This window comes from Amycolatopsis melonis, assembly GCF_040064235.1.
Taxonomy (GTDB): Bacteria; Actinomycetota; Actinomycetes; order Mycobacteriales; family Pseudonocardiaceae; genus Amycolatopsis; species Amycolatopsis melonis.
This window is the reverse complement of sequence record NZ_JBDZYD010000004.1, coordinates 571,444-627,654: the sequence shown is the minus strand read 5'-3', so window position 1 is coordinate 627,654 and position 56,211 is coordinate 571,444. Positions and strand designations below refer to the sequence as shown.

General features: G+C 71.6%; 51 protein-coding genes (2 of these 51 cut by a window edge). 18 read left to right on the top strand and 33 right to left on the bottom strand.

Annotation, left to right across the window (positions count from 1 at the left end; all coding sequences use genetic code 11):
* From ABJI51_RS13795 to ABJI51_RS13760, 8 genes are all read left to right on the top strand, one after another.
* Positions 1-28, top strand: the 3' end of a protein-coding gene (locus ABJI51_RS13795) for a hypothetical protein (RefSeq protein WP_348950774.1). The gene continues 404 nt to the left of window position 1, outside the view; only the last 28 of its 432 coding nucleotides appear in the window; its start codon lies off the left edge, out of view; the stop codon is at positions 26-28.
* A gap of 44 nt (positions 29-72) precedes the next feature.
* Entirely contained in the window at positions 73-411 is a 339-nt protein-coding gene (locus ABJI51_RS13790) for a competence type IV pilus major pilin ComGC (protein WP_348950772.1), read from the top strand.
* 75 nt (positions 412-486) lie between these two features.
* A complete protein-coding gene (locus ABJI51_RS13785; RefSeq protein WP_348950770.1) occupies positions 487-1,575 on the top strand; it encodes a type IV pilus twitching motility protein PilT in 1,089 nt (362 codons plus the stop codon).
* Positions 1,572-3,101, top strand: a complete 1,530-nt coding sequence (locus tag ABJI51_RS13780; RefSeq protein WP_348950768.1) for a GspE/PulE family protein — start codon at positions 1,572-1,574, stop codon at positions 3,099-3,101. The genes ABJI51_RS13785 and ABJI51_RS13780 overlap by 4 nt, the downstream gene beginning before the upstream one ends.
* Entirely contained in the window at positions 3,098-4,303 is a 1,206-nt protein-coding gene (locus tag ABJI51_RS13775) for a type II secretion system F family protein (RefSeq protein WP_348950766.1), read from the top strand. The genes ABJI51_RS13780 and ABJI51_RS13775 overlap by 4 nt, the downstream gene beginning before the upstream one ends.
* Positions 4,303-4,740, top strand: a complete 438-nt coding sequence (locus ABJI51_RS13770) for a prepilin-type N-terminal cleavage/methylation domain-containing protein (protein ID WP_348950765.1) — start codon at positions 4,303-4,305, stop codon at positions 4,738-4,740. The genes ABJI51_RS13775 and ABJI51_RS13770 overlap by 1 nt, the downstream gene beginning before the upstream one ends.
* Positions 4,734-5,366, top strand: a complete 633-nt coding sequence (locus ABJI51_RS13765; protein WP_348950763.1) for a prepilin-type N-terminal cleavage/methylation domain-containing protein — start codon at positions 4,734-4,736, stop codon at positions 5,364-5,366. Before ABJI51_RS13770 ends, ABJI51_RS13765 begins: the two co-directional genes overlap by 7 nt.
* Entirely contained in the window at positions 5,363-7,363 is a 2,001-nt protein-coding gene (locus ABJI51_RS13760) for a hypothetical protein (RefSeq protein WP_348950761.1), read from the top strand. The genes ABJI51_RS13765 and ABJI51_RS13760 overlap by 4 nt, the downstream gene beginning before the upstream one ends.
* Positions 7,364-7,367: 4 nt before the next feature.
* Here the strand turns inward: ABJI51_RS13760 and ABJI51_RS13755 are convergent, their stop codons facing one another.
* Positions 7,368-8,147 (bottom strand): prepilin peptidase, encoded by a 780-nt coding sequence (locus tag ABJI51_RS13755; RefSeq protein ID WP_348950759.1) that lies wholly within the window; start codon positions 8,145-8,147, stop codon positions 7,368-7,370.
* A 562-nt stretch (positions 8,148-8,709) separates the two neighbouring features.
* Between ABJI51_RS13755 and ABJI51_RS13750 the strand changes: the two genes are divergently transcribed.
* Together ABJI51_RS13750 and ABJI51_RS13745 are read left to right on the top strand one after the other, a co-directional pair.
* Positions 8,710-9,573 carry a universal stress protein gene (locus ABJI51_RS13750; RefSeq protein WP_348950757.1) on the top strand — a complete coding sequence of 288 codons (864 nt, stop codon included), beginning with the start codon at positions 8,710-8,712 and terminating at the stop codon, positions 9,571-9,573.
* Positions 9,574-9,654: 81 nt separating this feature from the next.
* On the top strand, positions 9,655-10,065 hold the full coding sequence (locus ABJI51_RS13745) for a hypothetical protein (protein ID WP_348950755.1): 411 nt from the start codon (positions 9,655-9,657) through the stop codon (positions 10,063-10,065).
* On the opposite strand, the gene ABJI51_RS13740 is transcribed toward ABJI51_RS13745, so the two are convergent.
* The 13 genes from ABJI51_RS13740 to ABJI51_RS13680 form a co-directional block, all read right to left on the bottom strand.
* Positions 10,062-10,421, bottom strand: coding sequence for an STAS domain-containing protein (locus tag ABJI51_RS13740; RefSeq protein ID WP_348950753.1), 360 nt, complete (start codon positions 10,419-10,421; stop codon positions 10,062-10,064). The genes ABJI51_RS13745 and ABJI51_RS13740 overlap by 4 nt on opposite strands.
* 76 nt (positions 10,422-10,497) lie before the next feature.
* On the bottom strand, positions 10,498-11,484 hold the full coding sequence (locus tag ABJI51_RS13735; RefSeq protein WP_348950751.1) for an arabinan endo-1,5-alpha-L-arabinosidase: 987 nt from the start codon (positions 11,482-11,484) through the stop codon (positions 10,498-10,500).
* 140 nt (positions 11,485-11,624) lie between these two features.
* Complete coding sequence (locus ABJI51_RS13730; protein WP_348950749.1) at positions 11,625-12,647, bottom strand: pectinesterase family protein; 1,023 nt, start codon at positions 12,645-12,647, stop codon at positions 11,625-11,627.
* 64 nt (positions 12,648-12,711) lie between these two features.
* Positions 12,712-13,491, bottom strand: a complete 780-nt coding sequence (locus ABJI51_RS13725; RefSeq protein ID WP_348950747.1) for a pectate lyase — start codon at positions 13,489-13,491, stop codon at positions 12,712-12,714.
* A 324-nt stretch (positions 13,492-13,815) separates the two neighbouring features.
* Complete coding sequence (locus ABJI51_RS13720; RefSeq protein WP_348950745.1) at positions 13,816-15,102, bottom strand: pectate lyase family protein; 1,287 nt, start codon at positions 15,100-15,102, stop codon at positions 13,816-13,818.
* 11 nt (positions 15,103-15,113) lie between these two features.
* Positions 15,114-16,034, bottom strand: coding sequence for a DUF6807 domain-containing protein (locus tag ABJI51_RS13715; protein WP_348950743.1), 921 nt, complete (start codon positions 16,032-16,034; stop codon positions 15,114-15,116).
* A complete protein-coding gene (locus tag ABJI51_RS13710; protein WP_348950741.1) occupies positions 16,031-17,311 on the bottom strand; it encodes a Gfo/Idh/MocA family protein in 1,281 nt (426 codons plus the stop codon). The genes ABJI51_RS13715 and ABJI51_RS13710 overlap by 4 nt, the downstream gene beginning before the upstream one ends.
* A gap of 24 nt (positions 17,312-17,335) precedes the next feature.
* Positions 17,336-18,460 (bottom strand): Gfo/Idh/MocA family protein, encoded by a 1,125-nt coding sequence (locus ABJI51_RS13705; RefSeq protein WP_348950739.1) that lies wholly within the window; start codon positions 18,458-18,460, stop codon positions 17,336-17,338.
* The gene (locus tag ABJI51_RS13700) at positions 18,457-19,011 is read right to left on the bottom strand and encodes a YesL family protein (protein WP_348950737.1); all 555 of its coding nucleotides are present in this window, start codon (positions 19,009-19,011) and stop codon (positions 18,457-18,459) included. The genes ABJI51_RS13705 and ABJI51_RS13700 overlap by 4 nt, the downstream gene beginning before the upstream one ends.
* Positions 19,012-19,015: 4 nt before the next feature.
* On the bottom strand, positions 19,016-19,861 hold the full coding sequence (locus tag ABJI51_RS13695; RefSeq protein ID WP_348950735.1) for a carbohydrate ABC transporter permease: 846 nt from the start codon (positions 19,859-19,861) through the stop codon (positions 19,016-19,018).
* Positions 19,858-20,832, bottom strand: a complete 975-nt coding sequence (locus tag ABJI51_RS13690) for a carbohydrate ABC transporter permease (protein WP_348950733.1) — start codon at positions 20,830-20,832, stop codon at positions 19,858-19,860. Before ABJI51_RS13690 ends, ABJI51_RS13695 begins: the two co-directional genes overlap by 4 nt.
* Before the next feature lie 3 nt (positions 20,833-20,835).
* Positions 20,836-22,134, bottom strand: a complete 1,299-nt coding sequence (locus tag ABJI51_RS13685) for an ABC transporter substrate-binding protein (protein WP_348950731.1) — start codon at positions 22,132-22,134, stop codon at positions 20,836-20,838.
* A gap of 212 nt (positions 22,135-22,346) precedes the next feature.
* A complete protein-coding gene (locus ABJI51_RS13680) occupies positions 22,347-23,522 on the bottom strand; it encodes a Gfo/Idh/MocA family protein (RefSeq protein ID WP_348950729.1) in 1,176 nt (391 codons plus the stop codon).
* A gap of 320 nt (positions 23,523-23,842) precedes the next feature.
* On the opposite strand from ABJI51_RS13680, the gene ABJI51_RS13675 reads away from it, so the two are divergent.
* Complete coding sequence (locus ABJI51_RS13675) at positions 23,843-24,826, top strand: LacI family DNA-binding transcriptional regulator (protein ID WP_348950727.1); 984 nt, start codon at positions 23,843-23,845, stop codon at positions 24,824-24,826.
* Between the two features lie 63 nt (positions 24,827-24,889).
* On the opposite strand, the gene ABJI51_RS13670 is transcribed toward ABJI51_RS13675, so the two are convergent.
* The 7 genes from ABJI51_RS13670 to ABJI51_RS13640 form a co-directional block, all read right to left on the bottom strand.
* Positions 24,890-26,134 carry an FAD-binding protein gene (locus tag ABJI51_RS13670; protein WP_348950725.1) on the bottom strand — a complete coding sequence of 415 codons (1,245 nt, stop codon included), beginning with the start codon at positions 26,132-26,134 and terminating at the stop codon, positions 24,890-24,892.
* A gap of 41 nt (positions 26,135-26,175) precedes the next feature.
* Positions 26,176-27,315, bottom strand: coding sequence for a serine hydrolase domain-containing protein (locus ABJI51_RS13665; RefSeq protein ID WP_348950723.1), 1,140 nt, complete (start codon positions 27,313-27,315; stop codon positions 26,176-26,178).
* A gap of 24 nt (positions 27,316-27,339) precedes the next feature.
* On the bottom strand, positions 27,340-28,377 hold the full coding sequence (locus ABJI51_RS13660) for an Lrp/AsnC family transcriptional regulator (protein ID WP_348950721.1): 1,038 nt from the start codon (positions 28,375-28,377) through the stop codon (positions 27,340-27,342).
* 147 nt (positions 28,378-28,524) lie between these two features.
* The gene (locus ABJI51_RS13655; RefSeq protein WP_431605605.1) at positions 28,525-29,298 is read right to left on the bottom strand and encodes a hypothetical protein; all 774 of its coding nucleotides are present in this window, start codon (positions 29,296-29,298) and stop codon (positions 28,525-28,527) included.
* Positions 29,295-29,879, bottom strand: coding sequence for a papain-like cysteine protease family protein (locus ABJI51_RS13650; RefSeq protein ID WP_348950720.1), 585 nt, complete (start codon positions 29,877-29,879; stop codon positions 29,295-29,297). The genes ABJI51_RS13655 and ABJI51_RS13650 overlap by 4 nt, the downstream gene beginning before the upstream one ends.
* Positions 29,880-30,129: 250 nt before the next feature.
* Positions 30,130-30,726, bottom strand: a complete 597-nt coding sequence (locus ABJI51_RS13645) for a DUF6801 domain-containing protein (protein ID WP_348950718.1) — start codon at positions 30,724-30,726, stop codon at positions 30,130-30,132.
* Positions 30,727-30,914: 188 nt separating this feature from the next.
* Positions 30,915-31,775, bottom strand: coding sequence for an NAD-dependent epimerase/dehydratase family protein (locus tag ABJI51_RS13640; protein WP_348950716.1), 861 nt, complete (start codon positions 31,773-31,775; stop codon positions 30,915-30,917).
* 127 nt (positions 31,776-31,902) lie between these two features.
* Between ABJI51_RS13640 and ABJI51_RS13635 the strand changes: the two genes are divergently transcribed.
* From ABJI51_RS13635 to ABJI51_RS13620, 4 genes are all read left to right on the top strand, one after another.
* A complete protein-coding gene (locus ABJI51_RS13635; protein WP_348950714.1) occupies positions 31,903-32,766 on the top strand; it encodes a LysR family transcriptional regulator in 864 nt (287 codons plus the stop codon).
* A gap of 267 nt (positions 32,767-33,033) precedes the next feature.
* A complete protein-coding gene (locus ABJI51_RS13630) occupies positions 33,034-35,091 on the top strand; it encodes a PQQ-dependent sugar dehydrogenase (protein WP_431605609.1) in 2,058 nt (685 codons plus the stop codon).
* A gap of 28 nt (positions 35,092-35,119) precedes the next feature.
* Positions 35,120-36,127, top strand: a complete 1,008-nt coding sequence (locus ABJI51_RS13625; RefSeq protein WP_348950710.1) for an SMP-30/gluconolactonase/LRE family protein — start codon at positions 35,120-35,122, stop codon at positions 36,125-36,127.
* Between the two features lie 31 nt (positions 36,128-36,158).
* The gene (locus ABJI51_RS13620; RefSeq protein ID WP_348950708.1) at positions 36,159-37,037 is read left to right on the top strand and encodes a fumarylacetoacetate hydrolase family protein; all 879 of its coding nucleotides are present in this window, start codon (positions 36,159-36,161) and stop codon (positions 37,035-37,037) included.
* Positions 37,038-37,094: 57 nt separating this feature from the next.
* Here the strand turns inward: ABJI51_RS13620 and argG are convergent, their stop codons facing one another.
* Positions 37,095-38,540 carry an argininosuccinate synthase gene (gene argG, locus ABJI51_RS13615; RefSeq protein ID WP_348950706.1) on the bottom strand — a complete coding sequence of 482 codons (1,446 nt, stop codon included), beginning with the start codon at positions 38,538-38,540 and terminating at the stop codon, positions 37,095-37,097.
* 91 nt (positions 38,541-38,631) lie between these two features.
* Here argG and ABJI51_RS13610 point away from each other — a divergent pair, with 91 nt between their 5' ends.
* Positions 38,632-39,510 carry an aminoglycoside phosphotransferase family protein gene (locus tag ABJI51_RS13610; protein ID WP_348950704.1) on the top strand — a complete coding sequence of 293 codons (879 nt, stop codon included), beginning with the start codon at positions 38,632-38,634 and terminating at the stop codon, positions 39,508-39,510.
* 60 nt (positions 39,511-39,570) lie between these two features.
* Here ABJI51_RS13610 and ABJI51_RS13605 read toward each other — a convergent pair whose 3' ends face one another.
* Genes ABJI51_RS13605 through ABJI51_RS13595 form a run of 3 tightly spaced genes read right to left on the bottom strand, consistent with a single transcriptional unit; the run spans position 39,571 to position 43,631 of the window.
* A complete protein-coding gene (locus ABJI51_RS13605; RefSeq protein ID WP_348950702.1) occupies positions 39,571-41,259 on the bottom strand; it encodes a glycerol-3-phosphate dehydrogenase/oxidase in 1,689 nt (562 codons plus the stop codon).
* A gap of 17 nt (positions 41,260-41,276) precedes the next feature.
* Positions 41,277-42,794 carry a glycerol kinase GlpK gene (gene glpK / locus ABJI51_RS13600; RefSeq protein ID WP_348950700.1) on the bottom strand — a complete coding sequence of 506 codons (1,518 nt, stop codon included), beginning with the start codon at positions 42,792-42,794 and terminating at the stop codon, positions 41,277-41,279.
* A gap of 15 nt (positions 42,795-42,809) precedes the next feature.
* Positions 42,810-43,631 carry an MIP/aquaporin family protein gene (locus ABJI51_RS13595; protein WP_348950698.1) on the bottom strand — a complete coding sequence of 274 codons (822 nt, stop codon included), beginning with the start codon at positions 43,629-43,631 and terminating at the stop codon, positions 42,810-42,812.
* A 154-nt stretch (positions 43,632-43,785) separates the two neighbouring features.
* On the opposite strand from ABJI51_RS13595, the gene ABJI51_RS13590 reads away from it, so the two are divergent.
* Together ABJI51_RS13590 and glpK (ABJI51_RS13585) are read left to right on the top strand one after the other, a co-directional pair.
* A complete protein-coding gene (locus ABJI51_RS13590; RefSeq protein WP_348950696.1) occupies positions 43,786-44,538 on the top strand; it encodes an IclR family transcriptional regulator in 753 nt (250 codons plus the stop codon).
* A gap of 103 nt (positions 44,539-44,641) precedes the next feature.
* Positions 44,642-46,591 carry a glycerol kinase GlpK gene (gene glpK / locus ABJI51_RS13585; RefSeq protein WP_348950694.1) on the top strand — a complete coding sequence of 650 codons (1,950 nt, stop codon included), beginning with the start codon at positions 44,642-44,644 and terminating at the stop codon, positions 46,589-46,591.
* Between the two features lie 390 nt (positions 46,592-46,981).
* Here glpK (ABJI51_RS13585) and ABJI51_RS13580 read toward each other — a convergent pair whose 3' ends face one another.
* The 8 genes from ABJI51_RS13580 to araB all read right to left on the bottom strand — a co-directional run.
* Entirely contained in the window at positions 46,982-47,815 is an 834-nt protein-coding gene (locus tag ABJI51_RS13580) for a substrate-binding domain-containing protein (RefSeq protein ID WP_348950692.1), read from the bottom strand.
* Positions 47,816-47,886: 71 nt separating this feature from the next.
* The gene (locus tag ABJI51_RS13575) at positions 47,887-49,929 is read right to left on the bottom strand and encodes a glycoside hydrolase family 2 protein (protein WP_348950690.1); all 2,043 of its coding nucleotides are present in this window, start codon (positions 49,927-49,929) and stop codon (positions 47,887-47,889) included.
* 138 nt (positions 49,930-50,067) lie between these two features.
* Positions 50,068-51,288 carry a multiple monosaccharide ABC transporter permease gene (mmsB, locus tag ABJI51_RS13570; RefSeq protein ID WP_348950688.1) on the bottom strand — a complete coding sequence of 407 codons (1,221 nt, stop codon included), beginning with the start codon at positions 51,286-51,288 and terminating at the stop codon, positions 50,068-50,070.
* The gene (gene mmsA, locus ABJI51_RS13565; RefSeq protein WP_348950686.1) at positions 51,285-52,805 is read right to left on the bottom strand and encodes a multiple monosaccharide ABC transporter ATP-binding protein; all 1,521 of its coding nucleotides are present in this window, start codon (positions 52,803-52,805) and stop codon (positions 51,285-51,287) included. Before mmsA ends, mmsB begins: the two co-directional genes overlap by 4 nt.
* Positions 52,802-53,905 (bottom strand): multiple monosaccharide ABC transporter substrate-binding protein, encoded by a 1,104-nt coding sequence (gene chvE / locus ABJI51_RS13560; protein WP_348950684.1) that lies wholly within the window; start codon positions 53,903-53,905, stop codon positions 52,802-52,804. Before chvE ends, mmsA begins: the two co-directional genes overlap by 4 nt.
* A 17-nt stretch (positions 53,906-53,922) precedes the next feature.
* Positions 53,923-55,422 (bottom strand): L-arabinose isomerase, encoded by a 1,500-nt coding sequence (gene araA, locus ABJI51_RS13555; RefSeq protein WP_348950682.1) that lies wholly within the window; start codon positions 55,420-55,422, stop codon positions 53,923-53,925.
* A gap of 17 nt (positions 55,423-55,439) precedes the next feature.
* On the bottom strand, positions 55,440-56,117 hold the full coding sequence (locus ABJI51_RS13550) for an L-ribulose-5-phosphate 4-epimerase (protein ID WP_348950680.1): 678 nt from the start codon (positions 56,115-56,117) through the stop codon (positions 55,440-55,442).
* A protein-coding gene (gene araB, locus ABJI51_RS13545; protein ID WP_348950678.1) for a ribulokinase crosses the window boundary here: on the bottom strand, positions 56,114-56,211 show its final stretch. The gene runs 1,543 nt beyond the window's last position; 98 of the gene's 1,641 nt are visible here — the last part of the coding sequence; its start codon lies beyond the right edge, outside the window — the gene reads right to left on this strand; the stop codon is at positions 56,114-56,116. Before araB ends, ABJI51_RS13550 begins: the two co-directional genes overlap by 4 nt.

The window sequence follows — 56,211 nt, the reverse complement described above, 5'->3', positions numbered from 1 at the left end:
CCGATCCCCGGAGGTGGCCGTCTGCTGAACCCCGATCACCCCCGCAATCCCGACAACCCGAAGGAAAAGACCATGCTGGAAAGACTGCGTGCCGCCCGCGCCAACGAGGACGGCTTCACCCTGATCGAACTGCTCATCGTCGTCGTCATCCTCGGCGTGCTGGCCGGCGTCGTCGTGTTCGCCGTGCAGAACTTCAACGGCGAAGGCAAGGCCGCCGCCTGCAACGCCGACTGGAAGAGCGTCGAAACCGCCAACGAGGCGCTGTACGCCAAGACCGGCGGCTACGCCGCCAGCCCCGCCGAGCTGAAGACCAAGGGCTACCTCAAGGACGAGCCGTCCACCACCAACGGCTACACGATCACGATCGACTCCACCGGCACCGTCAAGGCGGCCGGCGCCTGCACCCACTGAATCCGCGGGCCGCGGGGCGGGGTTCCCTGCCCCGCGGCCCACCATCCACATCGGACACCTCGCCCCGGAGGAACCATGCCCACCCTGACCGGCAGCCGCGTCGACGGGCTGCTCGAAGCGCTCTGGCAGGCGCGCGGCACCGATCTGCTGCTCACCGCCGGGCTGCCGCCGCAGCTGCGGGTGCACGGCGCCCTCTCCGCGGTCCCCGGTCACCCGCCGCTGTCCGGCGAGGACACCGGTGCCCTGCTCGCCGAGCTGCTCACCGACGAGCAGGCCCGCGCCTGGCACGGCGCCCACGAGTTCGACTTCTCCTTCAGCTGGCGCGAACACGCCCGTGTCCGCGGCAACGCCTTCACCCAGCGCGGCGAGACCGTCGTGGCACTGCGGATGATCCCGCGTCGCATCCCCGGCATGGCCGACCTCGGCCTGCCGCCGGTGCTGGCCGGCTTCGCGCGCCTGCACCAGGGCCTGGTGCTGGTCACCGGGCCGACCGGCTCCGGCAAGTCGACCACGCTCGCCGCCGTCATCGACCGGATCAACACCGAGCGCGCCTGCCACATCCTCACCATCGAAGACCCCATCGAGTACGTCCACGAACACCGGCGCTCGGCGGTGAACCAGCGCGAGGTCGGCACCGACACCGAGTCCTTCCCCGCCGCACTGCGCAGCGCGCTGCGGGAGGACCCCGACGTCCTGCTCGTCGGTGAGATGCGGGACCTGGAGTCGATCCGGTTCGCCCTCACCATCGCCGAAACCGGCCACCTGGTCTTCGCGACTCTGCACACCAACGACACCGCGCAGTCGCTCGCGCGGATGATCGACGTCTTCCCGGCCGGGCAGCAGGAACAGGTTCGCGTGCAGCTCGCCGCCGCGCTCACCGGGATCGTGCACCAGCGGCTGCTCCCCCGCGTCGGCGGCGGGCTCGTCGCCGCGTTCGAGGTCCTGGTCGCCACCACCGCCGTCCGCAACCTCATCAAGGAGGGCAAGGCACACCAGCTGCGCAACGCGCTGGTGACCGGGCAGCGCGACGGCATGGTCACCCTGGAGCAGTCCCTGTCCGCGCTGGTCGCCGCCGGGCTCGTCACGCCGGCCGACGCCGCCGCCCGCAGCCTGCACCCGCAGGACATCGACCCGCGGCCGCGGCCCCGGAGCGTGCCGGCATGAGACTGCGCACCCAGCCCAAGACCGTCGACCTGCGCACGGTCACCCCCGACCGCGCCGCGGCCGACCTGCTCGGCGAGCCACAGGCCCGCGCGCTGTGCGCGATTCCGCTGGCCGTCCGCGACGGCACCGTGCTGGTCGCCGTCGCCGACCCGGCCACCGCGCCCGCGCTGCAGGAGGCACTCGGCCGCCCGGTGACCGTCGCCGTCGCCGACCGCGCCGACGTCCTGGCCACCATCGGCCGCACCTACCGCGCGCTCACCGGCGTCGACCAGCAGGTCAAGGCGTTCGAGGCACGCGACGCCGTCCGTCGCGACGCGACCCGCGCCGAACCGGCCGCGACCGCGAACGACGACGCGCCGGTGGTGCACGTCGTCGCCCTGATGATCAAGCAGGCACTGCGCGACCGGGCCTCCGACATCCACGTCGAGCCGCAGGGCGAGCGGATCCGCGTCCGCTACCGCATCGACGGCGTGCTGCACGACGTGCTGGACCTGCCCGGCTCGATGGGGCCGGCGGTGACCAGCCGGATCAAGATCCTCGCCGGGATGAACATCGTCGAGCGGCGCCGCCCGCAGGACGGCCAGATCAGCATGGACGTCGAGGACCGCCCGGTGGACATCCGGGTGGCGAGCACGCCGGTCGTCGGCGGCGAGAAGGTCGTGCTGCGGCTGCTGGACAAGAGCCGCCCGCTGTTCCGGCTGCCCCAGCTGGGCATGCCGCCGGAGATGGCGGACCGCTACACCGCGATCCTGCAGTCGCCCTACGGCATGGTGATCTGCGCCGGCCCGACCGGCAGCGGCAAGACCACGACGCTGTACGGCTCGCTGGGCGAGCTGGACAGCAGCGAGCGCAACATCATGACCATCGAGGACCCGGTGGAGTACACCATGTCCTCGATCAACCAGATCCAGATCAACGAGCAGACCGGCGTCACCTTCGCCGACGGCCTCAAGTCGATCCTGCGTCAGGACCCCGACGTCATCCTGGTCGGCGAGGTCCGGGACGTCGACACCGCGCGCATCGCCGTGCAGTCCGCGCTGACCGGGCATTTCGTGCTCTCGTCGCTGCACGCCACCGACGCCGCCTCGGCCCTGCACCGGTTGCTGGACATGGGGATCGAGAACTTCCTGGTCGCCTCGTCGGTCACCGCGGTGCTCGCCCAGCGGCTCGTCCGGCGGATCTGCGTGCGCTGCCGCGAGTACTACGAGCCCGCGGCCGAGGAACTGTCCTTTATGGACTCCCTCGGCGCGGAGGAGCCGGCGGGCGGGTTCGTCCGCGGGGCCGGCTGCAACTTCTGCGCCCAGACCGGGTTTCTCGACCGCACCGGCGTCTACGAGCTGCTGCCGGTGTCCGACGGGATCCGCACGCTGGTGCTGGAGAGCGCGCCGCACCGCGAGGTCCACGAACTGGCCCGCAAGGAGGGCATGCGCACGCTGCAGGACGAAGCGCTGCGGCTGGTCGCCGAGGGCGTCACCACCCCGGCCGAAGTGCTGCGGTCGATCTACCTCACCGGAGGGGCGCGATGAACCGCTACGCCTACGTCGCCACCGGCCCGGACGGGCAGCGCACCCGCGGGGTGCAGAAGGCCGCCGACGCCGATTCAGCCGCCCTCGCGCTGTACGAACGCGAGCTGCGGGACATCCGGCTCAGCCAGAAGAAGAGCGTGCTGAGCCGGGAACTGACCGCCCCGCGGGTCAAGCGCGAGGTCGTCCTGCACCTCTCGCGCCAGCTCGGCGCGTTCGTCCGGGCCGGGCTGCCGATCGTCGACGCCGTCCGGATCCTCGGCGACGAGGCCGCGAACTCGTCGGTGACCCGGATGCTGCGCGACGTCGAGCAGGGCCTGCGCGCCGGGGACCGGCTGGCGGACTGCATCGACCGGCACCCGAAGATCTTCCCGGAGTTCTACCGCGAGATCCTGCGCTCGGCCGAGCTGACCGGGCAGCTCGACGCCGTCCTCACCCAGCTGGCCGGCTACCTCGAACGCGACCTCGAAGCCCGGCGCAAGATCAAGGCCGCGCTGATCTACCCGGCGATGATCGCGGCGATGTCCGTGGTCACCGTGGTCGTGCTCGCCACCTTCGTGCTGCCGCGGTTCAAGGTGTTCTTCGCCAGCCTCAAGGCGGAACTGCCGCTGCCGACGCGGATGCTGCTGGCCGTCACCGACTTCCTCGGCCAGTGGTGGTGGGCGCTGCTGGCCGGGCTGCTGCTCACCGGCGCGCTGTACGCCGGGCTCGTGCGCACGCCACGCGGCCGGTACGCCCGCGACCGCGTGCTGCTGGCCGTCCCGGCGATCGGCCCGGCCGTGCGGCACGCGCTCGTCGAGCGGTTCTGCCGGATCCTGGCGTCGATGGTCGGCGCGGGCGTCCCGCTGCCGGAGGCCCTGCGGGTCGCGACCGACTCGCTGCGCAACCGCGTCTTCATGCGCGCGCTGGGCCGGGTCGCGCACGCCGTGCTCGAAGGCGAGGGCCTGGCCCGGCCGCTCACCGGCTCCGGGCTGTTCCCGGCCACGGCCGCGCAGATGATCCGCGTCGGCGAGGACACCGGCACCCTCGACACCCAGCTCGCGGTCACCGCCCAGTACTACGAAGGCGAGCTGGACTACCGGCTGAAGAAGCTGACCGCGCTGTTCGAACCGGCCGTCATCGTGGTGATGGGCCTGGTCGTCGGGTTCGTCGCGATCGCGCTGGTGTCGGCGATGTACGGGATCTTCAACCAGGTGCACGTCTGATGCGCGGCGACCGGGGCGAAAGCCTCCTGGAACTGCTGGTCGCGGTCGCGGTCCTCGGCGTGGCGGCCGTCGCGATCGTCGGCGGGATCGGCGTGAGCGTCCTCATGTCCGACATCCACCGCAAGCAGGCCACCGCCGGCGCCGGTGTCCGCGACTTCGGCGAGGCGGTCGAGAACCAGGTGATGGCGGGCGGGTACGTCGCCTGCGCGGCCCCGGCGAAGTACGCCGCCCCGGCCGGGTTCACCGTGCCGCCCGGGTTCACCAGCTCGGTAACCTCGGTGAAGTACTGGACCGGCTCGGCGTGGTCGGCGACCTGCGGCACCGACACCGGGCTGCAGCAGGTGACCCTGCAGGTCGCCAGCGCCGATGGGCGCGCGGCCGAACGCCTGGAAGTGGTGGTGCGCAAGCGCTGCGGGCTCGGGGAGGCGCCGTGCTGAGCCGCCCGTCCCGGTCCGACAGCGGGTTCACGCTGATCGAGCTGCTCATCGTCGTCGTCATCCTGGGCGTGGTCGCGGCCCCGATCGCCAACGCGGTGATCGTCGCGATCCAGAACACCGACGCCACTTCGGCCCGCCTCGCCGTGTCCCACGACGCCCAGCAGAGCGCGGCGTTCTTCGCCCAGGACGTCGCCGCGGTCGGCCTCCGCGACTACTCGGGCAGCGTGGCGACCGGCCGGGTCCCGTACACGCCGTCGATCCAGCTGAACGCGGCCTACGACACCGGCGGCCAGGTCTGCGGAACGGCCGCGACCCCGGTCGCGCTGGTGCGGCTGCTGTCCGACGACTGGGACACAACCGTGTCCCCGGCCGTCCGGCGCACCGCGGTCGTCGCCTACTACCCGGCCGGGACCGAGCTGCACCGCCTGCGCTGCCTGGGTTCCGCGGCGCCGGTGTCGGACGCGGTCGTCGCGCACAACGTCAAGCCCGGGACCCCGGCGGTGACCTGCTCCAGCACGTGCACCGACGCCGCCGTGCCGCAGTGGGTCCGGCTGACCTTCACCGCCGTCGCGCGCAACGCCGACGAGTACCCCATCACCCTGTTCGGGCAACGGAGGCAGACATGAAGCGCCGGTGGAAGGGCGACGACGCGGGGGCCGCGCTGCCGCTGGTGCTCGTCCTGGTCACGGTCATCGCGGTGATCCTGGGCGCACTGCTGTCCTTGGCCGACACGAGCGTGCGCACCACGGTCAACCTCCGCGACCAGGCAGCCTCGGCGTACACCGCCGACGGCGCGCTGCAGGCGGCGATCAACACCATCCGCAACAGCAGGTTCACCGGCGCCCCTGGCGAACACTGCTTCGGCGCGTCGGACACGCTGACCCTGCCGGACTTCGGCGGCGCCGGCTCGGCCGCCGTCTCGTGCACCGCCGACCCGGCGAAGGTGCTCATCCAGTGCCCGTCGCTGAGCGTGTGCAACCGGCCGGGCAACGCGATCCTCACCCTCGGCACCGGCGGCGAGGACGGCCTCAACATCCAGCAGCCGACCGGGTCGGCGCTGCGCGTGCACGGCGTCGTGTACTCGAACTCGAACATCAACGTGGTCAACGGCTCGCTGGAGACCAACACCGCGGTGTACGCGCGCGGGGCCTGCGCTGGCACGATCCGCAGCACGCCGCCGCCCGCGTGTGGCTCCAGCGGGTCGGCCCTCGGTGCCGACCCCGGGTACGCCCCGGCCCTGACGTCGGTGCCGCCGCGGCAGACGCTGCCGCCGTGCACCAAGGCCGGATCGGTGGTGACCTTCACCCCCGGGTTCTACGACGACGCCGCCGGGCTGTCGGCGATGATGTCCAGCAGCAGCAAGTGCAAGGACAGCACGTGGTGGTTCACGCCCGGCACGTACTACTTCGACTTCCGCAACAACACGGCGTCGCGGCCGCCGTCGCTGCCCGCCGGAGAGGACGTCTGGACGATCGACAACGGGCAGCTCGTCGCGGGCACCCCGGTCGACGGCACCGGCCGTGTCACGGCGGCGCCGCCGGTCCCGGCCGCGATCCCGGGTGCCTGCCTCAACCCGATCGACGACGCGCAGGCGGTCGGCGTCCAGTTCGTCTTCGGCGGGGACAGCAGGCTCGCGGTCAAGGCGGGCCAGGCCGAGATCTGCGGGACCTACCGCGCCGACCGGCCGCCGGTCGCGCTGTACGGGCTGACCTCGGGCGCCGAGACGCCGGTGACGAGCACGCTGGTTCCCGCTTCCGTGACGGGCGGCTTCACCGGCGGAACGAGCGCGACTCTGTCCAGAGTGGACAAGGCGGGTGCGACCTGGGTCGCGCCCGGCAGGACCGGGGGCAGCGCGACACTGACCGCGACCGGCTTCTCCCCCGCCACGGCACCGCCTGCCGGGACGATCCTGACCTCGGCGAAGGTGCGGGTGGTCCACAGCAACGACCAGGGCGCGAGCAAGGACGCACGCACAGCCCAGTTCACTCCCGCAGGGGGTTCGCCGATCCCCCTGAGCCTGTCGTCCCCCAACGACAGCACGGCCGCCTCCGATGAATTCGACGTGACGAAGCAGCTGGTCCAGGCGGTCTACGACGGCACATTCACCGGCGGGCAGCTGAGCTACACCGTGGACCTCAAGCACGAGGGCACGGAACTGGTGGACGCGCTCCAGCTGGAGCTGACCTACACCCCGCCGGCCCTGCGCGCGGAGAGCGGGTGCACCCAGCTGATGTATCCGAGCAGTGCCTCGTGCGCCCTCGTGACCGCGGTCAACAACTCGGGCAACCGGTTCTACGTGCAGGGCACGACGTACGCGCCGAAAGCGGTCCTGGACGTCACGCTCAACAACGCGACCGAGCCGATCTTCCGCTTCGGGGTCGTCGCGCGGTCGTTGTGGGTCAAGGAAACCGGCAGCGTGACGTTCACCGGGCCGGTGATCGAGGTGCCCGACGACTCGCCCGGCTTCGTCTTCGGGGTGTACCTGTCGGCGTACGTGTGCCCGTGTACCCCGGGCGGCACCCCGGCGGCGCGGGCGCGAGTGGCCTATGTGGACGGTGACCCGGCGAACCCCGTGCCGGGGGCGCGTCAGGTGTCGGTGCTCAGCTGGTCCGGCAGCCGGTGACCGCTCAGGCCAGTCCGGTCAGCCGCAGATAGGCCTGGCCGAGCGGGTCGGCGAAGAAGATCGCCAGGAGCGCCCCGGCGATCATGAAGGGCCCGAACGGCAACGCCGTCTTGCGGCCGCCCTTCCCTGCCGCCAGCACCACTACCCCGGCGACCGCGCCGAGCAGGAACCCGCCGAAGGCGCCGAGCAGCAAGGCCGTCCAGGACAGATAGCCGAGCACGCCGCCCAGGAGGCCCGCGAGCTTGACGTCACCGAAGCCCATGCCTGCCGGGTGCACCAGGGCCAGCACGAGGTAGAAGGCGAACAGGGCGGCGCCGCCGATCCCGGCGCGGGCGAGCGACCACCAGTCGTCACGCCACCAGGCCGACGCCGTCAGCAGGGCGGCGAGCACCGGGTAGGAGGGCAGGACGATCGCGTCCGGCAGGCGACGGCAGTCGAGGTCGATCAGGGCGAGCGCGATCCCGATCGCGCCGAAGTACAGGAAGGCGGGCAGGTCCGGCAGGCCGAAGCGCAGGGCCAGCAGGGTGAACAGCACGGCGGTGCCGAGTTCGACCAGCGGGTAGCGGACGCTGATCCGGCGGCCGCAGGCCGCGCACCGGCCCCGCAGGACCAGCCAGCCGAGCACGGGAACGTTGTGCCTCGCGCGGATCTCCTGCCCGCAGTCCGGGCACCGCGACGGCGGCCGGACAACCGACTCGCCCCGCGGCACCCGGTGGACGACGACGTTGAGGAAGGACCCGACGAGCAGCCCGAGCACGGCCGCCACCACGACCTGCACCGCCATCCGGCTCCACCTCCGACGCCCCGATCTTCCCCCACGCACCGGTCCCCCACCGGACGACACGCGTACCCGGAGGGACGACACGCCCGTCCGCCCCGGACTCCGGCGTGTCGTCCGCCCAGACACCCGAGTCGACCCTCCAGGCACGCGTGCCGACCCTCCAAGCACGCGAGCCGACCGGCCAGGTACGCGAGTCGACTCTCCAGACACGCGAGTCGACCCTCCAAGCACGCGAGCCGACCCTTCAAGTACGCGAGCCGACCGGCCAAGCACGCGAATCGGCCCGGCCGGGTACGCGTGTCGTCCGTCTGGGCACGCGAGTCGACCGGCCAGACACCCGAGTCGACCCTCCAGACACGCGAGTCGACCCTCCAGACACGCGAGTCGACCCTCCAGACACGCGAGTCGACCCTCCAAGCACGCGAGCCGACCCTCCAGGCACACGAGCCGACCGGCCAGGGGCGCGAGCCGGCTGTCCGAGTGCGCGAGTCATGCCGCCGGGAGCGGGAGTCCGCCACTCGAATGCGTGTGCCAGGCCTCCGCGGACCGGCCTACAGTCTGGAGGATGACCGCTGCCGCCGGACTGCCGATCGTCACCGGGGTCGATGGGTCGGCCGAATCGCTCGATGCCGTTCGGTGGGCTGCCCGGACCGCCCGGTTGCGGGGTGTGCCGCTGGAGGTCGTGCATGCCCTCGACTTTCCCGCGCTGCTTGCCGGTGGGGTCGAGCCGCCGCCGGAGGAGCTGGTCGATGCTCTGCGGGCGCGTGGACACCGGGCGCTGCGGACCGCGCGGGAGCTGGCCGCCGCGCAGGGTGTCGACGGTGCGGTCACGCGGCTCGACTCCGACCGCGCGGCCCAGGCGCTGATCGAGGCGTCGCGGCGTGCGTCGCTGCTGGTCGTCGGGTCGGCCGGGCATGGGAGGCTGACCAGCCTGCTCGCCGGTTCGGTCGCCGCCGCCGTGGGGACGCATGCGCGGTGTGACACCGTCGTCGTCCGCGGGGACGACTGGGATGCGCCCGCCGCCGCGGAGCGGCCGGTTGTCGCGGGCATCGACGGCAGTGAAGCGAGCATCCGCGTCCTCGAGACGGCGCTGGCCGAGGCCCGGGCCCGGCGTGCCTCGCTCGTCGTGCTGCACGCCTGGGCGGACACTCCGCTGCCGCACCGGGACCCGCGCCGGATCACCGAGGCCGGGCAGCGGCTGCTCGGCGAGCGGGTTCTCGGCCACGACACCGGGGACGTCGAGGTCGAGCAGGTCGTGGTCCACGCCCACCCGCGGCGCGAACTGATCGGCCGCAGCGGCGCGGCGCAGCTGGTCGTCGTCGGCGACCGTGGCCGGGGCGGCTTCCCCGGCCTGCTCCTCGGGTCGACCGGCCAGGCACTCCTGCACCACGCGGCCTGCCCGGTGCTGCTGGTCCGGACCGCCGGCTGACCGTCATCCCCCGTTCGCCGCCACGGAAGCGGAACGGAAGCGGCGGCGGGCAGGATGACGGCGAACCGAGCGGAGGAAGACATGAAGACTGCAGTAACCGCCGCCCTGCTGGCCGGCGCGACGGCACTGACCGTACTGGCGGCGCCGGCCGAGGCGGCCACGATCATCCAGCGGACGAGCGGCTGCGCCGACGGCGGCTTCAGCGGCAGGTTCACCCTCCGCTACGAAACCTCCGGCAGCTACCACAAGATCATCGGCGCGGTGACGGCGTCGGGACCGTACATCGGCGACTCGGGCACGCTGACCCTGCGGATCTCCTACGTTTCCGGGACGATGACGCACACCGTCTACACCCGGTCGCTCGCCACGAGCGGGAGCACCAGCCTCACCTTCCCCACCGGCACCGACGTGCCGCTCAGCTCCTCGGCGAAGGCGTCGACGACGTTCGGCAACGGCTCGGCGTCGTGCACCGCGACGGTGCTGATCAGCTAGCGCGCGGCGGCCTGCTCCGGACGGCTCTCCAGCTGGAACAGCGGCGCCACCGCGGCGAGGTCCAGCGCCCGCCGCACGACGCGGGACGGCTTGAGCACCAGGTCGATGCCCGCGTCGGCGCAGCGGGCCCGCAGCCTGCCCAGCGACGCCACGCCGGTCACCCCGCAGAAGCCGACCCCCAGCAGGTCGACGACGAGCCGCTGCGGCATGGCCGTCACGGCGCGGTCGAGTTCTTCGTCGAGCCGCGAGCGCGTGGCCATGTCGATCTCGCCCGCGACCGTGACCCGCAACGTCCCCGGCCGGGGCTCCGTGGTGGTCGCGGTCAGCAGCAAAGCGGACAGGTCGTGGGCGCTCATCGCGAAGGCTCCTTCCGGGTCGGCTGCAAGGTGATCACTTCCTACCCGGTCCCGGCCGGAGCCAAACACTTCCGGATCAGTACACGTACGGCCAGCCGGCGCTGTCGTAGCCGATGAGGTTGATCCCGAGCTTGCCCGTCAGCGGCGTCGCGTCCGAGTAGTAATAGTGGTAGACGAGGACGTCGGCGTCGGAGTCGTGCAGCACCGCCACGTGCCCGGGGCCGTGGACGTCGCCGTGGCTCGCCAGGATCTGCGTGCCGCCGCCGTCGGTCATGCGGACGCCGTTGCGGTCGGTGTAGGGGCCGGTGATCGACGTCGACCGCCCGACCATCACGCGGTAGGTGCTCTTGGTGCCCTGGCAGCACAGGTCCCAGGAGACGAACAGGTAGAAGTAGCCGCCGTGCTGGACGACGAACGGGGCTTCCTCGGCGGAGGTGCTGCCGGTGCGCCGGGCGATGCTGCGCAGCGCGGTGTCGGTCGTGCTGCGCTTGCCGGTGGCCGGGTCGAGCCGGATCATCTTGATCCCGGTCCACCACGAGCCGAAGCTCAGCCACCAGCGCCCGGACGCGTCGACGAACAGGTTCGGGTCGATCGCGTTGTAGTCGTTGCTGGTACTGGTCTGGACGACGATGCCGTGGTTCGTCCAGCTGCCCGGCAGCCCGGTCGTGCTGGTGGCGAGGAAGATCGCCGAATTGCGGGAGCCCAGCGAGGAGGCGGCGTAGTACAGGTAGTACTTGCCGTTGTGGAAGGAGATGTCCGGCGCCCACAGGTAGCCGGGCTTGGCGGGGTCGGTGAACGGCGCGGTCCACGGCGCGCCGTCCGGCCAGACCGAGCCGATCTTCGTGAAGTGGATGCGGTCGGTCGACCGGCGGATCTGCAGGTACTGGTCGGTGGAGTAGAGCAGGTAGCTGCCGTCGGCCGCCCGGATCATCGCCGGGTCGTGCACCGCCTCGATGTCCCCGGTGACGTAACCGGGATTCGGGTATTCGGCGGCCTGCGCGGACGGCGCGCTCAGCAGGGCGGCGGCCACGGCGATCAGCGCCGGGAGGCGACGCAGTTTCATGGGGTGTCCTCGGTTCGACGGTGAATCCGGACGGTTGTTAGCGTTAACACTTGAGCGGTGGCCGCAGCCGGTGAGCGGATGAGGTGACGGGAAGATCGTCAACGCTCGTCCGCTCACCGTCAAGAGCCTTCAGTAGGTCTTCAGTGCACGGGGTTCCAGCCGTCGCTGCCCGCGAGGTACCGCTGCGCGGTGTAGGTCGCGGCCTGCGACGCGCTCAGCTGTGGCCGGTCGGCTCCGGTTCCCGAGCCCGGGCCCGTGTTGCGGTACTCGAAGAACCGCGCGTCCCGCCACGAGAAGCCGGACATGTCGGTCCACGGCGTCTGCTTGATCGCCGCAGGCAACGCCGTCTCGCGGATCACGACCTGCGCGATCGCGTCGACGTCGCCGCCCGGGTGCCACGGGCGGCCCAGGTAGAAGCTCGCGTTCGCCGCCGTGCTGAGCACCCTGCTGCCGACGATCAGGAACCCGTACGGGTTGCTCCGGCGGGTGCTGGCCGCGGTGAGGAAGCCGTTGTTCGTGCTGGAACCGCGGTCCAGCGCGGTGATCGTCGCCCGGTCGAACACCGCGGTCGCGCGGCCGAAGAGGAAGTCGACGTCCCCGCTGATCGAGCAGTTGCGGTAGTACTGGCGCCCGATCGTGCCCACGGACGCGGTGTCGGCGTAGAGCGTGTCCTGGTGGCCGAGGAAGGTGACGTTGTCGAAGACCATCCGGTCGCCGGTGGTCTTGACCGCGACCGCCTGCGTGTCCTTGATCTCCGGATGCGCCGCGCGGTCGAAGGAGTTGCGGAAGGTCAGGGCGGTGGCGGTGAAGCCGTTCGCCGCGATCGTCGCGGTCGCGCTGCCCGAAGTTCCGTACGTCGAGCCGTCGGGTTTCTTGGTCCCGCTGGCGTTGTCGTAGTCGATGACGACGTCGGACGCCTTCCCCGTCGTGCCGCGCAGGGTGATCCCGGTCTTGGCCGACGGCACCGAGATCACTTCGCGGTAGGTGCCCGGCTTGATCGAGACCGTGCCGCCCGCCGAAACCGCGTTGATCCCGGCCTGGACGGTCGTGTAGGAACCGGAACCGTCCTTGGCGACGACGACGTTGGCTGCCGCGGCCCCGGCCGGGGGCGCGGACAGGGCGGCGCCGGCGAGCGCCGAAGCGACGAGCAGGGTCTTGAGCATGACGCCTCCTGGAAACGCCGGAGGTGCCGGACGGCGGCCGGCACCCCCGGCGCGGTTCGAGGGGTTACTTGTAGGTGATGTCGGCCGCGGTGTAGAGGCAGTTCGTCGCGTCGGGGCCGCTGCCGATCTTCGTCGGCTCGCCGCTGGTCACGCCCTTGTACTTGGTACAGGGCTCGATCTTGCGGCTGCTGTCGCCGACGATCGTGATCCGCGTCAGCCGGGCGGTGTCGCCGTAGTTGGTGTTGATGCCGACGAGGGCCTTGCCGGGGACGGTGGCCGTCACGTTGTCCACGACGACGTTGCGCTTGTACTGCGTCTTGCAGTTGCCGCAGGAGCGGTACAGCTTGCCGAAGTCGTTGACCTGGAAGTTCCGGATGTACATCGTGCCGGGACCGTTGTGCTGGAAGACCTTGTCGGCCGCCTTCCGCGCGCCGCCGCCGTCGATGGTCATCGTCTGCGAGGCGGAGGTGCCCTTGAAGGTGGCGGCATCCTCGCCGACGTCCTCCCACCAGACGTTGAGCAGCGTGCAGGTGCCCAGGCAGTGCACGCCGTCGGCGGCCGGGCTGCCGAGGACGACGTTCTTGAGCGTCGTGCCGTTCGCGAGCTCGAACAGCGGGCTCTGGCCTTCCTGCTGGCCGCCGCTGCCGAGGTCGCCGGTGCCGTAGAACCGCTTGAGCCCGCCGTCGTAGGTGCCGCTGGTGACCTTGATGGTCTTCGGGACCGGCACGCTGGTGCCCGGGTTCGGCCACGACGCCGCCGACGCGGTCGCGGCCGTGCCGGTCACCGCCGAGAGAGCGAACGCGGCGACGGCCGCGACGCGCAGCAGCCGGGTTTTCGGAAACATGGTCATCACTCCCTGGTCCAGTCTTTCCGTCGGCGTTGAGGGAAACCGTCCGACCGGGTTGTGAAAGCGCTTTCTCAGGTAGCGAGTTTCCGGTTCCGCGTACGGGGTGTCAATGTCGTTCGCCGCAGCGCCGCCCATGTCGCCCGGATGGTCGCCGCGGCGGCCGGTTTTCTGAAAACGGCGAAACTATCGAAGCCGCCCGGGACCGGGCAGGGCCCCGCGAGGTGCGCCGGGGTGGGCTGAAAGGCGCTTTCGTCTCATCCGGTGCGGCGAAAGGGACTTTCGTCTCGCCGGACGCCAGGAACGTCCCTTTCGGCAGACCGCTCACCACCGGCCCGGACCGGCGAAGGCGGGAACCAGCACCGAAACCGCCCACGCCGGATCGAGGCGCTCCACCAGCGACGGTGTCCAGCCCACGTCCGCCCCGAGATCCGGGTCGTTGGCCGCGTTGTACTCCGCCAGGAGGTCGGCCGGGCGCGGCAGGCCGCCGGTCGAGACCAGCGTTCCCGTGGCGTGCAGGACCGTGCCCTTCCAGTAGTGCACCAGCCGGCCCAGCGGCACCGACGGCGGGATGCGGAAGAAGTTGTTCTCCGCGTAGATCCGGGATTCCACCCCGACCCCCAGCGAATACGTGTACGCGGCCGCGTCCCGCACCACGTACAGGTTGTCGTAGACGTGCACCTGCCCGTACCGCACGCGCGGCGCGCGCTGGCCGATGTCGGAGAACAGGTTGTGGTGCAGGGTGACGCGCAGCTTGCCGACGTCGTACGTCGGCTTGTCGGTGTTGCCGATGAGCATCGTCTTGTCGTGCTCGTGCAGGCGGTTGTAGGACACCGTGACCAGGTCCGAGCCGTTGACGATGTCGAGCAGCCCGTCGTGGACCTCGTACTTGCGGCCGAAGTACGTGGGCTGCGCGGTGTTCCCGCCGTCGCTGAACTCGTTGTGGTCGACCCAGACGTGCGTCGCGCCGACCAGGTCGACGTTGTCGTACTCGGAGTTCCAGTTGCCGTCGGCGGTATCCAACGGGTCCCACTGCGGGAAGCAGTCGTGAGCGTCGGAGAAGTTCAGGTTGCGCAGGATCACGTTGCTGCCGGTGACGCGCAGGGTCAGCCCGTGCAGGGTCGCTTGCGCGCCGAGCCCGACGATCGTCGTGTCCGGGCCGACGTCGACGACGACCTGCTTGGCCTGGTTGGCCTGCGACCGCGCCCGTGCCTCCTCCAGCGGGCCCGACGGCCGGACCCGGCCCCAGGTCGCGGGGTCGTACGCGGCCAGGTACGACGGGAGGGTGTAGGCCGGGTCGGCGAAGTACTCGCAGCCCACCGGCCGGTCCGCGTCGTCGACGTTGCCTTCGATGGTGCCGCGGACCTGGATGATCTTCGGTGCGCCCGGATGCGCGGCCAGCGCGGCCACCAGCTCCGAACGCTTGGTCACCGTGTACACGTCATCGGGTGCGGCCGCCGAGCCGCCGGTCGTCCCGGTGCCCGCCGCGGCCCAGCCGTCGTGCGCGCCGAGCACGGCCCGGCCGGGATCACGGCCGTGGGCTTGCGCGGGGCTGGGCGTCAGGGTCAGTCCGAGCAGGGCGAGGCACCCCGCGAAAGCCTTCCAGCGCATGGTGGGCTCCTTCAGTCGGCCGCCCGGGCCGCGAGTTCGGCCAGCCGGGCGGGGTCCGGCGCGCCGTCGATGACGACGACGTGGTGGGTGAGGCTCAGTTCCTCGCCGGGCTCCAGCAGCCACGGCCGGTGGTAGGTCGCCGCGAAACTCACGACCGGGAACGGCTCGGCGCGGACGTACCACGCCGTCGGGTAACCCGGGTTGGCCGGGCTGTCGGCGAACAGCAGCGTCGAGGTCCGCAGGCTTTCGTCGTGCTGCCCGGTGAACGCCAGCCACGGCGCGCGGTGCCCCATCGCCTCGGCCGCGGACCGGCCGTCGGACGTGCGGACCGTGCCGCCGACGAACGAACGCGGCCCACGCCAGAACAGCCCGCCGTACCCGGCGGTGTCGCGGCCCTCGGTCACCGGGCTCCCCCACCGCAGCTCGTGGCCGCTGGTGTTGCGCAGCCTGCTGGTCCAGGAGAGCGTCCAGTGCCCGGCCGAGACGTCGCCGAAGCGCAGCGTCCGGTGCTCGGTGAGCCAGCGCCGCCCGGCCGCGGTGCGCCAGGCCAGCTCGTGACGCAGTTCGCCGTGCCCGGCCGCACACACCAGGCTTTCCCAGCGGACGTGCTCGATCGTGCCGTTGTTGTCCAGCGGGGTGTAGCCGCGGCCGCGCACGTACGTCCGCCCGCCCCAGAAGTTCTCCCCCGACAGGTGCGCCATGGTGAACTGCAGGCCGTTGTGCCAGGTGTGGTCGTGCGGCCGGATCGCGGTCACCACCTCCCCCGCCGTGGTGCGCAGCGGGTGCAGGTACGGCTTCGGCGAGTCCCCGGCCGGGGTCGGCGGCTCGACGACGTACTCGGCCAGCACGACGTCGCCGAGCCGGATCCGCACCCGGCCGTCGTCGTCCTCGGCCAGCTCCGGCGTCCCGTCCCCGACCGCGGCTCGGCTCACGCCGGTTCCCCGATTTCGCCCAGCAGCTCCTCGACGGACACGGGCGCGCCGGTGGCCAGCGATCGGTTCGCGGCCAGCCCGGTGAGCAGGGCCTGCAGGCCGGCGTCGTGGTCGGCCGCGCAGCCGAGCGGGTCCGGCCCGGCGTCGCCGAGCAGCTCGGCCAGCATCCGCTCGTCCCCGCCGCCGTGCCCCTCCCCGAGGACGTCGTCGAGCACGACCTCGGGCGGCGCCCAGAGCCGCTGCAGCGTCAGCCGGGCCCGGCCGGGCTCGGGGACCACGCCGGGCGGCAGGTCGGCGACGGACTTCGCCGCGCCGAGCGCGTACTCGTTCTCCCGGACGTCGAGTTCCAGGCGGCCCTCGCTGCCGGAGAACGCGACCCGGTAGCCCTCGCGCGGCGAATAGGCGTGCAGGTGGTAGTTCAGCACCGCGCCGCCGCGGTGGCGCACCAGCACCGACAGGTCGTCCTCGATGGTGACGCCGGGCGCGAACACGTTCCGGTCGCGCAGGTAGCCGTCCTCGGCCTCGGCGTCGCGGTAGAGCGCCCGCAGCCGCGGCGAGCGATCGAGGTCGAGCGCGAACGGATCGTCGACGCCGGTGCCCCGTTCGTAGCCGGTGCGCCGCCCGTGCCGCCGCCCGTTTTCCGCGCCGTAGAAGAACAGCCGCCCCAGCGCGAACACCGTCTCGGGCCCGCTGCCGAGCCACCAGTTGACCAGGTCGAAGTGGTGACCGGACTTGTGCACGAGCAGGCCGCCGGAGTTCGCCTTGTCGCGGTGCCAGCGGCGGAAGTAGTCGGCACCGTGCGCGGTGTCGAGCAGCCAGCTGAACTCGACCGAGCCGATCTCCCCGATCGCGCCGCCGGCGAGCAGCTCCCGCACCCGGCGGTGCACCGGGTTGTAGCGGTAGTTGAAGGCCACGCGCACCGAACCGCCGGTCGCGCGCCGCGCGGTGAGGATCCGCCGCGCGCCCTCGACGTCGGTCGTCATCGGCTTTTCCGTGACGACGTCGCAGCCCGCTTCGAGCGCGGCGACGACGTAGTCCGCGTGCGTGTGATCCGGGGTGCACACGACGACGACGTCGATGCGCTCCTTCGCCAGCATCGCGGTGAAGTCCTCCGGCCGGTAGGCGGGGATTTCCGTGCCGAGCCAGCCGTTGTGGACACGCATGCGGGTTGCGCTGGTGTCGCAGAAGGCCGCGAGCCCGTCCCGCGCGGCCAGGGCACGGGCGAACAGCTGGGCCCGCGAGCCCAGGCCGACGATCGCGTGGCGACGCACCGCCATCACCTCTTCCTTCGGGTGCTTCGGTCAGGCGCGCGTGGCGGCGCCGGTCCAGGGCAGGGCGAGTTCGGAGAAGAGCGCGAGCCGCTCGGCGGCGGTGTCCACGGCCGCGTCGACACCCGGCACGACGAAGTGCCGGTCGGGGCCGGACCCGACGCTGCACACCCAGCCGCCGGGCAGCGGCACCGGCTCGGGGGCGTCGCGAACGGCCTCCACCAGCGCGGTGAACGCGCGGGTGGCGGCCAGCGGGGCCAGCAGCGGAACGCCGTCGCGCAGGTGCTCGACGAGGTTGACCAGCAGGTCCTGCGGCGGCGCGACCGGGACCGGCTCGTCGTCCACCACGACGAGATCGGTCTTGTAGTGCCAGCGGATCCGGCCCCCGGTGCCGTGGACCAGCACGTACGGCTCGTGGTCGGCCTCGGCGTCGAGAGTGGCCGCGACGACGACGTCCGGCGCCCCGGCGAAGCTCAGGCGCGCGCACGCCGTGTCGTCGGATTCGATGTCGCGCGCCCGGTACAGCTCGACGGCGATCCGCTCGGGCAGGACCTCGGCGGTGCCGTTGACGACCAGCGCGGTCGCGACGGCGTGCGCGAAGGGGTTGGTGAGCGCGCCGTCGACGACCGGCTGCCCGCCGACGCGCCGGCGGCCCGCCCACTCGGCCCGCGCGAAGTACCGATCACGGCGGATCCAGGCACCGGCGGCGGCGATCCCGGTGACCGTCCCGATGGCGCCGCGGTCGAGCAGCGCCCGCACGACGGGGACGGCGGCCGACCCGAAGCTCTGGAACCCGGTCTGGCAGGCCAGCCCCCGGCCGGCGGCGAGCCGGGTCAGCTCGTCGAACGCCGCCAGGTCGAGCACCGGCGGCTTCTCGACGAGCAGGTGACAGCCCGCGTCGAGGGCGAGCCGGGCCAGCGGCAGGTGGGTGTGCGGCGGGGTGGCGACCACGGCGATGTCGGCCCGCGCGAGCAGCCCGGCGGGGTCGCGGGTGACGTACGCGCCGTCGGGGAGCAGCGCGCGGGCCTCTTCGGAGGGCTCGCGGATGTCGCAGGCCCCGGCGAGCACGATCTCGCCCCGGTCGTGCAGGACGCGGGCGCGCCGCAGGTGCTGGGCGGCGTAGCCGGCGGTACCGAAGAGGACGACGGCGGGCGTCATCGGCGGCCGCCGGTCGCCACCGCGGCCAGGGCGAGCGGCCCGGCCATGATGAGGGCCAGGATCGGCAGCATCCAGACGAGGACGGCGGAGACTCCCAGTGCGGTTGCGGTAAGCAGGGCGTTGCGGGGTGATGCGGCGGTCTCGCGGGCGGCGGTCAGGACGGCCTGACGCCAGGGCGCCGCGTCCGTGGCCACCACCTCGCACGTCCGCACCGCCACCACCGCACCGGCCACCGCCAGCACCCCCAACGCCACCCGCAGCACTCCCGCGCCCGGCATTGCCGCCACCACCTCCAAATCCACCGCGAACAACACCACCGCAACCCCACACGCCACCGTGAACGGAATTCCTCCCCGCGCGGCGCGGCGGAAATCGGCCCAGTACGTCGTCCACAATGGACCGCCGATGTCCCGGCGGGCGCGGTCCAGCACGCGGCAGCCCGCCACGAACGCCGGGGCCGCCGTCACCAGCGGGACCGACGCCAGTGCGACGAGCAGGCCCGCCAGCAGGCAGTCGGAGAACTCGCCCAGCCGGACGGTTGCGCTGCGCATTGCCTCACCCCTTCAGGCCGCTGGTGCTGACGCCCTCGACCAGCAGCCGCTGGAACGCCAGGAAGAACAGCACGATCGGGACCAGCGCGAGCGCCGACATCGCGAACATCGCGCCGAAGTTGGACTGGCTGCTGGTGTCGACGAACAGCCGCAGCCCGAGCGGCACCGTGAACTTCTCCGTGTCGTTCAGGTACACCATCTGCGTGAAGAAGTCGTTCCAGGTCCAGATGAACGTGAAGATCGACGTCGTCACCAGCGCCGGTTTCGACAGCGGCAGCACCACGTGCCAGAACGTCCGGTACACCGAGCAGCCGTCGATGATCGCCGCCTCGTCCAGCTCGCGGGGGATGCCGCGCATGAACTGGACGATCAGGAACACGAAGAACGCCTCGGTCGCCAGCAGCTTCGGCAGGATCAGCGGCACGAACGTGTTGACCAGCCCCGCCTGCTGGAAGATCACGTACTGCGGGATCAGCGTGACGTGGTAGGGCAGCATCAGCGTCGTGATCATGAACGCGAACAGCGCGCCCCGGAACCGGAACTTCAGCCGCGCGAAGGCATACGCCGCCAGGGAGCACGACAGCACGTTCGCCGCCACCGACAGCCCCGCGACCAGGAACGAGTTGAGGAAGAACCGGCCGAACCCGACGTCGGCCGCGCCCTCCCAGCCCTTCGTGTAGCCGTCGAAGACGAACCGGGTGGGCAGCAGCGACAGCCGCGAGAGGATCTCGTCCGGTGGCTTGACCGACGCGAACGCCAGCCACACCAGCGGGTACAGCACGACGGCGACGATGACCAGGCACAGGACGTGCCAGCCGATCGAGCGGGCCGTGCGCGGCAGCACGGTCATTTCCGGTCCTCCGCGTCGTCGTAGAACACCCACAGCTTCGCGGTCCGGAACACGATCGCCGTGACGACCGCGATCACCGCCAGCAGCACCCACGCCATCGCCGAGGCGTAGCCCATGCGGAAGTCCTGGAAGCCGACCTCGAACAGGTAGAGCGTGTAGAACAGGTCCGCGTCGGCCGGGCCGCCGCGGCCGCCGCCGATGACGAACGCCGGCGTGAACGCCTGGAAGGCGTGGATGGCCTCCATCACCAGGTTGAAGAAGATCACCGGCGACAGCATCGGCAGCGTGATGTGGCGGAACCGGCGCAGCGCGCCTGCGCCGTCGATCGCCGCCGCCTCGTGCAGCTCCGCCGGGATCTGCTTGAGCCCGGCCAGGAAGATCACCATCGGCGCGCCGAACTGCCACACCCCGAGCAGCACGATCGAGGCGAGGCTGAACTGCGGGTCGTCCACCCAGCTCGGCGTGTGCCAGCCGAAGAAGGCCAGCAGCTCGTTCACCGGGCCGCCGCCCATGAACAGCGCCCGCCACACCAGCGCCGCCGCCACGCTCGCGCCGAGCAGCGACGGCGCGTAGAACGCCGCCCGGTAGAAGCCGATGCCCCGGCGGCTGCGGTTGAGCAGCATGGCCACCAGCAGCGACACGGTCAGCTTCAGCGGCACCGAGATCAGGACGTAGATCAGCGTGACCTTCACCGACTGCAGGTAGCGGTCGTCGCCGGTGAACATGTGCGCGAAGTTGCCGAAGCCGATCCACTTCGGCGAGGTGAACATGTCGTAGTCGGTGAACGACAGGTACAGCGAGACCACCATCGGGCCGACGGTCAGCGCCACCGCGCCGAGCAGCCAGGGCGTGAGGAACGCGAACGCCTCCGGCTGGCTCCCGCGGCGGCGCCCGGCCGGCCGGTCACGCCGCCGGTCACGGGCGGCCTGTGGCGGCGCGACCGGCGGGTCCGGGGTGCGCAGGGTCGTCATCGGCTACGAAAGTCCCTTCTGGGCTTCGGACATGAACCGGTTCACCGCGTCGTCGAGGCTCATCCGGCCGAACGCGACCTCCTCGTAGGTGCGCTGGAGCAGCTTCTGGATGGCGCCCGCGCCCTTCGGCGGGACCGGCGGCGCGGCACCCAGCTTCGGCTCGAGGGCGGCTTCGTAGTCGTAGAGCGTCTTGTCGTTGCCGGTCGCGGTGGCCGCAAGCTGCGCGCGGACCTTGAGGTTGGGCGCGAGCCCGCGGTCGGTGCCGACGATCTTGCCGACCTCGGGGTCGTTGATCAGGAAGTCGACGAGCTTGGCCGCCGCCTCCTGCTGCCGGCTGCGCGAGGAGACCGACAGGAACATCGCCGGCCGCCGGTACTGCCCGGTGTTCCCGGCCGCGTCCGTCGGATACGGCGCCACGCTCAGGTTCTTGCCGTTGGCCTTCTTGTAGGCGGGCAGCAGGTTGTCGTAGGCGAACTCGGAACTGGTCAGCTTCTTGCCCAGCGGGGACTGCTCGGGCGAGGTGTTGTAGGACGCGGTGACGTCCGCGGGCGAAGCGCCCTTGGTGTCGCGGAACTTCCCCGCCAGCTGCCAGTAGCGGCGCAGGTCGTCGGCGGTGAAGCCGAGCTTGCCCTCGGGGGTGTAGAACTGCTTGCCCTGCTGGCGCAGCCAGATCTCCAGCGTCGTGTCGAGGATGCCGAAGTCGGTCGCCCCGCGGGTGGCGAACCCGCCGGCGGCGCTGACCTTCTGCGTGGCGTCGGCGAACTGGTCCCAGGTCAGGCCCTTCGCGGGGTCCGCGCCCGCGGCGGTGAACGCGGCGGGGTCGTAGATCATCGCCGGGGTGTTCTGGGCCCACGGCACGGCGTACCGCTTGCCCTGGTACACCCCGGTCGCGGCCAGCTCGGGGTTGACGTCGGCGAGCGAGATCTGCTTGCCCGCGCCCTGGTTCAGGTCAGCCAGGACGTTGCGGCCGCCGTACTCGGCCAGGTACCGGGAATCGACGTTGAGCACGTCCGGCGGGTTGCCCCCGGCCGTCTGCGTAGCGAGCTTCTCCCAGTAGGCCTGGTACGCCGAGAACGACGTCTGCACCTTGATTTTCGGGTTCTTCTGCTGGAAGAGCTCGACGGCCTTCTTCGTCAGGTTCGCCCGGCCGTCGCTGCCCCACCAGACGAACGTGATGGTCACGTCGCCGCCGCTGCCGCCGGAGTCCGAGCCGCAGGCGGCCACTCCGGTCAGCAGTACCGGGACCACCACGGCCAGCGCGGCGAATCCGCGCCCCTTGGTCCTACCAGTTGTCCGCCCCATCGAGCTCTCCGTCCTCAGAGCCGGTCAGCACTTTTCTGAAAACGCTGTCAGCGCGCTCACGGTAGGCAGTGCGCCGCACCGGTGTCAACGGGCATTCGGGGGCAATATGCCTTGTGCGGCAACGTTTTCGCTGTTCAGAGCACACGTCGAGAAAGCGCTTACAGCGATCGCGGCGAAACCGGGCTGTCAGCGCTGATGAGCACCGGCCTGCGTCAGCCGGTGCGGTCGGCGGCCGCCCTGCTCGCCCACGGCACGCCCAGTTCGGAGAACAACGCCAGCCGGTCCGCGGCAACGGCGACCTCTTCGCCGATGCCCCGCACCACCGGGTGCCTGCTCGCCCCTTCGCCGACCGTGCGGATCCAACCCGCCGGAATCCGCGCGGGCGACGGCGCGTCCCGCACCGCCTCGACCACCGAGGCGAACGCCCGGGTCGACGGCAGCGGCGCCAGCAGCGGCACGCCGTCCGGATCGCGGTGGTGGGCGACCAGGTTGCGCAGCAGGTCGGCCGGCTGCCCGCAGTGGACGCGCTCGTCGTCGAACTCCAAGCGGTGGCTCTTGTACCAGAACTTCGCGCGCCCGCGGTCACCGTGCACGACGACGTAGGGTTCGTGATCCTGCTCGGCGCACAGCGAAGCGGCGACGACGATCTCGGGCCCGTCGCCGAACCGGATGCGCAGGCACGCCGTGTCGTCGGCTTCGATGTCACGCGTGCCGTACAGCTCCAGGGCGATCTCGGCCGGATCGCGTTCGGCGACCCCGCCGACCAGCAGCGCGGTGGCGACCGCGTGGGAGAACGGGTTGGTCAGGACGCCGTCGACAACCGGCTCGCCGTCGAGCCAGCGGCGGCCCGCCCAGGGGTTGCGGCGGTAGTAGGCGTCGGTGCGGATCCACGCGCCTGCCGCGCCGACGCCCACGATCTTCCCGAGCTTGCCCGCGGCGATCGCCGCCTGCAGCACGGGCAGGGCCGGTGAGCCGAAACTCTGGAATCCGGTCTGGCAGGCGGCTTTCGCCTGCCCGGCCAGCCGGGACAGCGTGGTGAAGCCGTCGAGGTCGAGCACCGGCGGGGTCTCCAGCAGCAGGTCGCTGCCCGCCCGCAGCACGGCGCTGCCGACCTGGACGTGCGCGTGCGGCGGGGTCGCGACCACGGTGATGTCCGGGCGGCAGCGGCGAAGCAGGTCGTCGACGCCGACGTGCGCGGTGCCGCCCGGCGGCAGCAGCGCGATCGCGGCGGCCGACGGCGGCCGGATGTCGGCCATGCCCGCGAACCGGACCAGGCCCTCGTCGTGCAGGATGCGCGCGCGGTGCAGGTAGCTGAACGCGTAGCCGGACGTGCCGACGACGGCCAGCCTCGGCGGGTCCGCGACGGTGCGGCTCCTGCTCCCCGACATGGATCTCCGATCGGCGGGGCCGGTGAGGCCGCGCGGAACTGACGAATGGGGTCAGAGTTCGGGAGAAACTTCCGGTCGACACCGTAGGGCGTGTGCGACAAACGTGTCAATATGCGGGACGGCGGGGTCGAAACCGTCGAAAAGCCGTTGGTCCGAACGGCGGCGTCCCATTCCAGAGAGCGCTTACTGGAATCGCCAGTGCAGCTCGTTTTCAGGATTTTCATCCGATCGGACCTGGTGAGCGAGCGTGCCGCACTTCCGTTGTTGACAACGCTGCGTGCCGTTCTCATGATGTTGCAGGACCCTGCCGAGGAGTAGCCGTGAGCGTGACCATTCACGACGTCGCCCGCCGGGCCAACGTGTCGATCTCGACGGTGTCCCGCGCCTTCACCTCCCCGGATCTGGTCCGGCGGCAGACGCGGTCCCGGGTGCTGGCCGCGGCGAGCGAACTCGGCTACCACGCACCCGGCACGGCGCAGCCGGTGCCGCCGGTGCGCACCGGGCACATCGGCATCGTGGTCTCGGACCTGGGCAACCCGTTCTTCACGGGCGTGCTCAACGGCGTCCAGGCCCGCGCGCGGCAGGACGACATCTCCGTGCTGTTCGCCAACAGCGACGAGGACCCGGCGACCGAGCAGAACCTGGTGCGCCGCATGGCCAAGCAGGTCGACGGGGTCGTGCTGTGCAGCCCGAGCATGACCGACGACCAGCTGCGCGCGCTGGCCGCGCAGACGACCCTGGTGCTGCTCAACCGCGAGGTCCCGGGCATCCCGTCGATCGTGATGGACGCGGCGGACGGGATGCGGCAGGTGATCCAGCACCTGGCGGCGCTGGGCCACCGCCGCTGCGCGTACCTGGGCGGGCCCCGCACGTCGTGGGCGAACCTGTCCCGCAGGCAGGGCCTGGCCGAAGCGGCCGCCGTGCACGGGACCGACGTCGTCGAGTTCGGCCCGTTCCCACCGGTGTTCGAGGGCGGGCTGCAGGGCGCGGACCTGGCCCTCGCGGCGGACGTGACGGCGATCGTGGCGTACAACGACCTGGTGGCGTTCGGCGCACTGGCGCGGCTGAACGCGCGCGGCGTGCCGGTCCCGGACGAGATCAGCCTGGTGGGCTTCGACGACCTGGTGTTCGCGGCGATCTCGGCGCCCCCGCTGACGACGATCGCGATGCCGACGGAGGCGGCGGGCCGCGCGGCGGTGACGATCCTGCTGGGCCTGCTCGACGGCGACGCCGACGCGCAGACGACGCAGCTGCTGGACACCTACCTGATCGTCCGCGCGACCACCGCCCCACCGCGCTCGTGAGTGGTAATTCGGGTTCTAACCCGAATTACCACTCACGACAGCCGCGGCAGACCACCCAGCCTGTCAGGCGCCGAAGACGTGGCGGTCCAGGAACGGGTTGCGGAACTTGCCCTGCGGGTCCAGCCGGTGGGCCAGCGCGCGGAAGTCGGCCATCCGCGGGTACACCGCGTCCAGCGCGCCGCTGTGAAAGAGCTTTCCCCAGTGCGGGCGGGCGCCGAACGGGGCCAGGCGCCGCTCCAGTTCCGGCAGCAGCGCCTCGACCTCCGGCTGCCGCGGCTGCCACGTGAAGTGCAGGGCCACCCGGTCGCCGCCGTGGCAGGGGCTCAGCCACGCCTCGTCGCCCGCGATCGCGCGGATCTCCGACACCAGCAGCAGCGGGGCCACCAGCTCGCCGATCTCGCGGACCGCGCGGATCGCCGCCACCGCGTCGGCGTACGGCACGAAGTACTCCGACTGCAGCTCGTCGCCCACGCTCGGGGTGAACGCCAGCGCGAAGTGCGGGAGCCGTTCGTGCCACGGCCCCGGGATGCCGCCCTGCGGCGTGCAGTTGTCCGCCGCGATCCCGGCCGCGTGCGCCGGGTGGCGCGGGCCGTCCGCGGGGACCGCGCCGAACAGCTCGTCCCGCCCGGTGAAGGCGTCGGTGCGGCTCTTCACCCACACCTGGTCGATCGTGTCGTTCGCCCAGTTCGTGAACATGCTGACGCTGTAGCCGGCGTCTTCGATCTCGTCGAAGTGCCGGTACGCGGATTCCCACGGCAGCGCGTCGAACACGTCCTGCCGGACGTCGAACGTGGGCACCACGTCCAGCGTCAGCCGGGTGATCACCCCGAACGCGCCGAGGCCGACGACCAGGCCGGGGAAGGCGTCGTCGGCGCGGGTGAACGTCCGCAGCGTGCCGTCCGCGGTCACCAGCTCGACCGCCGAGACCGCCGCCGCCAGTCCCGGCAGGCGCCGTCCGGAGCCGTGGGTGCCGGTCGCGACGCTGCCGGCGACGGTGATGTGCGGCAGCGACGCGAGGTTCGGCACCGCGTAACCGGCGTCGTGCAGCTGCTGGGCGAAGTCGCCGTACCGGGCGGACCCGCCGACGGTCACCGTGCCGTCGCCGAACTCGAGCGGGACGTCGAGGGCGCGCAGGTCCAGCAGGACCCCGCCGGGCGAGTCCGCGACGGCGTTGAAACAGTGACGGCTGCCCAGCGCCTTGACGCGGTCCGCGCCGGCGACGGCTTCCCGCACCTCGTCGACCGTCCGCGGGGTGAGGACCGCGTCCGCGCCGTAGGTGTGGTTGCCCGCCCAGTTCGCCTCGCCCACCCGTAGATTCCTTTCCCCGTGCCGGATTCCCGGTTCCGACCCTACGCGACGGCGGCCTGCCAGAACTCGCGCATCCACCGCGGCGTGACCGGGCTGTCCGCGCCGACCTGGGTCAGCAGGACGGCGACCGTGCCGGTGGCGGGCACGATGTGGGCGGTGGTGCCGGTGCCGCCGACCCAGCCGTAGCGGCCGGGGACGGTCCACGGGTCCGTCACGGCGACATCGACCCCGCCACCCATCCCCCAGCCCTGCCCTTCCAGGAACAGTGTGCCGATCTCGCGCTGCACGGCGGTGGTGTGGTCGGTGGTCATCAGCCGGACCGCCTCGGCGCTCAGCACGCGACGGCCATCGGGCGCGGTCCCGCCGGCGAGCAGCATCCGGCCGAAGGCCACCCAGTCGCCCGCCGTCCCGGCCAGGCCGCCGTTGCCCAGCGGCAGCGCGGGCATCGTGCTCCACTGGCCGCCGGGCGGGTCGGCGAGGACCAGCCCGTCCGCGGTGCTCTTGTAGTAGGAGGTGAACCGGTCGCGCCGGTCCGGCCCGACCACGAACCCCGTGTCGGTCATGCCCAGCGGCGCGAAGAGGCGCTCGGCGAGCAGGTCCGGCAGCGTCATGCCGGACGCGCGGGCGGCGAGGATGCCCTGCAGGGTGGAACACGTGTCGTACAGCCAAGCTTCGCCCGGCTGGTAGGCCAGTGGCACCTCGGCCAGCCGCGCCAGCCAGACGTCCGGTTCGGGGAAGCTCTGCACTTCCCGGCCGTCGCCCTGGACACCGGCCAGCGCCTGCACCGCGGGCAGCGAGAAGTCCGACGCGAAGCCCCAGCCCGCCTGGCTGGTCAGCACGTCGGCCACGGTGATCGGCCGCCGCGCCGGGACGACGTCGTCGAGCGGGCTCGCCGGGGTCCGCACGACCTTCGGGTCCGCCAGCTCGGGCAGCCACCGCCCGATCGGGTCGGCCGGCGCCAGGCGGCCGTCGTCCACCAGCGCGAGGACCGCGGCAGCGGTGACGGGCTTGGTGATGGACGCGAACCGGAACACCGTGTCCTCGGCCATCGGGCGGCCACCCCCGGCGTCGGCCGTGCCGACGGCGACGACCTCGGGCCGTCCGTTCCGGTCCACGACGGCCACAGCGCCGGGCAGGATGCCGTCGGCCACGTGGCGGTGCAGGATGTCGCGCAGGCTCATGATCCCTCCCGCCGGCGACGATAGTCAGCGGGCCGGGATGATCGCCTGGTGGGTGCCGCCGAGGCCGTGCGGGCTCAGGCGCCTGCCCATCCGCTTGGGCATCCGCAGCGTGATCGCGCGGTCGAGGATGCGGGCGCCGGGCGCCGCGGCGACCAGCCGCGTTTCGTAGCCGGCGCAGTCGGCGGGGACCCGCAGCCAGGCCGACACGACGAGGTTGCCCTCCCCCACCACGGCCGCCGACAGCCGGGTTTCCGGCAGCTGCGCGATCGCCGTCCCGGCCCGGTCCAGGTCGCCGGGGGCGACGTCGACGCGGTAGCCGGCGATCACCGGCCAGCCCGCCGGGACGTGCGCGAGGTCGCACCGGAAGTCCAGTTCGTGGTTGCGCAGCATCCGCGCGAGCGTCCGCCGGACGGCCGACTCGCTCATCCGGCAGTCGCGGGCCAGCACGGCGTAACTGCGCCGCCCGTCTTCGCCGAGCGACTCGACGAGCGCGCGCAGGTCCCGGTCGTCCCACTGCTGCGGGACGACCAGCCGCGCCTGCACGGCGGTGTCGTCGAGCACCGCGCGCTGCTCGGGGGCGAGCGCGTCGACCAGCCAGCCGCTGCCCTCCCGGTAAACGCGGGTGGCGACGGCGAACCGCACGTCCCGCACCCCGGGCAGCACGCCGATGCGGCCGGTGACCAGCGCGTCGAGCGCGTCGAGGTCGCGCGCGGCGACGCCGAGGAACAACGGGAACCGGCTGGTGGTGCGCTCGACGCTGAACACCGACGGCCAGCCGCACAGTTCCCGGGTCAGCTCGCTGAGCGCGTCCGGACGGCAGGCGAGATCGACGTACCCGACGGTGGTGGTCGGCGGCGTGGAGTAGGCGGTGAGCCAGGCCAGCCCGGCGGCCTGCAACCGCTCCCACCGCCGCGCGGCGGTGGTGGCATCGGTCCCCACGGCGGCGGCGATCCGCGTCCAGGGCGCGCGCGGATCCCGCTGCAGCGCTTCGACGAGCGCGAGGTCGGACGCGCTCAGCCCGGGCAGCGCCGGGTCCGGCGGTGCGCCGGGCGAAACGGGCATGGCGCATTGTGGCCTGGTCATGATCACCTGCCAAGCAGTCTGCCGCGGCTTGTCGTGAGTGAGAAACAGGGTTAGAACACTGTTTCTCACTCACGACCGGGGCGGGACGGTGGCGCGGGCCGGGGTTGACTCAAGTGTCCCTTCGGCCTAGTCCTCCCGTGGCCGCCGCAGGCGGGGCACCGCGACCGCCGCCGCCGTCAGGGCCAGGGCTCCGCCCAGCGCGAACGGCAGTACCGGGACGTCCGACGGGTTCTCTGCCGGTACCGCGCGTTCCCGGCCGCCGTAGCCGCCTCCGGCGCCGTCGCGGTCGTAGGCCGAGCCCGGCAGCTTGTCCGCGTACCGCGCCTGCAGGGCCGCGCGGTAGTCCTTCACGGTCAGCTTGGCGCCCGCCGGGACGCCGGTCACCGAGCCGTCCAGGACCGTCACGACGTCGCCGTGGACCGCGTACCACGCGTTGACCTGCGGTTCGTGCAGGAGATATCCGCCGGCCGCCGCCTGGGCGTACTGCCTCTCGTAGTCGCCGGAGGCCACGTTCACCACCGCCCACGCCGGGCCCTGGCGCTCGGCCCACACCGTGGCCGGGGCGCCGTCGCCGGTGCGGGCGGGGACCGCCACGTACGCCAGCTCGGCCGGGACGTCCGACCGGCCCGCGACGAACGCCGCCGTCGGCTCGTAGACCGGCACCTGGGTGCCCGGCTCGGCCGCCGCCGCGGACGACGCCAGGGCGCGGGTGCCGGGGAACTTCGTCGTGGCCAGCCGGCCGAGGGTGGCGGGGCTGCCCGTCAGCCTGCCGATGGCCGCGGTGTCGGCCGCGCTCGGGATGCCGTCGGGGCCGGTCGCCGCGCCCGCGGTGGCGGCCGTGGCGAGCATCGCCGCGCCGGCTAGGACGGCCGCGCCCAGTGCGTTCCGCAGCATGGTCATCCCTCGATCCCGTACAGCGTGTGGGTCCACTGGAACTGGCTGTTCGAGCGGTAGGTGTCGTAGTTCATCGAGTTGTAGCGGCTGTTGTTCGGCCACGGGTCGCCGTATTCGACGCGGGTGGCGCCGTTGGCCGTGTCATACCCGTAGAGCACGTGCATGTGGCCGCCGCCGGAACGCCAGCCGATCCGGGTGCCGATCGGCTTTCCCGCATCGATCTGGGTCCGGATTCCGGTGAACGACAGGGTCTGGCCGCCGGAGTTGTACGTCCCGACGTTGGTGAAGCCGAGATACCGGAACACGCGCTGCTGGTCGGACAGGTAGCCCTGCCGGTTGGCGCAGTCGCTGCCCGATTCGCCGTGCGCGATCTGGCAGAACCGGGTCTGGGTCAGGGAATAGCCCCAGTAGTCGGCGATCGTGTTTCCGCTGGCGTCCCAGCACCACTGGTCTTTCTGCTGGGCCTGCATGGTGATGCCGAGATCGGAACGCGGAGCGGCGGCGGCCGGTGCCTGCAGCGCGACGGCGGCGGCCGCGGCGGCCGAAAGCACCGCGAGTCCGCGCCGGACTGCCGAATGGGTTTTCACGAAGTGGTCCTCCAGCCGGTGACGAGGCGAAGTGGTGGCACGGAATACTCCGCGCACCGCCGTTTCCCCGGTACCTACTAAGGGAGGATCACGTTGGGAGGGAACGGTTTCCGGCGGATCCCGGCAGTTCCCGGCCGCCGGATTCCGGCACCGGCGGGCCGCCCCCGGACGGATTCCGGCGGCGGCCCGGCGGGGTCAGCCGACGGCCACGGGCCGCCCCCGGACGGATTCCGGCGGCGGCCCGGCGGGGTCAGCCGACGGTCGTGGTGCCCAGGGTGGCGTCCTGGCCCGGCGGGTCGAGTGCGAGGTCGACGTCGAACTCGCCGAGGCTGCTGTCGGTGACCACGTGCGTCGACGCCTTGGAGTCGACGCTGCTGGTTGCCTCGCCCGGCGGGGTGCCTGCCGGGACGGTGAAGTCGACCTGTCCCTGCGCGGTGAACTTCAGGGAGCCTTCGGCGGGCACCGGGGTGTCGGGGATCGGCAGCTCCACCGGGATGGCCACCGACTGCCCGGCGATCGCCACGTTCACCTTCGACTTGATGGTGCCGGAGACCTTCGTGGCCCCGACCAGGCGCAGGCCGTCCCCGGCCGCCTGCCCGGCGTCGACGTCGAGGCTGAACGGCACCGAAACCGGCGAGCCCGCGGTGACGTTCGCGGGAATGTCGGCCTTGACCACGACGGTCACCGTCTGGTCGCCGATGAGCGGGAATCCGCCCTTGTAGGTGAGCGTTTTCTCGGCGGCGGCGGCCGGTCCCGCGGAAACCACGGCGATCGCACCCGCCAGCAACGCGGCGGCACCCATTCCGAGGAATCGGCGGCCCGTTTTCCGCATGAGGGTTTCCGTCATGTGAAGTCCTTTCGTCGTCGAACGGCCTTCCGGATATTAGGCGGAAAGTCCCCAACCGGCCATTCTGCTTTCCCGTGATCCAGGAATTTGTCACACGCCTCGCAGATCGCCGCCCGGGAATTTGTCATCCCGATCCTGGGCGCTGCCACCGGCGTGACAATTTCGGCGAGTGCGGGCACTCACCAGCGTCAGCGCCCGGCGGCCAGCTCGCTCAGCGGGTCGGTGTGCACGGGCGTCCAGCCCAGCTCGCGCTGTGCCTTGGCCGCGGTGAGCTGCTGGTCGAGGGCGAACGCGTCGGCGATCGGGCCCATCTGCTCGCGGGCCTGCTCGAGGCTTACGGAAACAGTCTTCCCCTCGAGCCCCGCGGCGCGGGCGCACACCTCGGCGACCTCCTTGGCCGTCGGGTTGACCCCGCCCACCCCCAGGTACACCGAGCCCGCCGGGGCCGCGAGCGCCGCCGCATAGAGCCGGGCGAGGTCGTCGAGGTGGATCAGGGCCCAGTGGTTCGCGCCGTCGCCGATGTACGGGACGGCGCCGGCTTCCCGGCCGGGCCGGACGAAGAAGAGGTCGATCAGGCGGTTATCGCCGCCGTAGAGCAGACCGGGTTGGACGACCACCGGTCGCCCGCCGGCGGCGGCCCGGGCCAGCACCGCCTCTTCGACGGCTTTGCGCCAGGCCACGATGGACGGCGGGTTCCACGGCGCCGTCTCGTCGCGCACGCCGCCGGTGTCGCCGTAGACCCAGCTGCCGCCGGTGTGCACGTACGTGCCGCCACCGACGCCGTCCTGCATCGCCCCCGCCGCCGCGAGGTCTTCCTCGCCGCTCGTGGCCTGCGCGAGGTGGATCACGGCTTCCGCCCGCGCGGCCGCGTGGTTGAGCACCCCGAGGTCGGTCAGGCCGCCGCGGACCGCCGTCGCGCCGGCGGCGGCCACGGCCGTCTCGGCGCGGTCGTTCCGCGCGAGCGCCTCGACCGCGTGCCCGAGCCGCACCAGCTCCGCGATCACCGCGCGGCCGATGTAGCCCGAACCACCCGTCAGGAAGATCTTCATCGTTGTCCCTTCACCAGGAATTCGTTCCTCCTCCACGGTGACCCGGCCACCCCCGCCGCGTCCAAGACCCGTTCCGCACGCTGTGATGCCCGGACGGCATCACCGAGACCTGCGATAATGCGGAGCGATGGACTTCGACCTGCGCAATCTGCGGTACTTCGTCACCGTCGCCGAAGAGCTGCACTTCGGGCGCGCCGCGGCGCGGCTGCACATCGCCCAGCCCGCGCTGTCGCGCCGGATCCGGGCTCTCGAGAACGAGCTGAAGACACCCCTGTTCGTCCGCGACCGCCGGACCACGGTGCTGACCCCGGCAGGCGAGCAGCTCCTGGCGGACGCCCGTGACCTGCTGGCGGCGGCCGAAGCCGTGCACCGGCGGGTCACGGCCGCGGCCGCGGCGAAGCCGGTGCTCACCATCGGCTTCATGCCGGGCATCGTGGTCACCCCGGCGGTGCGGGCGCTCGCCCGGCAGCGGCCGGACATCGACGTCCGGCTGCTGCGGACGAGCTGGCACGACCAGGTGGCGGTCCTGCACGACGGCCGGGTGGACGTCGGCATCGTCCGGCTGCCGGTCGACCAGCGCGGGCTGGCGGTCCGGCCGCTGTTCACCGAACCTCGCGTCGTCATGCTGCCCGCCGGGCACCGGCTGGCCGGAAAGGAGTCCGTGCCGGTCGCCGAACTGGCCGGCGAGCACCTGCTGCAGGATCCCGACGCGGTGCCGGAATGGCGCGACATCGCGCGCGAGCTGCGCCGGGGCGACCGCGCCGAGGTGCCGCCCGTGTACAGCGTCGAAGAAAAACTGGAACTGGTCGCCGCCGGCGCCGGAATCAGCGTTCTTCCCTTGTCGACGGCGAAGTTCTACACCCGCCCGGACGTCGTCGGCGTCCCGGTCGAGGACATCGGGCCGAACCACGTCTGCCTGGCGTGGCTGGAAACGCGGCGTTCGGACCCGGTCGACGCGTTCCTCGGCGTGGCGGACTGCCTCGTTCCCTGACGGCCGTTCGACGCGGGGTTGTTGGATACCTGCTCACCAGTCTTGTCGGCGGCAAACACTTTGCGCTACGGTGCTTTGGGAGCGCTCCCAGTCGCCCGGGCCGACCGCCCGCGACCCTCAGTACGCACCCTGCTCGCAAGGAGGCGACGCATGGTTTTCCGCGTGCGCAGCCGCGTGAGCCCGCCTTCTTGCCAGTTCCCTCCGATTCCGTGAGAGAGGAACGCCATGCGAGCCACCCCGAAGAGACCGCGCGCGGGCCTGCGGACAGTGTCCACAGTGGTCCTGCTCGGCCTGGGTACCGTCCTTCCGGCACCGGCTGCCGCGGCCGCCACCGTGGACCCCGCCGCCACCTACGTGCTGGTCAACCGCAACAGCGGCAAGGCACTGGACGTCTCCGGCGGCGCCACCGGCGCGGGGGCCGCCATCATCCAGCGCACCCGTGACGACCGCGCCTCGCAGCAGTGGCAGTTCGTCGGCTCCGGCGGCGGCTACTACCGCATCAAGTCCCGCGTCAGCGCCATGGTCCTCGGCTTCCCTTCCACCGCCGACCGGACCGGGCTGGTGCAGAGCACCGACACCGGTGACCCCGGGCAGCAGTTCCGGCCTGCCGGACCGTCCGGCCGTGACGTGCGCCTGCTCAACCGGGCCAGCGGCAAGGCCGTGGACGTGCTGGACGGCTCCACCGCCGACGGCGCGCCGATCGTGCAGCTGCCCGGCTCCGGCGGCGCCGGCCAGCGGTGGCAGCTGGTCAGGCTCGACGCCGACGTCACGCCGCCGACCGCACCGGGCAACCCGCGCGTCTCCGGCCTGACCTGCACCCAGGCGACGTTGTCGTGGTCGGCGTCGTCCGACGACGTCGGCGTGGCCTACTACGACATCTACCACGACGGCCAGCTCATGACTTCCGTGCCGGGCACCGCACTGTCGGCGCAGCTGTCCGTCTCGCCCGGCGCCACCTGGGGCCTGCACGTCAACGCCCGCGACGCCGCGGGCAACGTCTCCCAGGCCAGTCCCACGGTCACCGTCACCGTGCCGCAGTGCCAGTCCGACACCCAGCCGCCCACCACGCCGACCGGCGTCACGGCGACCGCGTCGGGCACCACGGTCACCGTGCGCTGGACGGCGTCCACCGACAACGTCGGCGTCACCGGCTACGAGGTGCTGCGCGACGGGACCGTCGCCGGCTCGACCAGTGGCGCGGCCGCGACGTCGTTCACCGACAGCGGCCTGGCCCCGAACACCCGGTACCAGTACCAGATCCGGGCGCGCGACGCCCAGGCCAACCGCTCGGCCCCGAGCACGCCCGTCGCGGTCACCACCGGAACCTCCTGCGCCACCGCGGTGTGCTCGGTCACCCGGGTCGCCACCGAAACCGACCTGCCGTGGGGCCTGACCACCCTGCCGGACGGCCAGGTGCTCTACGGCCGCCGCGACGCCTTCGAGATCGTCCGCCTCGACCCCGCGACCGGCACGAAGACCGTCGTGGGCCGGATGCCGGGCGTGGCGGGCACCGACGGCGAGGGCGGGGTCCTCGGCCTGGCCGTGGCCACCGACTTCGCGGCCGACCCGTGGCTGTACGTCATGCACACCAGCACGTCCGACAACCGGGTCGTGCGTATCCGCTACACCGGCGGTGTGCTGACCGGCACCCCGCAGGTGCTGCTCACCGGCATCCCGCGCAACAAGTACCACAACGGCGGACGGCTGCGCTTCGGGCCCGACGGCAAGCTCTACATCGCCACCGGCGACGGCCAGAACGGCGAGTGGGCCCAGGACCGCGCGAACCTCGCCGGCAAGGTCCTGCGCATCAACCGCGACGGCACGATTCCCGCGGACAACCCGTTCGGCACGCCGGTGTGGAGCTACGGCCACCGCAACCCGCAGGGGCTGGCCTTCGACTCCCAGGGCCGGCTGTGGGAGCAGGAGTTCGGCAACAACGTCATGGACGAGACCAACCTGATCGTCCGCGGCGGCAACTACGGGTGGCCGCGCTGCGAGGGCACCACGGGCAGCTGCGGCGAAGCCGGTTTCGTCGCACCCAAGCGCACCTATCCCGTCGCCGAAGGTTCGTGCAGCGGCATCGCCATCGTGCGCGACGCCCTCTACATCGCCTGCCTGCGCGGCGCGCGGCTGTACCGGGCCGAGATCTCCGGCGACAGCCTGACCAACGTCCAGCAGTACCTCAACGGCACGTACGGGCGGCTGCGCACCGTCGAGCCGTCCGCCGACGGCGGCCTGTGGCTGACTACCAGCAACTACGGCGACAAGGACAGCATCGCCAACAACAGCAACGAGAGCATCCTCAAAGTCCAGCTTGGACGGTGACCGTTCCCCGCACGGAAGGAAAGTCTCCATGGCTCATCGCACGACATCGCGTCACCGTCGCAAGTGGACCGTGACGGCGGCGGCCATCGTCGCCGCGGGCGTGGTGACGCCCGCGGCGTCGGCCACCACGACCGCGGCGCCGTGCACACCCGGGGCGACCTACGGCTCGCCGTTGCCCGCACCGGCGGTGACGGCGCAGCTCGTCCGGAGCGGGTTCAACTTCCTGGAAGGACCGACCTGGGACCGGCGGACGGGCACCCTGCTGCTGTCGAACATGCAGAACCCCGCCGGTCCCCAGGGCGTCCAGCCGTCGGCCGTGCTCCGCTTCACGCCGCCGTCGACTTTCGAGACGTTCATCGCCGACTCCGGCAGCAACGGGCTGGCGATCAGCGCCGACGGCACGCGGGTGCTCGCCGCCACCCACGACAATCGCACGGTGTCCGCGTACAGCCTGGCCGACCGCAGCCGGACGACGGTCGCGGCCGGGTACCAGGGCCGGGCGTTCAACTCCCCCAACGACCTGACGATCGGCCGGGACGGCACCACGTACTTCAGCGACCCGAACTACCAGCGCGGCAACCGCCCGGACGAGCAGAACGGCCGGACCAGCGTCTACCGCGTCCGCGACGGCGTGGTCAGCCTCGTCGACGACACGCTGCCGCAGCCGAACGGCGTCGTGCTGTCCCCCGACGGCAAGACGCTGTATGTGGGGGCCACCGGCGCCAACGCGATCATGAAGTACACGGTCTTCCCCGACGGCAGCACCGGCAATCGCACGACGTTCGCGAGCATGCGGACGCCCGACGGCGCCACCATAGACTGCGCGGGCAACCTGTACTGGGCGTCCTACGACGAAGGGCTGGTCCACGTCTTCGCGCCGTCCGGTGTCCAGCTCGGCACGGTTTCGGCCGGGCGCAACACCACCAACGCGGCGTTCGGCGGCCCGGACGGGCGGACGCTGTACCTCACCTCGGGAGTGTCCGGCGGGTTCGGGCTCTACCAGGTGCGCCTGCAGGTGCCCGGCAATCCATACTGAACCGCGAGGGTTCCGAACGAGGAGGTCAGGCTTGAGCCACCTGGTGCGATTCGCCGACGGCACCGGCAGCGTCCGCGTCGGCCTGCTCACCGGGGAGCAGCTGCGGCCCCTCGCGGTCGCGTCGATGAGCGACCTGCTGCGCCATCCCGTGGCGGAGATCCGCGAGCTGACCGAGACGGCCGGTGATCCGGTGCCCACGGCCGGGATCCGCCTCCTGCCGCCGCTGGACGGGCGGATGGAAGTGTGGGCCGCCGGGGTGACCTACCTGCGGTCCGAGGAAGCCCGCCGGGAGGAAAGCGCCGACCAGGACGTCTACGCGCGGGTGTACCGCGCGAAGCGGCCGGAGCTGTTCTTCAAGTCGGCTGCCTGGCGCGTGGTCACCGACGGCGAACCGATCGCCGTCCGCGCCGACTCCGCCGACGACGTGCCGGAGCCCGAACTCGGCCTGCTGCTCACCGCCACCGGGGAGACCGCCGGGTACGTCGTGGTCGACGACGTCAGCTCGCGCAGCATCGAAGGCGAGAACCCGTTGTACCTGCCGCAGGCCAAGATCTACACCGGTTCGTGCGCGGTGTCGGCGCGGGTGCGGCCGGCGTGGGAGGTGCCGGACCCGCTGTCACTCGGCCTGCGCCTGCGCATCCTGCGCGACGGCCGGGAAGTGTTCGCCGGCGAAGCCAATACCGCCCAGCTGAACCGCGAACCGGCCGAGCTGGTCGAATACCTGTGGCGGGACAACGACTTCCCGGACGGCGCCGTCCTCTCGACGGGCACGTCGATCGTGCCGGAACTCGGCAGAGGGCTGCGTGCGGGAGACGTCGTCGAGATCGAGATCGACGAGGTCGGCTCGCTGCGCTCCCCCGTCGTGCTCGGGGCCGGCGAGGTACGCCGGGTCCTCGCCGCCCGCGGGTAACGCCGTGAATGGCTCATTGACGGACATAGCGTCCGTCAATGAGCCATTCGGGAGTGCTCAGTCGGTGCCGGACTCCATGGCCGCCTGGTCGAGCAGCACGTCGTTGCCCGCCTTGCCGCGCGAGGCGATCACCTCGGCGCCACCCTCGGGCATCGCGCCGATCAGGCCGGTCGACGCGGCCTGGGCGGCGCCGATCAGCTTCGGGTTCGAGCCGCCGACCATGCCGAGGCTCGCGTACTGCTCCAGCTTCGCGCGCGAGTCCGCGATGTCGAGGTTGCGCATGGTCAGCTGGCCGATCCGGTCGACCGGGCCGAACGCCGAGTCCTCGGTGCGCTCCATCGACAGCTTGTCCGGGTGGTAGCTGAACGCCGGGCCCGTGGTGTCCAGGATCGAGTAGTCCTCGCCCCGGCGCAGCCGCAGCGTCACCTCGCCGGTGATCGCGGTGCCGACCCAGCGCTGCAGCGACTCGCGCAGCATCATCGCCTGCGGGTCCAGCCAGCGGCCCTCGTACATCAGGCGGCCGAGCCGACGGCCCTCGTTGTGGTAGCTGGCGAGGGTGTCCTCGTTGTGGATCGCGTTGACCAGCCGCTCGTAGGCCGCGTGCAGCAGCGCCATGCCCGGCGCCTCGTAGATGCCGCGGCTCTTGGCCTCGATGATCCGGTTCTCGATCTGGTCGGACATGCCGAGGCCGTGCCGCCCGCCGATGGCGTTGGCCTCCAGCACCAGGTCGACGGCGGTGGCGAACTCCTTGCCGTTGATCGACACCGGGCGGCCCTGCTCGAAGCCGATCGTGACGTCCTCGGGCGCGATCTCGACCTCGGGGTCCCAGAACCGCACGCCCATGATCGGCCGGACGATCTCGATGCCGGTGTCGAGGTGCTCCAGCGACTTGGCCTCGTGGGTGGCGCCCCAGATGTTGGCGTCGGTCGAGTACGCCTTCTCGGTGCTGTCGCGGTAGGGCAGGTCGTGCGCGGCCAGCCACTCCGACATCTCCTTGCGGCCACCGAGCTCGGTGACGAACGCCGCGTCGAGCCACGGCTTGTAGATCCGCAGGGAGGGGTTGGCCAGCAGGCCGTAGCGGTAGAACCGCTCGATGTCGTTGCCCTTGAAGGTGGAGCCGTCGCCCCAGATCTGGACGTCGTCCTCGAGCATGGCGCGCACCAGCAGCGTGCCGGTGACCGCGCGGCCGAGCGGGGTGGTGTTGAAGTAGGCACGGCCGCCGGAGCGGATGTGGAAGGCGCCGCAGGTCAGGGCCGCGAGCCCCTCCTCGACCAGTGCTTCCTTGCAGTCGACCAGCCGCGCGATCTCGGCACCGTAGGCCGTGGCCCGCCCGGGCACCGACTCGATGTCGGGCTCGTCGTACTGGCCGATGTCGGCGGTGTAGGTGCAGGGCACCGCGCCCTTGTCGCGCATCCACGCGACCGCTACGGAAGTGTCGAGGCCACCGGAGAAGGCGATACCGACACGCTCGCCGACGGGCAGGGAAGTGAGCACCTTGGACATGCGAATGATTATGCACGGCCATGTATCGTCGTGCAATCCGGGGTGCTCCGGCTCACGGATAACGCGTTGACGTGCGTGATGGGGTGATCCCATGGGCCGCATGCACGCCGACGAGCACGCCATCGACACCGAGCTGGTCCGCCGGCTGGTGGACGGGCAGTTCCCGCAGTGGGCGGACCTGCCGATCAGGCCACTGGCCTCGGGCGGCACGGTCCACGCGGTGTACCGGCTCGGGGACGGCCTGACGGTCCGGCTCCCGCTGACCGCGGGCGGCGCCGGTGACGTGGCGAAGGAACGCCGGGCGCTGAGCGCGCTGGCGGGGTTGCCGGTGGCGGTCCCGGCCGTCGTCGCGGTGGGCGAGCCGGCCGAGGGGTACCCGTGGCCGTGGGCGGTGCACAGCTGGCTCGACGGCGAACCGGCACGGGAAGGCCGGGCGGCACCGGCCCGTGACCTGGCCGGGTTCGTGCGTGCGCTGCAGGCACTCCCGGCGGACGGTCCCCCGACCCGCCGCGGGAAGCCACTGCCGGACGTGGACTCCCCCACCCGTCAGGCGATCGAGGAGCTGCGTGGCACCGACGAACCGTTCGACGCGGAGGCGGCACTGGCCGTGTGGGCCGAGGCGCTCGAAGCTCCGCAGTGGACAGGTCCGCCGCGCCGGCTGCACGCGGACCTGATGCCGGGCAACCTCCTGCTGCGCGACGGTCGCCTGACCGGCGTCATCGACTGGGCGACCGCGGGGGTGGGCGACCCGGCGATCGACCTGATCCCGGCGTGGAACCTGCTGACCGCGGACACCCGCCGCACCTTCCGCGACGCCGTGGGCGCCGACGACGCGACCTGGGCGCGCGCCCGCGGGCGCGCGTTGTCGATGGCGGTGATCCAGCTGCCGTACTACCGGCTCACGAACCCGGTCATCTCGGCCAACGCCCGGTACGTGCTCACCGAACTCGGCTGCCGCCCAGTGCCGTGAATGGCACATTCACGGACTTGGAGTCCGTCAATGTGCCATTCACGGCTTTGGGGCGAGGTGTCAGCTGGGCAGGAGCGCCGGGGCCGCGAGGCGGGTGGCGTTCGCCGCCGCGTCGTCCGGGGCTTCCTGTGCCGAGCGCTCCGCCTCGACCCTGGCGAGGTAGTTCGCCACCTCACGGTCCGTGCGGTGGGAGTCCCAGCCCAGCAGCGGGGCCATCAGCTCCGCGACGACCGGGGCCGCCGCGACACCGCGGTCGCGTTCCTCGATGGAGATCCGGGTCCGGCGGGTGAGGACGTCCTCCAGGTGCAGCGCCCCTTCGTGGGACACCGCATAGACCGCCTCCACGCGCAGGTACTCCGAGGTCTCCGTGATCGGCGCGGCCAGCGAGGGATCCTGCTCGATCAGCTCCAGCAGGTTCCAGATCCGCGTTCCGTACCGCTGCAGCAGGTGCTCGACGCGGGTCAGCGGCAGCCCGGCCTTCGCGGCGACGCCGAAGCGGTCTTCCCACAGCTCGTGGTACCCCTCGGCGCCGACGATCGGCAGCCGGTCGGTCCACGACGGCGGTGCCGGGCGGCCGACGTCCTCGACCGCGACGTCGACCGCGTCGGCGGCCATCACCCGGTAGGTTGTGTACTTGCCGCCTGCCACGATCACCAGGCCCGGCACCGGGTGCGCCACCGCGTGCTCCCGCGACAGCTTCGTCGTCGCGGCCGCCTTCGCCGCCAGCAGCGGCCGCAGGCCCGCGTAGACACCCTCGATGTCGTCGTGCGTCACGGGCGTACGCAGGACGGCGTTGAGGTGGTCGAGCACGTAGTCGACGTCCGCGCGGCTGGCCGCCGGGTGCTCGCGGTCGAGGTCCCACTCGGTGTCGGTGGTGCCGACGATCCAGTGCCGGCCCCACGGGATCACGAACAGCACGCTCTTCTCGGTGCGCAGGATCAGCCCGGTGGCGAGGTCGATCTTCTCCCGCGGCACCACCAGGTGGATGCCCTTCGACGCGCGCACGGTGAACGGCGCCGGGATCCCGGCCGCCGCCGCCATGTCGTCGCTCCACACGCCGGTCGCCGCGACCACCGTGCGGGCGCGGATCTCGAACTCGATCCCGCTTTCGCGGTCGAGCACCTTGGCGCCGACGACGCGGTCGCCGTCGCGCAGCAGCGACGTCACGCGCGCCCGGGTCAGGATCGACGCGCCCTGCTCGGCGGCGGTCCGCGCGATGGTCATCGTGTGCCGGGCGTCGTCGACCTGGGCGTCGTAGTACTGGATCGCGCCGATCAGCGCGTCGTCGGCCAGGCCGGGCGCCTCCTTGAAGGCGCCGCGCTTCGACAGGTGCCGGTGCCGCGGCAGCGCCTTCGCACCGCCGAGCGTGTCGTACAGCGTGACGCCGGCGCCGATGTAGCCGCGCTCCCAGACCCGGTGCTGCAGCGGGACCAGGAACTTCACCGGCCGCACCAGGTGCGGGGCCAGCTTCTGCAGCAGCAGCCCGCGTTCCTTCAGGGCTTCGCGGACCAGCTTGAAGTCCAGCTGCTCCAGGTAGCGCAGCCCGCCGTGGATGAGCTTCGACGACCGGCTGGACGTCCCGGCGGCGAAGTCGCGGGCCTCGACCAGCGCGGTCGACAGCCCGCGCGAGGCCGCGTCGAGCGCGACGCCCGCACCGGTCACTCCCCCGCCGACGACGAGCACGTCGACCTCTTCGCCGGCCAGCTTCCGCAGCGTCTCGGCACGGTAGGCCGGGGACAGCGGTGTCACGGTGTTCCTCCTCACGGTCACTGCACGTCCACCCAGTCGAGCGTGCGGCCGACGGCCTTCTGCCAGCCGGCGTAGCCTTCGGCGCGCTGCTCGTCGTTCCACGACGGCGTCCAGCGCTTGTCCTCGTTCCAGTTCTGCTCGAGTTCGTCGGTCGAGGACCAGAACCCGACGGCCAGCCCGGCCGCGTAGGCGGCGCCGAGCGCGGTGGTCTCGGCGACGACCGGCTTCGACACCGGCACGCCGAGGATGTCCGCCTGCAGCTGCATGCACAGCTCGTTCGCGGTCACCCCACCGTCCACGCGCAGCACGTCGAGCGTCACGCCGGAGTCGTTCTGCATGGCCTCGACGACGTCGCGGGTCTGGTAGCAGATCGCTTCCAGGGTCGCGCGCGCCAGGTGGGCGTTGGTCGTGGCGCGGGTGAGGCCGACGATCGCGCCGCGGGCGTCGGAGCGCCAGTAGGGGGCGAACAGCCCGGAGAAGGCCGGGACGAAGTAGACGCCGCCGTTGTCCTCGACCTGGCGGGCCAGGCTCTCGCTCTGGGCCGCGCCGCTGATGATGCCCAGCTGGTCGCGCAGCCACTGCACGGCCGAGCCGGTGACGGCGATCGAACCTTCCAGCGCATACACCGGCTTCTCGTCGCCGAACTGGTAGCACAGCGTCGTCAGCAGGCCGTGCTTCGAGCGGACCAGCTCCTGGCCGGTGTTGAGCAGCAGGAAGTTGCCGGTGCCGTAGGTGTTCTTGGCCTCGCCGGGCCGGAAGCAGACCTGCCCGACGGTGGCCGCCTGCTGGTCGCCGAGGACGCCGGTGATGGCGACCTCGCCGCCGAGCGGGCCGTCGGCGCGGGTGGTGCCGAAGAAGCCGGGGTTCGACGACGGGCGGATCGACGGCAGCATCTGCCGCGGGACGCCGAAGAACGACAGCAGCTCGTCGTCCCAGTCGAGGGTTTCCAGGTCCATCAGCATGGTGCGGGAGGCGTTGGTCGGGTCGGTGACGTGCACGCCGCCGTCCGGGCCGCCGGTGAGGTTCCAGATGAGCCAGGTGTCGGTGGTGCCGAAGAGGGCGTCCCCCTTCTCGGCGTCCTCGCGCACGCCCGGGACGTTCTCCAGGATCCACTGCAGCTTGCCGCCGGAGAAGTAGGTCGCGGGCGGCAGGCCGGCCTTGCGGCGGATGACGTCGCCCTTGCCGCCGCGTTCCAGCGCCGAGGCGATCCGGTCGGTGCGGGTGTCCTGCCAGACGATGGCGTTGCCGTACGGGCGGCCGGTGCGGCGGTTCCACACGACGGTGGTCTCGCGCTGGTTGGTGATGCCGAGCGCGGCCAGGTCGCCGTGCGTCAGGTTGGCCTTGTTGAGCGCGGTCGCGATGACCGAGCGGGTGCGTTCCCAGATCTCGGTGGCGTCGTGCTCGACCCAGCCCGGCCTGGGCAGGATCTGCTCGTGCTCCAGCTGATGGCGGGCGATCTCGTTGCCGCCGTGGTCGAAGATCATGAAGCGGGTGCTGGTCGTGCCCTGGTCGACGGCACCGACGAAGTCAGGCATGGGGTGTGCTCCCTTTCAGGCGGCGGGCTCGAGGTCCTTGGCGGGCATGGCGTCCAGCGGGTCCCCGGCGGGCAGGAACCGCTCGATCAGGTACTTGTAGATCGCTCCGCCGATCAGCGCGCCGATCACGGGCGCCACGATCGGGATCCACCAGTAGGGGAAGCCGTACTGGTCGGTGAACGCGGTGTCGTAGCCGGTCAGCCAGGAGGCCAGGCGCGGGCCGAAGTCGCGGGCGGGGTTGATCGCGTAGCCGGCGTTGGTGCCCCAGGCCATGCCGATGGCGACGACGAGGAAGCCGACGACGACCGGGGCCAGGTTCGCGCCCGGTGAGGTGTTGCGCAGGTCGGTGATGGCGAACAGGACGATGAGCAGGATCGCGGTGCCGATGATCTGGTCGCGGAAGGCACCCCAGTCACCCACGGGCAGCGTGCCGTTACCCGGCAGGGTGGAGAACACGCCCTGGGTCTTGATCGTCAGGCCGGGGTCCTTGGCGTTGAGCACCTCGGTGTAGTTCCAGCGCACCAGCAGCGCGGCGAGGAACGCTCCGGCGGTCTGGGCCAGGGCGTAGGGGGCGACCTTGCGCCACTCGAAGCCCTTGAACACCGCCAGTGCGATGGTCACGGCCGGGTTCAGGTGGGCGCCGCTGATCCGCGAAGCGACGTAGACGCCCAGGGTGACGCCGAGGCCCCAGGCCCAGGCGATGCTGTCGTGGTCCCCGATGCCCGCGGCGACGACCTGCGCCACCACCCCGCATCCGAACAGGATGAGGATCATCGTCCCCACGAACTCGGCGGCCATCTCGCCGGCGAGCCCGCGGGCCTTGAGGCTTCGCACCATTGCATTCCTCCACAAAGGACCTTGTCCCCCTATTGGTGGATGAAAGTTAAGTTCGCGTGTCAGGGCGGTCAACGGACGCCGGTCGGCATTGTCGAACGGCCGATGTGGATGTTCGACATTGTCGAATCAGGGCCGGTCGGGTTAGGGTCGCGCGGTGCCCGGTCCGATCCAGTCCATCGAGCGCGCCGCCGCGATCCTGCGGTTGCTGGCGCGCGGCTCGGGCCGTCTGGGCGTCGGCGAGATCGCCGAGTCGCTCGAACTGGCGAAGGGCACCGCGCACGGGATCCTGCGGACGCTGCAGGGCGTCGGGTTCGTCGAGCAGGACCGCGACACGGGCAAGTACCAGCTCGGCGCGGCGCTGCTGCACCTGGGCACGAGCTACCTGGACGTCAACGAGCTGCGGTCGCGCGCGATCAACTGGGCCGACGCGCTGGCCGCCCGCAGCGGCGAGGCCGTCCGGATCGGCGCGCCGCTGGAGGGCCGGGTGCTGGTGGTGCACCACGTGTTCCGCCCGGACGACAGCCTGCAGACCCTCGACGTCGGCACGCTGCTGCCACTGCACGCGACGGCGCTGGGCAAGGTCCTGCTGGCCTACGACACGACGCTGAAGGCGGTCCCGGAGCCGTACACGCGCCGCACCCTGGTCACCCAGACGGCGATCAAGCGGGCGTGTGCGAAGGTACGCGAGGCAGGCTGGGCGGCCGAGAACGGCGAGATGATCGCCGGCGAAGCCGGGATCGCGGCCCCGATCCGCGGCCACGGCGGCATCGTGGTGGGCGCGATCGGCGTGTCGGGCGCGGCCGAGCGGATCTGCGAGCCCGACGGCAGCCCGAACCCGAGACTGCTGACCCAGGTCCGCGACGCGGCGCGCGCGGTGTCGCGGGACCTCGGTGCGTCCCGATGGTGAAGGAGGTGCGGGTGCCGGCAGCGACACCGGAGCCGGGCCGGCGGATCTCCGGCCGGGGCAGTCTGCCGCAGCACCGGTGCGTCCCGATGGTGAAGGGAGATCCATGGTCCAGCGGTACGTGATGTCCGTCGACCAGGGCACCACCTCCACCCGGTGCATCCTGTTCGACGCGCGCGGCAGGCTCGTCTCGGTCGTCCAGCGGGAGCACCAGCAGCACTTCCCGCGGCCCGGCTGGGTCGAGCACGACGCCACCGAGATCTGGCGGAACCTGTCGCGGATCGTGCCGCAGGCGCTGGCCGACGCCGGGGCGACCGCGGACCAGGTCGTCGGGCTCGGGATCGCCAACCAGCGCGAGACCACCGTCCTGTGGGACCGGCGCACCGGCAACCCGGTCGGGCGGGCGATCGTCTGGCAGGACACCCGCACCGACGCCATGCTCGAACAGCTCGCCCGCGAGCCCGGCGCCGAGCGCGTCCGGCAGCTGTGCGGGCTGCCGCTGGCCACCTACTTCTCCGCGCCCCGCATCCGCTGGCTGCTCGAACGCACCCCCGGCCTGCGGGAACGCGCCGAGCGCGGGGACGTCCTGTTCGGCACCATCGAGAGCTGGCTGATCTGGAACCTCACCGGCGGCGCCGAGGGCGGCGTGCACGTCACCGACGTCACCAACGCCTCGCGCACCATGCTGATGAACCTGCGCACCCTCGCCTGGGACGACGAGCTGCTGGACTTCTTCGACGTCCCGCGCGCGATGCTGCCGGAGATCCGCTCCTCCACCGAGGTCTACGGCACCACCAGCAGGGTGGTCCCCGGCATCCGGATCGCGGCGGCACTCGGCGACCAGCAGGCGGCACTGTTCGGCCAGACGTGCTTCGCGCCCGGTGAGGCGAAGTGCACGTACGGCACCGGCAGTTTCCTGCTGCTCAACACCGGCCCGACGCCCGTGCTGTCCACCCACGGCATGCTCACCACGGTCGGCTTCAAGATCGGCGACGAGCCCGCGGTGTACGCGCTGGAGGGGTCGATCGCCGTCACCGGGTCGCTGGTGCAGTGGTTCCGTGACGGCCTCGAGCTGATCGGCAGCGCCCCGGAGATCGAGACGCTGGCGCGCACGGTCGAGGACAACGGCGGCTGCTACATCGTGCCCGCGTTCTCGGGGTTGTTCGCGCCGCACTGGCACAGCGAGGCCCGCGGGGTGATCGCCGGGCTGACGTCCTACATCACGAAGGGCCACCTGGCGCGTGCGGTGCTGGAGGCGACCGGCTGGCAGACGCGCGAGGTGGTCGACGCGATGAACGCCGACTCCGGGCTCGCGCTGTCGACGTTGAAGGTCGACGGCGGGATGACCGCGGACAACCTGCTGATGCAGTTCATCGCCGACGTCCTCGACGTGCCGGTGGTCCGCCCGATGGTGGCGGAGACGGTGTCCCTCGGCGCGGCGTACGCGGCGGGGCTGTCGGTCGGCTACTGGCCGGACCTGGAGGGGCTGCGGCGCAACTGGCACCGGGCGGGCCAGTGGCTGCCGGCGATGGACCCGGCCCGCCGCGACTCGGAGTACGCGCACTGGCGCCAGGCGGTGGAGCTGACGTTCGGCTGGATGCGCCCCGGCCCGGCGGCGGCCGCACCGGGCTCGGACCTGGTCGAGGTGCTGCTGGCCGACCACCGCCGGTTCGAGCAGCTGCTGCGCGACCTGCGCAACACCGAGGCCGACCGCCCGGCACTGGTGGCGGAGCTGGCAGGCCTGCTGGTCGCCCACGCGACGGCGACCGAGCGGATCGTCCGGCCGGACACCCCGGGTTCGCCGTTCGCCGCGGACCTGCTGGCGGTGCTGGAAGCCGAGGACTTCGAAAAGGCGTTGGTGCGCCTGGAGAACGTGGTGGACACGCACGTCCGCGGCGAAGAACGCGGACTGCTGAACGACCTGCGGCGCACGATGTCCACTTCGGACAGAACAGGCCTCGGTCGGGCGTTCGTCGCGGAACGGCGGCGGCAGCTGGAGCTGGGCTGCGGCGAGGTGGAGCACATCCGGGGGCTCGGCGACCGGCTCAGGCTCTGAGTTCGTTGGGCGATCCCCAGATAGCGCCGGGCGCGGGCCAGTGTCTCGAACCCGCCGGGGCCGCGGCCGGAATCGCGGCAGGTCCACTGCTCGTCGAGCCGGTTGTCGAAGATGTCCAGCAGGACGGCCAGGTATTCGGCCATCGTCGGTGCCTGCCACCGAGACGTTGGCCGCGAAGGTGTGCAGTACATGGCCGGTCAGCCCGTCGACCGGGCGCTCGTCGAGCACGGGGCGTGGTGCGCCCGAGCTAGGGGCGCACGAGCCGGGCCGTGACCGCGGCCACCGCCGTCGAGGATTTTCCCGAAGGCGGCGAGTGCCGTGACTCCGTCGAACTGCCGGAGGGCGAGTTCGGCCTGCGCGAACGCAACGCTCATGACGACAGGTACTCGGTCAGCCGGACTGGAGGCAGCGGCTGCTTTCCCGCACCACCAGCTCCCCCTCGACGCTCGCCCGTGCCGGGGCCGCCACCCCGGCGATGCGCGCCGCGAGCGTGGCCAGTGTCTGGCGGCCCGCCGCCACGAAGTCCTGGCGGACCGTCGTCAGCGGGGGTGCGTAGTAGGCCGCCTCGGGGACGTCGTCGAAGCCGACCACGTGGGCGTCGCGGGGGACGCTCATGCCCGCCTCCGTGAACGCCGCCAGCAGGCCCAGTGCCATGTGGTCGTTGGCGGAGAACACCGCCTCCACACCGGATTCCACCGCCAGGGACTGGCCCGCGCGGTAGCCCGAGCGGGCCGACCAGTCGCCGCGGACCACCGGCGGGATCTCGGCGCCGTGGCGTTCCAGGGTTTCGCGCCAGCCGCGTTCGCGGGCGCGGGCGATCGGGCCGTCCTCCGGGCCGCCGAGGTGCCAGACCGTCGGGTGGCCGAGGTCCAGCAGGTGCTCGGTGGCGCGGCGGGCGCCGGCGTACTGGTCGGTGCTCGCCGCCGGGACCAGCGGGATGCCGTGGACCGCGCCCAGCTCGGCGACCAGGCGCGCGTCGAGCACGACGATGCCCGCGACACCCTGCAGCCGCAGGCCGTCCGCCGCCGCCATCAGCGCCGCGCTGCCGGGGCCGGGGACGCTGAACACGCTGAGGACGTAGCCCTCTTCCCGGGCGGCCACGCGCAGGCCGTGCAGCACCGGGCCCGCTGCGGTGGCCCCGGCCGCGATCACGCCGAGCGTGCCCCGCCGCCGGGTCATCCGGCTGCGAAGCGGGCCGTCGGGACCTGCGTCGTCCACGGGCATGCTCCGATGTTAGCGATCACATGGCCGGACGTGAACTTTGTTCACTTTCCATAATTAACGAACGAGTAACGTCACGGCTGCCGGGTCCAGGTGACCGTGTCCGTCCGGCCGTCCGTCAGCGACGTCGCCTGGACGACGTTGGGGCCCGGCTGCAGGGGAACTCCGGACCAGACCGCGATGTGGTCGTCGGGGACCCGGGTGCCGAGCGGGACGCCGTTGACCGTCAGGCTCACCGGCCCGCTCCCCGCGTACACCTTGACGTCGGTGGCCGCGGTCGTGCGGACCGTGTCGCGGGCCGAGGTGATGTGCAGGACCGGCCGGGACGACCAGTTCGCCTGGTACCAGTAGAACGCGTCCTTGCGGGTGACGCGGTCGTCGGTCACCAGGCCCTTGTCGTTGATACCCGGGCGGTCGCCCTCGTTGCGGCCGTCCGAGGCGAAGTCGAACATCACCCAGACGAAGCTGCCCCACAGGTACGGCCGGGCCTCGATCGCCCGCCACGCCGCCTCGGCGACCTCCGCCTGGTACTCCTCGGGATGCCAGTGCCCGCCCGGCACCGGCGGCGCCGGATGCTGTTCGTGCTGCCGGACGCTCGCGCCCGCCCCGTACTCCGAGACCGCGATGCGGCGGCCCGGCTCGGCCCGGTGCACGCCGTCGGCCCACGGGCCCAGGTTCGCCGCACCCGGGACGTACCAGCCGTAGTACCGGTTGTAGCCGGTCAGGTCCGCGTGCCCGGCCAGCGGATCGGTGTCGGACAGGCAGCAGTGCGCATACGTCGTCAGCCGGTCCGGGTCGTCGGCGCGGAACACCTTCTGGACCGTGTCGAGCACCGCGTTGGCGGCCGGGCTGGAGACGTACTGCTCGTTGCCGAGGCCCCACATCACCACCGACGGGTGGTTGGCGTTCTGCCGGACCAGCTCGTGCGCCTGCGCCGAAGCGTTCGCCGTGAAGGCGTCGGACGCGGTCACGAAGCCGACCAGCGGCACCTCGGTCCACACGACCAGGCCGAGCCGGTCGGCGAGTTCGTACTCGCGCGGCGAATGCTGGTAGTGCGCCATCCGGACGGCGTTCGCGCCCAGCTCGGCGATCAGCGCGTAGTCGGCGTCGATGTCGGCCGCGGTGACCGCGGCACCCCGGTCCGGGCGGCTGGGCAGCTGGGTGTTCACCCCGTGCAGCGGATACGGGACGCCGTTGAGGAAGAACCCGCGTTCCGGGTCCACGGCAACGGTCCGGAGTCCCAAGGGGACGGTCACGGCGTCGCCGCCTGCCTCCGCGGTCACCGAATACAGGTACGGGTCCCGGACGCCGTTCCACCGGTGCGGCCGCAGCACCCGCACCGGCGAGACCACCGGCACGGTCCGGCCCGCGCCCACCGTGACCACCGTGGCCGAGACCGCGACGACCCGGCGGGCCGCGTCCCGGACGACCGTCCGGACCGGAATCCGCCGCGGCACCGCGGTGTCGTTGGTGACGCGGGTGGTGACGTCGACGTCGGCCACCGCGTCGGTGAGCGCTTTCTGCCGCACGAAGACGCCCGGGCCGCCGTAGTCGAGCGCGTCCACGTGCACCGGATCGGTGACGACCAGCCGGACATCCCGGTAGAGGCCGCCGAAGAGGGTGAAGTCGCCGTCGAGCGGGGCCACGTCCGGGTTCTTGCGGTTGTCGACCGCCACCGCGACCGGCACCGGGCGGCCCGCCGGTGCGAGATCGGTGATGTCGAAGCGGAAGCCGGAGTAGCCGCCTTCGTGCCGCCCGGCGTGCCGTCCGCCGACGTAGACGTCGGTGACCAGGTTCGCGCCGTCGAACTGGAGGAAGACCCGCCGTCCGCCGGGCGGGACGGCCAGCCGGGTCCGGTACCACCCGACGTCGCGCCGGTAGTTCCCGCCGCCGTCCGCGCCGTCGGCCGCGTTCCAGGTGTGCGGCAGGGAAACCGGCGTCCAGGAACTGTCGTCGAAATCGGCGTCCGCGGCACCCGCGACGTCACCGAGGTGGAATTTCCAGCCGGTGGCGAGCACGGTTTCCGCGCGAGCGTGCCCGGCCGGCGCGGCCACGGCCGCGGGTACGGCGAATCCGCACAGCAGCAGGGTGATCACGGCGAGGAACACACGGCGCATGCCGGGACTATGACCGCCGCGTCACCGCCCGGTCAAGATCACCGGCGGGCGTTCGAGAACTTCGAAGGAAACAATTCGTCGAACGGGCAAGGGGCCTTCCCCGCACTGCGGGAAAGGCCCCTTGCCGGACCGGCGGGCTCAGGAAGCCGCGCGGCGTTTCGTCCAGATGTCGTAGGCCACCGCGGCCAGCAGCACGACGCCCTTGACGAGCATGACCCGCTCGCTCGGCGCGCCGATCAGCGACATGCCGTTGTTGATCACCGCCATGATCAGGCCGCCGGTGATCGCGCCGACCACCTTGCCGACGCCGCCCTGGACGGCCGCGCCGCCGATGAACGCCGCCGCAATCGCGTCCAGCTCGAAGTTGACGCCTGCCGTCGGGCCCGCCTGGTTGAGCCGCCCGGCGAAGATGATGCCGGCCAGTGCGGCCAGCACGCCCATGTTGACGAAGATCCAGAACGTCACCTGCTTGACCTTGACGCCCGAGAGCGTCGCGGCCTGCAGGTTGCCGCCGACGGCGTAGATGTGCCGCCCGAACACCGACTTGCCCGCCACCAGCGAGTAGCCCAGTACCAGCGCCGCCAGCAGGATGAGCACCCACGGCAGGTTCTTGAACCGCGCCAGCTGCACGACCAGCGCCATCACCAGCACCGCGATCCCGGCGAGCTTGAGCACGAAGACCGGGAACGGGTCGACGTCTTGGCCGTAGCCCAGCCTGCCCATCCGCTTGCGCCACTGCGTGAACACGATTCCGGCCACCGCGGCCACGCCCGCCAGCAGCGACACCAGGTCGGCGCCGCCGAGCGGGCCGAGGCCGATGTTGCCGAGGTAGCCGTCGGTGAAGCCGTTGGACAGCGTGCGGATCGCGTCCGGGAACGGGCCGATGCCCTGGTTGCCCAGCACGGTCAGCGTCAGCGCGCGGAACGCCAGCATGCCGGCGAGGGTCACGATGAACGCCGGGATGCCGAAGTAGGCCACCCAGTAGCCCTGCCACGCGCCGATCACCGCGCCGACGGCGAGGGTGATCAGCACCGCCCAGAACCACGGCATCTGCGAGTTCACCATCAGCACCGCCGACACCGCGCCGGTCATCGCGACGACCGAGCCCGCGGACAGGTCGATGTGCCCGGAGATGATCACCAGGATCATCCCGATCGCGAGGATCAGCACGTAGCTGTTCTGCACGATGATGTTGGAGATGTTCTGCGGTTCCAGCAGCGCGCCACCGGTGAGCACCTCGAACAGCACCACGATCAGCGCGAACGCGACGTAGATGCCGCTCTGGCGCGGGTTGATCGAGATCCTCCGCGTGGAGCGCTCAACCGGGGGCGCGTCGGGCCGCGCTTCGGTCGTGGTCATTCCCGTTCCTTAGTCATGTACTGCATCAGCAGTTCCTGGGTGGCTTCTTCGCGCTTGGCCTCACCGGTGATCCGGCCCGCCGACAGCGCGTAGATCCGGTCGCAGAGCCCGAGCAGTTCCGGCAGCTCGGAGGAGATGACCAGCACCGCCTTCCCCTGCGCGGCCAGGTCGTTGATGATCGAATAGATCTCGAACTTCGCGCCGACGTCGATGCCGCGGGTCGGCTCGTCGAGGATCAGCACCTCCGGGTCGGTGAAGATCCACTTGGCCAGCACGACCTTCTGCTGGTTGCCGCCGGAGAGCTTCCCGGTCACGCTCTGCACGCTCGGCGCCTTGATCCGCAGGTCGCGGCGGAACCGGTTGGCCGTGTCGTGCTCGGCGTGCTCGTTGACCCAGCCGCGCCGGGCCAGCTTGCCCAGCCCGGCCGCGGACACGTTGCGCTGGATGTCCTCGATCAGGTTGAGGCCGTAGCGCTTGCGGTCCTCGGTGGCGTAGGCGATGCCGTGCCGGACGGCGTCCTGCACCGACCGGATCTCGATCTCCTTGCCGTGCTTGATGATCCGCCCGGAGATGTCCTTGCCGTAGGTCCGGCCGAACACGCTCATCGCCAGCTCCGTGCGGCCGGCGCCCATCAGGCCGGCCAGGCCGACGATCTCCCCGCGCCGCAGCGACAGCGACGCGTGGTCGACCACGACCCGCCCGGCCTGGGTGGGGCTGTGCACGGTCCAGTCCTCGATCCGCAGCACCTCTTCGCCGATCTGCGGCTCCCGCGGCGGGAACCGGTGCTCGAGGTCGCGGCCGACCATGCCGGTGATGATCCGCTCCTCGGTCAGCCCCGCGGCGTCGAGCGTCTCGATCGTCTTGCCGTCACGCAGGATGGTGACGGTGTCGGCGATCGCGGTCACCTCGCCCAGCTTGTGCGAGATGATCACGCACGTGACGCCGTCGTCCCGCAGCCCGCGCAGCAGCTCGAGCAGGTGGGCCGAGTCGTCGTCGTTGAGCGCGGCGGTCGGCTCGTCGAGGATCAGCAGCTTGACCTCTTTGGACAGTGCCTTGGCGATCTCGACGAGCTGCTGCTTGCCGACACCGAGTTCCTGCACCGCCCGCGTGGCGTTTTCGGCGAGGCCGACGCGCCGCAGCAGCGCGTCGGCCTCGTGGTTGGTGCGGTTCCAGTCGATCCAGCCCCGCTTCTGCCGTTCGTTGCCGAGGAAGATGTTCTCCGCGATCGACAACTGGCCGCACAGCGCGAGTTCCTGGTGGATGATCACGATCCCGCGCCGTTCGCTGTCGCGCACCGACCCGAACTCGCACCGCTGCCCGTCGAAGGTGATCTCGCCGTCGTAGCTCCCGTGCGGGTAGACGCCCGAGAGCACCTTCATCAGGGTGGACTTCCCGGCGCCGTTCTCCCCGCAGATCGCGTGGATTTCCCCGCGGCGCACGGAAAGATTGACGTCGGACAGCGCCTTGACCCCGGGGAAGGTCTTGGTGATCCCGCGCATGCCGAGCAGTTCGGTCATTTCAGCTGACCTGCCGTGTAGTAGCCCGAGTCGACGAGTTCCTTCTGGTAGTTGGTCTTGTCCACGGTGACCGGCTGCAGCAGGTAGGACGGGACGACCTTCTTGCCGTTGTCGTAGTCCTTGGTGTTGTTGACCTCGGGCTTGCCGCCCTTGAGCACCGCGTCGGCCATCTTGACGGTGGTGTCGGCGAGCTTGCGGGTGTCCTTGAAGATCGTCGAGTACTGCTCACCGGCGATGATCGACTTGACCGAGGCGACCTCGGCGTCCTGGCCGGTGACGATCGGGTACGGCTGGCCGGCGGTGCCGTAGCCGTTGCTCTTCAGCGCCGAGAGGATGCCGATGGACAGGCCGTCGTACGGCGAGAGCACGCCCTGGACCTTCGCGCCACCGGTGTAGGTCTTGGTGAGCAGGTCCTCCATGCGCCGCTGCGCGGTGGCCGGGTCCCAGCGCAGGATGGCCGCGCGGGCGAAGTCGGTCTGGCCGCTCTTGACGACCAGCTTGCCGCTGTCCATCAGGGGCTTGAGCACCGACATCGCGCCGTTGAAGAAGAACGTCGCGTTGTTGTCGTCCGGCGAACCGGCGAACAGCTCGATGTTGAACGGCCCCGGCCCGTTGCCCAGGCCCTTGACCAGCGAGTTCGCCTGCTCGACGCCGACCTTGAAGTTGTCGAAGGTGGCGTAGTAGTCAACGTTGGGCGAGTTGCGGATCAGCCGGTCGTAGGCGATGACCGGGATCTTCTTGTCGGCCGCCTCCTGCAGCTGCGTGGTGATCGCGGTGCCGTCGATCGAGGCGATCACCAGCAGCTTGGCGCCCTTGGTGATCTGGTTCTCGATCTGGTTCACCTGGGTGGGGATGTCGTTCTCGGCGTACTGCAGGTCGACCTTGTAGCCGAGCTTCTCCAGTGCGGCCTTGATGTTGTCGCCGTCGTGGATCCAGCGCTCCGACGACTTCGTCGGCATGGTGACGCCGACCAGCGCGCCGGCCGCGTCGGCGCCGGGGGCCGCCGTCTGGTCCGCGGTCTTCTGGCTCGAGCCGCACGCCGAGAGCGTGAGCGCGAGCCCCGCGGCCGCCAGCGCCGCGATTCCTCTGGTGAACTTCATTGTTCCTTCTTCCTTTCTCAGAAGCCCTGGGAGAGTCGGTAGTACGCCTGGTTCCAGCGGATGCGGTCGGCGAAGTCGTGCGGGGTCGTGTCCTGGTCGATGACGAGCAGTTCGACGCCGAGCAGGTTCGCGAAGTCGCGCAGCGTCTCGGTGCCGACGGCCTGGGTGAGCACGGTGTGGTGCGGGCCGCCCGCGGTGATCCACGACTCGGCCGAGGTGGCCAGCGACGGCTTCGGCTCCCACACCGCCCGCGCGACCGGCAGGTTCGGCAGCGGCTCGTCCGGCGCGACGACCTCGATCTCGTTGGCCACCAGCCGGAAGCGGTCGCCGAGGTCGACCAGGCCGAGCACGACGCCGGGGCCGGGCGCGGCGTCGAACACCAGCCGGACCGGGTCCTCGCGGCCGCCGATGCCGAGTGCGTGGATCTCGCACGACGGCTTCTCGGCGGCGATGCTCGGGCAGACCTCCAGCATGTGCGCGCCGAGGATCTTCGGCGTGCCGGGCCCGAAGTGGTAGGTGTAGTCCTCCATGAAGGACGTGCCGCGGTCGCGGCCCACGCTCATCGCCTTGACTGCGGCCAGCAGCGCCGAGGTCTTCCAGTCGCCTTCGCCGCCGAAGCCGTAGCCCTCGGCCATCAGCCGCTGCACGGCCAGGCCGGGCAGCTGGCGCAGCCCGCCGAGGTCCTCGAAGTTCGTGGTGAAGGCGCCGAACCCGCCGTCGGTGAGGAACTTCCGCAGCCCGGCCTCGATCTTCGCCGCGTACCGCAGCGACTCGTGCCGCGCTCCCCCGGCCGCCAGGTCCGGCACGACCGCGTAGCTCTCGGCGTAGGCCGCGACGAGATCGTCCACATCGGACACGGCGTCGACCTGCTCAACGAGTTCGTTGACACCGTAGGTGTTGACCGAGACGCCGAACCGCAGCTCGGCCTCGACCTTGTCGCCTTCGGTGACCGCGACGTCGCGCATGTTGTCGCCGAACCGGGCCAGCCGCAGGTTGCGCAGGTGGTCGGCGCCGATCGCGGCGCGCATCCACGCGTCGATGCGCGCGACGACGGACGGGTCGGAGACGTGGCCGGCCACGGTCTTGCGCGGCACGCCCAGCCGCGTCTGGACGAACCCGAACTCCCGGTCGCCGTGGGCGGCCTGGTTGAGGTTCATGAAGTCCATGTCGATGGTCGCCCACGGCAGGGCTTCGTTGAGCTGGGTGTGCAGGTGCAGCAGCGGCTTGCGCAGGGCGTCCAGGCCGGTGATCCACATCTTCGCGGGTGAGAAGGTGTGCATCCACGCGATCACGCCGACGCAGTCGGCGTCGGTGTTGGCTTCCTGCAGCACCCGGCGGATGGCCGAGGCCTCGGTCAGCACCGGCTTGCCGACGATCTCGGCGGGCAGCCCGCCGGAGGCGGCCAGCAGCTGCTGGATGCGCAGGGACTGGCCGGCGACCTGCTCGAGGGTCTCCTCGCCGTAGAGGCCCTGGCTCCCGGTGAGGAACCAGACCTGGGGTTTCGACGCGCGCGTCATCGTTCTCCTTGGGGAAGTCAGTGCTGGCCGTAGACGTTCTGGTACCGGGCGTAGAGCCGGTCGACGTCCTCGGGCGGCAGGGGTTCGGGCGTGCCGAGCTCGAAGGCCTTGTGCACGGTGCGGGCGACGTCCTCGACCATCACCGCGGCCTTGACCGCGTCGCGGGCGGTGCGGCCGACGGTGAACGGGCCGTGGTTGCGCATGAGCACCGCGGGCGAGCGGCTGGAGCGAAGCGTTTCGACGATGCCGCGGCCGATGGAGTCGTCGCCGATCAGGGCGAACGGGCCGACCGGGATCTCGCCGCCGAACTCGTCGGCGATCATCGTCAGCACGCACGGGATCGGCTCGCCGCGCGCGGCCCACGCCGTGGCGTAGGTCGAGTGCGTGTGCACGACCCCGCCGATCTCCGGCATGTGCCGGTAGACGTACGCGTGCGCGGCGGTGTCGGACGACGGCGCCAGCTCCCCTTCGACCAGTTCGCCGTGCAGGTCGGTGACGACCATGGTGTCGGCGGACAGGTCGTCGTAGGACACGCCCGACGGCTTGATGACCATCAGGTCCCGCCCCGGCACGCGGGCCGAGACGTTGCCCGCGGTCCAGATGACCAGCGCGTTGCGGGTCAGCTCGCCGTGCAGCTTCGCCACTGTCGCCCGCAGCTCGGCGACGGTGTCGAGGACTTCACCGGTCAGCGTCATGAGGACTGTCCTTTCGCGACGGCGCGGCGGCGGGCCGCCAGGCGGTGCATGACGTCGTTGCCGCCCCGGCCGAAGTAGTCGTGCAGGGTCGTGT

Excerpts from the sequence above, each read along its gene's own strand:
- ABJI51_RS13755 (WP_348950759.1), bottom strand. The coding sequence starts at position 8,147 with ATGGCGGTGCAGGTCGTGGTGGCGGCCGTGCTCGGGCTGCTCGTCGGG.
- ABJI51_RS13785 (WP_348950770.1), top strand. The coding sequence starts at position 487 with ATGCCCACCCTGACCGGCAGCCGCGTCGACGGGCTGCTCGAAGCGCTC.
- ABJI51_RS13725 (WP_348950747.1), bottom strand. The coding sequence starts at position 13,491 with ATGTTTCCGAAAACCCGGCTGCTGCGCGTCGCGGCCGTCGCCGCGTTC.
- ABJI51_RS13720 (WP_348950745.1), bottom strand. The coding sequence starts at position 15,102 with ATGCGCTGGAAGGCTTTCGCGGGGTGCCTCGCCCTGCTCGGACTGACC.
- ABJI51_RS13710 (WP_348950741.1), bottom strand. The coding sequence starts at position 17,311 with ATGGCGGTGCGTCGCCACGCGATCGTCGGCCTGGGCTCGCGGGCCCAG.
- araA (WP_348950682.1), bottom strand. The coding sequence starts at position 55,422 with ATGACGCGCGCGTCGAAACCCCAGGTCTGGTTCCTCACCGGGAGCCAG.
- ABJI51_RS13730 (WP_348950749.1), bottom strand. The coding sequence starts at position 12,647 with ATGCTCAAGACCCTGCTCGTCGCTTCGGCGCTCGCCGGCGCCGCCCTG.
- ABJI51_RS13700 (WP_348950737.1), bottom strand. The coding sequence starts at position 19,011 with ATGCGCAGCGCAACCGTCCGGCTGGGCGAGTTCTCCGACTGCCTGCTG.
- ABJI51_RS13680 (WP_348950729.1), bottom strand. The coding sequence starts at position 23,522 with ATGTCGGGGAGCAGGAGCCGCACCGTCGCGGACCCGCCGAGGCTGGCC.
- ABJI51_RS13770 (WP_348950765.1), top strand. The coding sequence starts at position 4,303 with ATGCGCGGCGACCGGGGCGAAAGCCTCCTGGAACTGCTGGTCGCGGTC.
- ABJI51_RS13610 (WP_348950704.1), top strand. The coding sequence starts at position 38,632 with ATGGGCCGCATGCACGCCGACGAGCACGCCATCGACACCGAGCTGGTC.
- mmsA (WP_348950686.1), bottom strand. The coding sequence starts at position 52,805 with ATGACCGAACTGCTCGGCATGCGCGGGATCACCAAGACCTTCCCCGGG.
- ABJI51_RS13685 (WP_348950731.1), bottom strand. The coding sequence starts at position 22,134 with ATGGGGCGGACAACTGGTAGGACCAAGGGGCGCGGATTCGCCGCGCTG.
- ABJI51_RS13595 (WP_348950698.1), bottom strand. The coding sequence starts at position 43,631 with ATGGTGCGAAGCCTCAAGGCCCGCGGGCTCGCCGGCGAGATGGCCGCC.
- ABJI51_RS13745 (WP_348950755.1), top strand. The coding sequence starts at position 9,655 with ATGAAGACTGCAGTAACCGCCGCCCTGCTGGCCGGCGCGACGGCACTG.
- ABJI51_RS13645 (WP_348950718.1), bottom strand. The coding sequence starts at position 30,726 with ATGACGGAAACCCTCATGCGGAAAACGGGCCGCCGATTCCTCGGAATG.
- ABJI51_RS13780 (WP_348950768.1), top strand. The coding sequence starts at position 1,572 with ATGAGACTGCGCACCCAGCCCAAGACCGTCGACCTGCGCACGGTCACC.
- ABJI51_RS13640 (WP_348950716.1), bottom strand. The coding sequence starts at position 31,775 with ATGAAGATCTTCCTGACGGGTGGTTCGGGCTACATCGGCCGCGCGGTG.
- mmsB (WP_348950688.1), bottom strand. The coding sequence starts at position 51,288 with ATGACCACGACCGAAGCGCGGCCCGACGCGCCCCCGGTTGAGCGCTCC.
- ABJI51_RS13705 (WP_348950739.1), bottom strand. The coding sequence starts at position 18,460 with ATGACGCCCGCCGTCGTCCTCTTCGGTACCGCCGGCTACGCCGCCCAG.
- ABJI51_RS13760 (WP_348950761.1), top strand. The coding sequence starts at position 5,363 with ATGAAGCGCCGGTGGAAGGGCGACGACGCGGGGGCCGCGCTGCCGCTG.
- ABJI51_RS13655 (WP_431605605.1), bottom strand. The coding sequence starts at position 29,298 with ATGACCATGCTGCGGAACGCACTGGGCGCGGCCGTCCTAGCCGGCGCG.
- ABJI51_RS13660 (WP_348950721.1), bottom strand. The coding sequence starts at position 28,377 with ATGCCCGTTTCGCCCGGCGCACCGCCGGACCCGGCGCTGCCCGGGCTG.
- ABJI51_RS13750 (WP_348950757.1), top strand. The coding sequence starts at position 8,710 with ATGACCGCTGCCGCCGGACTGCCGATCGTCACCGGGGTCGATGGGTCG.
- ABJI51_RS13635 (WP_348950714.1), top strand. The coding sequence starts at position 31,903 with ATGGACTTCGACCTGCGCAATCTGCGGTACTTCGTCACCGTCGCCGAA.
- ABJI51_RS13775 (WP_348950766.1), top strand. The coding sequence starts at position 3,098 with ATGAACCGCTACGCCTACGTCGCCACCGGCCCGGACGGGCAGCGCACC.
- glpK (WP_348950700.1), bottom strand. The coding sequence starts at position 42,794 with ATGCCTGACTTCGTCGGTGCCGTCGACCAGGGCACGACCAGCACCCGC.
- ABJI51_RS13690 (WP_348950733.1), bottom strand. The coding sequence starts at position 20,832 with ATGACGACCCTGCGCACCCCGGACCCGCCGGTCGCGCCGCCACAGGCC.
- ABJI51_RS13740 (WP_348950753.1), bottom strand. The coding sequence starts at position 10,421 with ATGAGCGCCCACGACCTGTCCGCTTTGCTGCTGACCGCGACCACCACG.
- glpK (WP_348950694.1), top strand. The coding sequence starts at position 44,642 with ATGGTCCAGCGGTACGTGATGTCCGTCGACCAGGGCACCACCTCCACC.
- ABJI51_RS13575 (WP_348950690.1), bottom strand. The coding sequence starts at position 49,929 with ATGCGCCGTGTGTTCCTCGCCGTGATCACCCTGCTGCTGTGCGGATTC.
- ABJI51_RS13665 (WP_348950723.1), bottom strand. The coding sequence starts at position 27,315 with ATGAGCCTGCGCGACATCCTGCACCGCCACGTGGCCGACGGCATCCTG.
- argG (WP_348950706.1), bottom strand. The coding sequence starts at position 38,540 with ATGTCCAAGGTGCTCACTTCCCTGCCCGTCGGCGAGCGTGTCGGTATC.
- chvE (WP_348950684.1), bottom strand. The coding sequence starts at position 53,905 with ATGAAGTTCACCAGAGGAATCGCGGCGCTGGCGGCCGCGGGGCTCGCG.
- ABJI51_RS13790 (WP_348950772.1), top strand. The coding sequence starts at position 73 with ATGCTGGAAAGACTGCGTGCCGCCCGCGCCAACGAGGACGGCTTCACC.
- ABJI51_RS13735 (WP_348950751.1), bottom strand. The coding sequence starts at position 11,484 with ATGAAACTGCGTCGCCTCCCGGCGCTGATCGCCGTGGCCGCCGCCCTG.
- ABJI51_RS13550 (WP_348950680.1), bottom strand. The coding sequence starts at position 56,117 with ATGACGCTGACCGGTGAAGTCCTCGACACCGTCGCCGAGCTGCGGGCG.
- ABJI51_RS13695 (WP_348950735.1), bottom strand. The coding sequence starts at position 19,861 with ATGACCGTGCTGCCGCGCACGGCCCGCTCGATCGGCTGGCACGTCCTG.
- ABJI51_RS13625 (WP_348950710.1), top strand. The coding sequence starts at position 35,120 with ATGGCTCATCGCACGACATCGCGTCACCGTCGCAAGTGGACCGTGACG.
- ABJI51_RS13580 (WP_348950692.1), bottom strand. The coding sequence starts at position 47,815 with ATGCCCGTGGACGACGCAGGTCCCGACGGCCCGCTTCGCAGCCGGATG.